The 57,671-nt window shown below is 49.3% G+C and carries 54 protein-coding genes, 1 other RNA gene and 2 pseudogenes (1 of these 57 running past the window's edge); 33 read left to right on the top strand and 24 right to left on the bottom strand.

Going from position 1 to position 57,671, the window contains the following annotated elements; genetic code table 11:
• Both ACTHTU_RS09745 and ACTHTU_RS09740 read right to left on the bottom strand, forming a co-directional pair.
• Positions 1-680: the 5' portion of an anaerobic C4-dicarboxylate transporter family protein gene (locus tag ACTHTU_RS09745; protein WP_440362439.1), read on the bottom strand. Its footprint begins 649 nt before the window's first position; the window shows 680 of its 1,329 coding nt (coding positions 1-680); its start codon is at positions 678-680; its stop codon lies off the left edge, out of view.
• Positions 681-902: 222 nt separating this feature from the next.
• Entirely contained in the window at positions 903-2,477 is a 1,575-nt protein-coding gene (locus ACTHTU_RS09740; RefSeq protein WP_440362424.1) for a glycosyltransferase family 2 protein, read from the bottom strand.
• Positions 2,478-2,560: 83 nt separating this feature from the next.
• Here ACTHTU_RS09740 and ACTHTU_RS09735 point away from each other — a divergent pair, with 83 nt between their 5' ends.
• The gene (locus tag ACTHTU_RS09735) at positions 2,561-3,526 is read left to right on the top strand and encodes a tRNA dihydrouridine synthase (protein WP_440362423.1); all 966 of its coding nucleotides are present in this window, start codon (positions 2,561-2,563) and stop codon (positions 3,524-3,526) included.
• 41 nt (positions 3,527-3,567) lie between these two features.
• On the opposite strand, the gene ACTHTU_RS09730 is transcribed toward ACTHTU_RS09735, so the two are convergent.
• The 4 genes from ACTHTU_RS09730 to ACTHTU_RS09715 form a co-directional block, all read right to left on the bottom strand.
• Positions 3,568-4,293, bottom strand: a complete 726-nt coding sequence (locus ACTHTU_RS09730; RefSeq protein ID WP_440362422.1) for a hypothetical protein — start codon at positions 4,291-4,293, stop codon at positions 3,568-3,570.
• A 157-nt stretch (positions 4,294-4,450) separates the two neighbouring features.
• The gene (dnrN, locus tag ACTHTU_RS09725) at positions 4,451-4,924 is read right to left on the bottom strand and encodes an iron-sulfur cluster repair protein DnrN (protein ID WP_254323765.1); all 474 of its coding nucleotides are present in this window, start codon (positions 4,922-4,924) and stop codon (positions 4,451-4,453) included.
• 182 nt (positions 4,925-5,106) lie between these two features.
• The gene (locus ACTHTU_RS09720; protein WP_440362421.1) at positions 5,107-6,039 is read right to left on the bottom strand and encodes an AEC family transporter; all 933 of its coding nucleotides are present in this window, start codon (positions 6,037-6,039) and stop codon (positions 5,107-5,109) included.
• Positions 6,040-6,133: 94 nt separating this feature from the next.
• Complete coding sequence (locus ACTHTU_RS09715; RefSeq protein WP_440362420.1) at positions 6,134-7,465, bottom strand: YadA-like family protein; 1,332 nt, start codon at positions 7,463-7,465, stop codon at positions 6,134-6,136.
• 308 nt (positions 7,466-7,773) lie between these two features.
• On the opposite strand from ACTHTU_RS09715, the gene ACTHTU_RS09710 reads away from it, so the two are divergent.
• Both ACTHTU_RS09710 and ACTHTU_RS09705 read left to right on the top strand, forming a co-directional pair.
• The gene (locus ACTHTU_RS09710; RefSeq protein ID WP_049333389.1) at positions 7,774-8,529 is read left to right on the top strand and encodes a GNAT family N-acetyltransferase; all 756 of its coding nucleotides are present in this window, start codon (positions 7,774-7,776) and stop codon (positions 8,527-8,529) included.
• A 56-nt stretch (positions 8,530-8,585) separates the two neighbouring features.
• On the top strand, positions 8,586-9,335 hold the full coding sequence (locus ACTHTU_RS09705; protein WP_440362419.1) for a lysophospholipid acyltransferase family protein: 750 nt from the start codon (positions 8,586-8,588) through the stop codon (positions 9,333-9,335).
• Positions 9,336-9,387: 52 nt separating this feature from the next.
• Here the strand turns inward: ACTHTU_RS09705 and gloA are convergent, their stop codons facing one another.
• Positions 9,388-9,801 (bottom strand): lactoylglutathione lyase, encoded by a 414-nt coding sequence (gloA, locus tag ACTHTU_RS09700; RefSeq protein WP_070589865.1) that lies wholly within the window; start codon positions 9,799-9,801, stop codon positions 9,388-9,390.
• Between the two features lie 204 nt (positions 9,802-10,005).
• Here gloA and ACTHTU_RS09695 point away from each other — a divergent pair, with 204 nt between their 5' ends.
• Entirely contained in the window at positions 10,006-11,106 is a 1,101-nt protein-coding gene (locus ACTHTU_RS09695) for a hypothetical protein (protein ID WP_003685151.1), read from the top strand.
• A gap of 86 nt (positions 11,107-11,192) precedes the next feature.
• Entirely contained in the window at positions 11,193-11,657 is a 465-nt protein-coding gene (locus ACTHTU_RS09690) for a low molecular weight protein-tyrosine-phosphatase (protein WP_063068763.1), read from the top strand.
• An 82-nt stretch (positions 11,658-11,739) separates the two neighbouring features.
• Here the strand turns inward: ACTHTU_RS09690 and metW are convergent, their stop codons facing one another.
• A complete protein-coding gene (gene metW / locus ACTHTU_RS09685; RefSeq protein ID WP_003682452.1) occupies positions 11,740-12,321 on the bottom strand; it encodes a methionine biosynthesis protein MetW in 582 nt (193 codons plus the stop codon).
• Positions 12,318-13,457, bottom strand: coding sequence for a homoserine O-succinyltransferase MetX (gene metX / locus ACTHTU_RS09680; protein ID WP_063068764.1), 1,140 nt, complete (start codon positions 13,455-13,457; stop codon positions 12,318-12,320). Before metX ends, metW begins: the two co-directional genes overlap by 4 nt.
• A gap of 116 nt (positions 13,458-13,573) precedes the next feature.
• Between metX and ACTHTU_RS09675 the strand changes: the two genes are divergently transcribed.
• Positions 13,574-13,774, top strand: coding sequence for a protein MIGRI (locus ACTHTU_RS09675; RefSeq protein ID WP_070587794.1), 201 nt, complete (start codon positions 13,574-13,576; stop codon positions 13,772-13,774).
• A gap of 68 nt (positions 13,775-13,842) precedes the next feature.
• Here ACTHTU_RS09675 and nadE read toward each other — a convergent pair whose 3' ends face one another.
• Entirely contained in the window at positions 13,843-14,631 is a 789-nt protein-coding gene (gene nadE, locus ACTHTU_RS09670; protein ID WP_440362418.1) for an NAD(+) synthase, read from the bottom strand.
• A gap of 102 nt (positions 14,632-14,733) precedes the next feature.
• On the opposite strand from nadE, the gene ACTHTU_RS09665 reads away from it, so the two are divergent.
• From ACTHTU_RS09665 to efp, 3 genes are read left to right on the top strand one after another with little or no spacing between them, the layout of a single operon-like run.
• Positions 14,734-15,012 (top strand): hypothetical protein, encoded by a 279-nt coding sequence (locus tag ACTHTU_RS09665; protein WP_440362417.1) that lies wholly within the window; start codon positions 14,734-14,736, stop codon positions 15,010-15,012.
• Positions 15,013-15,043: 31 nt separating this feature from the next.
• Positions 15,044-16,204 carry an elongation factor P maturation arginine rhamnosyltransferase EarP gene (earP, locus tag ACTHTU_RS09660; protein ID WP_440362416.1) on the top strand — a complete coding sequence of 387 codons (1,161 nt, stop codon included), beginning with the start codon at positions 15,044-15,046 and terminating at the stop codon, positions 16,202-16,204.
• Positions 16,205-16,246: 42 nt separating this feature from the next.
• Positions 16,247-16,807 carry an elongation factor P gene (gene efp, locus ACTHTU_RS09655; protein ID WP_070608205.1) on the top strand — a complete coding sequence of 187 codons (561 nt, stop codon included), beginning with the start codon at positions 16,247-16,249 and terminating at the stop codon, positions 16,805-16,807.
• Positions 16,808-16,866: 59 nt separating this feature from the next.
• Here efp and ACTHTU_RS09650 read toward each other — a convergent pair whose 3' ends face one another.
• Entirely contained in the window at positions 16,867-17,466 is a 600-nt protein-coding gene (locus tag ACTHTU_RS09650) for an MlaC/ttg2D family ABC transporter substrate-binding protein (protein ID WP_049322312.1), read from the bottom strand.
• Positions 17,467-17,631: 165 nt separating this feature from the next.
• Here ACTHTU_RS09650 and ACTHTU_RS09645 point away from each other — a divergent pair, with 165 nt between their 5' ends.
• The 15 genes from ACTHTU_RS09645 (at position 17,632) to ACTHTU_RS09575 (ending at position 27,816) form a co-directional block, all read left to right on the top strand.
• Positions 17,632-17,847, top strand: a complete 216-nt coding sequence (locus ACTHTU_RS09645; protein WP_440362415.1) for a tautomerase family protein — start codon at positions 17,632-17,634, stop codon at positions 17,845-17,847.
• Positions 17,848-17,931: 84 nt separating this feature from the next.
• Positions 17,932-19,146: a pyridoxal phosphate-dependent aminotransferase gene (locus ACTHTU_RS09640; RefSeq protein WP_440362414.1), complete on the top strand. Its 1,215-nt coding sequence runs from the start codon at positions 17,932-17,934 to the stop codon at positions 19,144-19,146.
• Positions 19,147-19,259: 113 nt separating this feature from the next.
• Positions 19,260-19,622, top strand: a transfer-messenger RNA (tmRNA) gene (ssrA, locus tag ACTHTU_RS09635).
• Positions 19,623-19,901: 279 nt separating this feature from the next.
• The gene (locus tag ACTHTU_RS09630) at positions 19,902-21,125 is read left to right on the top strand and encodes a tyrosine-type recombinase/integrase (protein ID WP_440362413.1); all 1,224 of its coding nucleotides are present in this window, start codon (positions 19,902-19,904) and stop codon (positions 21,123-21,125) included.
• A 31-nt stretch (positions 21,126-21,156) separates the two neighbouring features.
• Positions 21,157-21,525: a type II toxin-antitoxin system RelE/ParE family toxin gene (locus ACTHTU_RS09625; RefSeq protein WP_440362412.1), complete on the top strand. Its 369-nt coding sequence runs from the start codon at positions 21,157-21,159 to the stop codon at positions 21,523-21,525.
• Positions 21,522-21,833 carry a helix-turn-helix domain-containing protein gene (locus tag ACTHTU_RS09620; RefSeq protein ID WP_070646835.1) on the top strand — a complete coding sequence of 104 codons (312 nt, stop codon included), beginning with the start codon at positions 21,522-21,524 and terminating at the stop codon, positions 21,831-21,833. Before ACTHTU_RS09625 ends, ACTHTU_RS09620 begins: the two co-directional genes overlap by 4 nt.
• Before the next feature lie 55 nt (positions 21,834-21,888).
• Complete coding sequence (locus ACTHTU_RS09615; RefSeq protein WP_070646834.1) at positions 21,889-22,824, top strand: hypothetical protein; 936 nt, start codon at positions 21,889-21,891, stop codon at positions 22,822-22,824.
• Between the two features lie 134 nt (positions 22,825-22,958).
• On the top strand, positions 22,959-23,189 hold the full coding sequence (locus ACTHTU_RS09610; RefSeq protein ID WP_049344708.1) for a helix-turn-helix transcriptional regulator: 231 nt from the start codon (positions 22,959-22,961) through the stop codon (positions 23,187-23,189).
• A 128-nt stretch (positions 23,190-23,317) separates the two neighbouring features.
• Positions 23,318-23,575 carry a helix-turn-helix domain-containing protein gene (locus ACTHTU_RS09605; RefSeq protein WP_440362411.1) on the top strand — a complete coding sequence of 86 codons (258 nt, stop codon included), beginning with the start codon at positions 23,318-23,320 and terminating at the stop codon, positions 23,573-23,575.
• Positions 23,576-23,938: 363 nt separating this feature from the next.
• The gene (locus ACTHTU_RS09600) at positions 23,939-24,265 is read left to right on the top strand and encodes a hypothetical protein (RefSeq protein WP_440362410.1); all 327 of its coding nucleotides are present in this window, start codon (positions 23,939-23,941) and stop codon (positions 24,263-24,265) included.
• The gene (locus tag ACTHTU_RS09595) at positions 24,225-24,443 is read left to right on the top strand and encodes a hypothetical protein (RefSeq protein ID WP_440362409.1); all 219 of its coding nucleotides are present in this window, start codon (positions 24,225-24,227) and stop codon (positions 24,441-24,443) included. Before ACTHTU_RS09600 ends, ACTHTU_RS09595 begins: the two co-directional genes overlap by 41 nt.
• A gap of 145 nt (positions 24,444-24,588) precedes the next feature.
• Entirely contained in the window at positions 24,589-24,804 is a 216-nt protein-coding gene (locus ACTHTU_RS09590) for a hypothetical protein (RefSeq protein WP_049351938.1), read from the top strand.
• Positions 24,801-24,986, top strand: a complete 186-nt coding sequence (locus tag ACTHTU_RS09585; RefSeq protein ID WP_070440650.1) for a polyribonucleotide nucleotidyltransferase — start codon at positions 24,801-24,803, stop codon at positions 24,984-24,986. The genes ACTHTU_RS09590 and ACTHTU_RS09585 overlap by 4 nt, the downstream gene beginning before the upstream one ends.
• Entirely contained in the window at positions 24,983-26,083 is a 1,101-nt protein-coding gene (locus ACTHTU_RS09580) for a DUF7146 domain-containing protein (RefSeq protein WP_440362408.1), read from the top strand. The genes ACTHTU_RS09585 and ACTHTU_RS09580 overlap by 4 nt, the downstream gene beginning before the upstream one ends.
• Complete coding sequence (locus tag ACTHTU_RS09575; protein ID WP_440362407.1) at positions 26,080-27,816, top strand: DUF927 domain-containing protein; 1,737 nt, start codon at positions 26,080-26,082, stop codon at positions 27,814-27,816. The genes ACTHTU_RS09580 and ACTHTU_RS09575 overlap by 4 nt, the downstream gene beginning before the upstream one ends.
• Positions 27,817-28,988: 1,172 nt before the next feature.
• Here the strand turns inward: ACTHTU_RS09575 and ACTHTU_RS09570 are convergent.
• From ACTHTU_RS09570 to hda, 4 genes are all read right to left on the bottom strand, one after another.
• Positions 28,989-29,774: an endonuclease/exonuclease/phosphatase family protein gene (locus tag ACTHTU_RS09570; RefSeq protein ID WP_070584190.1), complete on the bottom strand. Its 786-nt coding sequence runs from the start codon at positions 29,772-29,774 to the stop codon at positions 28,989-28,991.
• Between the two features lie 157 nt (positions 29,775-29,931).
• On the bottom strand, positions 29,932-30,246 hold the full coding sequence (locus tag ACTHTU_RS09565) for a TonB family protein (RefSeq protein ID WP_004519868.1): 315 nt from the start codon (positions 30,244-30,246) through the stop codon (positions 29,932-29,934).
• Between the two features lie 59 nt (positions 30,247-30,305).
• Complete coding sequence (locus tag ACTHTU_RS09560; protein ID WP_440362406.1) at positions 30,306-30,974, bottom strand: HAD family hydrolase; 669 nt, start codon at positions 30,972-30,974, stop codon at positions 30,306-30,308.
• Positions 30,971-31,639, bottom strand: coding sequence for a DnaA regulatory inactivator Hda (gene hda / locus ACTHTU_RS09555; protein ID WP_070459969.1), 669 nt, complete (start codon positions 31,637-31,639; stop codon positions 30,971-30,973). Before hda ends, ACTHTU_RS09560 begins: the two co-directional genes overlap by 4 nt.
• A gap of 230 nt (positions 31,640-31,869) precedes the next feature.
• Here hda and ACTHTU_RS09550 point away from each other — a divergent pair, with 230 nt between their 5' ends.
• The 4 genes from ACTHTU_RS09550 to ACTHTU_RS09535 are packed head-to-tail and all read left to right on the top strand — an operon-like array spanning position 31,870 to position 36,139.
• The gene (locus ACTHTU_RS09550) at positions 31,870-32,508 is read left to right on the top strand and encodes a DedA family protein (protein WP_070592086.1); all 639 of its coding nucleotides are present in this window, start codon (positions 31,870-31,872) and stop codon (positions 32,506-32,508) included.
• A 46-nt stretch (positions 32,509-32,554) separates the two neighbouring features.
• Positions 32,555-33,991: an MBOAT family O-acyltransferase gene (locus ACTHTU_RS09545; RefSeq protein ID WP_440362405.1), complete on the top strand. Its 1,437-nt coding sequence runs from the start codon at positions 32,555-32,557 to the stop codon at positions 33,989-33,991.
• Positions 33,992-34,001: 10 nt separating this feature from the next.
• Complete coding sequence (gene patB / locus ACTHTU_RS09540; RefSeq protein WP_440362404.1) at positions 34,002-35,030, top strand: peptidoglycan O-acetyltransferase PatB; 1,029 nt, start codon at positions 34,002-34,004, stop codon at positions 35,028-35,030.
• The gene (locus ACTHTU_RS09535) at positions 35,027-36,139 is read left to right on the top strand and encodes an SGNH/GDSL hydrolase family protein (protein ID WP_440362403.1); all 1,113 of its coding nucleotides are present in this window, start codon (positions 35,027-35,029) and stop codon (positions 36,137-36,139) included. The genes patB and ACTHTU_RS09535 overlap by 4 nt, the downstream gene beginning before the upstream one ends.
• 108 nt (positions 36,140-36,247) lie before the next feature.
• Here the strand turns inward: ACTHTU_RS09535 and ACTHTU_RS09530 are convergent, their stop codons facing one another.
• Positions 36,248-36,838, bottom strand: coding sequence for a LemA family protein (locus ACTHTU_RS09530; protein WP_070646820.1), 591 nt, complete (start codon positions 36,836-36,838; stop codon positions 36,248-36,250).
• 140 nt (positions 36,839-36,978) lie between these two features.
• The gene (locus tag ACTHTU_RS09525; protein WP_440362402.1) at positions 36,979-38,067 is read right to left on the bottom strand and encodes a metallophosphoesterase; all 1,089 of its coding nucleotides are present in this window, start codon (positions 38,065-38,067) and stop codon (positions 36,979-36,981) included.
• Between the two features lie 103 nt (positions 38,068-38,170).
• Between ACTHTU_RS09525 and ACTHTU_RS09520 the strand changes: the two genes are divergently transcribed.
• The 4 genes from ACTHTU_RS09520 to recB all read left to right on the top strand — a co-directional run bounded on the left by ACTHTU_RS09520 (position 38,171) and on the right by recB (position 48,772).
• The gene (locus ACTHTU_RS09520) at positions 38,171-39,079 is read left to right on the top strand and encodes a Dyp-type peroxidase (protein ID WP_440362401.1); all 909 of its coding nucleotides are present in this window, start codon (positions 38,171-38,173) and stop codon (positions 39,077-39,079) included.
• 211 nt (positions 39,080-39,290) lie between these two features.
• Entirely contained in the window at positions 39,291-40,958 is a 1,668-nt protein-coding gene (locus tag ACTHTU_RS09515) for a ShlB/FhaC/HecB family hemolysin secretion/activation protein (RefSeq protein WP_440362400.1), read from the top strand.
• A 254-nt stretch (positions 40,959-41,212) separates the two neighbouring features.
• Positions 41,213-44,971, top strand: coding sequence for a hemagglutinin repeat-containing protein (locus ACTHTU_RS09510; RefSeq protein WP_440362399.1), 3,759 nt, complete (start codon positions 41,213-41,215; stop codon positions 44,969-44,971).
• Between the two features lie 144 nt (positions 44,972-45,115).
• Positions 45,116-48,772: an exodeoxyribonuclease V subunit beta gene (recB, locus tag ACTHTU_RS09505; protein ID WP_440362398.1), complete on the top strand. Its 3,657-nt coding sequence runs from the start codon at positions 45,116-45,118 to the stop codon at positions 48,770-48,772.
• A gap of 59 nt (positions 48,773-48,831) precedes the next feature.
• Here the strand turns inward: recB and ACTHTU_RS09500 are convergent, their stop codons facing one another.
• The 3 genes from ACTHTU_RS09500 to ACTHTU_RS09490 all read right to left on the bottom strand — a co-directional run bounded on the left by ACTHTU_RS09500 (position 48,832) and on the right by ACTHTU_RS09490 (position 51,864).
• On the bottom strand, positions 48,832-49,563 hold the full coding sequence (locus ACTHTU_RS09500) for a phosphoadenylyl-sulfate reductase (RefSeq protein ID WP_440362397.1): 732 nt from the start codon (positions 49,561-49,563) through the stop codon (positions 48,832-48,834).
• 115 nt (positions 49,564-49,678) lie between these two features.
• Complete coding sequence (gene dinB, locus ACTHTU_RS09495) at positions 49,679-50,737, bottom strand: DNA polymerase IV (RefSeq protein WP_440362396.1); 1,059 nt, start codon at positions 50,735-50,737, stop codon at positions 49,679-49,681.
• 77 nt (positions 50,738-50,814) lie between these two features.
• The gene (locus ACTHTU_RS09490) at positions 50,815-51,864 is read right to left on the bottom strand and encodes a sulfate ABC transporter substrate-binding protein (protein ID WP_440362438.1); all 1,050 of its coding nucleotides are present in this window, start codon (positions 51,862-51,864) and stop codon (positions 50,815-50,817) included.
• Positions 51,865-52,250: 386 nt separating this feature from the next.
• Here ACTHTU_RS09490 and ACTHTU_RS09485 point away from each other — a divergent pair, with 386 nt between their 5' ends.
• Positions 52,251-53,084 carry a DUF4198 domain-containing protein gene (locus ACTHTU_RS09485; RefSeq protein WP_070837601.1) on the top strand — a complete coding sequence of 278 codons (834 nt, stop codon included), beginning with the start codon at positions 52,251-52,253 and terminating at the stop codon, positions 53,082-53,084.
• Positions 53,085-53,127: 43 nt separating this feature from the next.
• Here the strand turns inward: ACTHTU_RS09485 and ACTHTU_RS09480 are convergent, their stop codons facing one another.
• From ACTHTU_RS09480 to ACTHTU_RS09465, 4 genes and pseudogenes are all read right to left on the bottom strand, one after another.
• Positions 53,128-53,979: a DUF5672 family protein gene (locus ACTHTU_RS09480; protein ID WP_440362395.1), complete on the bottom strand. Its 852-nt coding sequence runs from the start codon at positions 53,977-53,979 to the stop codon at positions 53,128-53,130.
• 37 nt (positions 53,980-54,016) lie between these two features.
• Complete coding sequence (mutS, locus tag ACTHTU_RS09475) at positions 54,017-56,611, bottom strand: DNA mismatch repair protein MutS (protein WP_440362394.1); 2,595 nt, start codon at positions 56,609-56,611, stop codon at positions 54,017-54,019.
• Between the two features lie 97 nt (positions 56,612-56,708).
• Positions 56,709-57,545: pseudogene (locus ACTHTU_RS09470) on the bottom strand (DUF4424 family protein); the annotation flags it as partial.
• Positions 57,546-57,566: 21 nt separating this feature from the next.
• A pseudogene (locus ACTHTU_RS09465) lies at positions 57,567-57,671 on the bottom strand (IS1595 family transposase); the annotation flags it as partial.

The raw sequence follows: 57,671 nt of genomic DNA, 5'->3' as shown, positions 1-57,671 counted from the left end.
GGCGAAATGGTGACATCGGTTTTTTGTTCCTCAACATCGATGTATTCTTTCACATAATTCGGGTCTTTCAGCAAGGCCTGATAATGCGGATCATCTTTCAATTCTTTGCCCAGTTTGTTTACGAACACGCAAGCCAAACCGATACCCAAAATCGTGGACGGAACGGTAACTTTCAACACATCCGCCATCGTGATGTGCTGCGGCTCAAGCATGGTAACGCAGGCAACAACCGCGGCGGCAATCGGGCTGGCGACAATCGCAAATTGGGAAGCGATAACCGCCATCGTCAGCGGACGGGAAGGACGGATGCCATTGCGACGACTGACTTCGGCAATCACAGGCAAGACCGAGTAAGCCACATGGCCCGTACCTGCCAAGACGGTGAAGGTGTAAGTTACCGCCGGCGCGATAAAGGTGATGTATTTCGGATTGCGGTGCAACACGCGCGTGGCAATCTTAATCATATAGTCCAAACCGCCGCTGGCCTGCATGGCCGCCGCGGCAGACACTACCGCCATAATCATCAGCATCACATCAATCGGCGGGCTGGTCGGCTGAAGATGGAAACCAAAAGACAATACGGCCAAGCCGATACCGCCGAGCACGCCCAAACCAATACCGCCAACCTGCGCACCAATCAGGATACACAGCAGCACGACGGCAAACTGGATAAAAAACATAGTTGACATAACAACTCCCAAAATCCGGCCTTCGCCGAAATAAAATTACAAACGGTTGGATTATAGAGTAAACCCTCTTCCCTAACCATACTTTACCTAATTATACATACTGATCTATATCAAATAAATAATATTCTCATTTACCCGCTAGGTTTTTAAAAACACAAAAAAGGCCGTCTGAAGATTTTCAGACGGCCTCTATGATTTAAAAAGATGATAAGGCTATTTTCCGGCTACTTCTTCATCTTTTACAAAATCCGATACGCCATGGACACAGCGGATTTTGCGTTCCGACAACGTTGCCTCCAATAAAGCATCGTTTTGCGGCAAAGAATCGCGTTCTGCCTCATTGTGCCAGAGGTGGTACGCAATACCGGCAAATTTCAGATTATGGCGTTTCATACCGTTATGATAGCAACGGGCGACAAATTCGCTGTCTTCCCTGCCCCAACCGACAAAGCTATTGTCAAACCCGTTGACAGCAAGCGCATCGCTGCGGAAAAAGCCCATATTGCAAGTTTTGATGCCTTTGTGTTTGCGGTTGCCTTTTCGGCCTGCCAATTTAGCCAAACAACGGCAGCGCAGGGCGGAAAGCCGTTTTTCTATCCCCGAGCTGAACATAGACAAAGCAGGCAAATCGCCTTCGTCCAAAATATCCTGCGTTTTATCCTCAGTCAAAATCACGCGGGAACCCTGTATCAGACGGCCCTTTCGGGCAATCTTCAAATGATCGGCGATAAAAGACGGATCCAAGACCATATCGCCGTCAATCAACACAATATAATCGCTTTTCGCCTGCGCCAGCGCACGGTTGCGCGATTCGGCAGCACGAAAGCCTCTATCCGGCTGCCATGAATGCTTAACGGGAATACTTGTCCTACGGCGGATAAAATCAACCACTTCGGCGGTTTCCTGCCTTGAGCCGTCATCCGCGACAATAATCTCATCCGGCAGACGGGTTTGCGATAAAGCCGATTTCAACACCAGCTCCAAGGCATCGGGGCGGTTGTAAGTCGTAATGATGAGAGAGATGGTTATCGTGCGGTTGCGCTCGTAGAGTTTGACATATTTGTAATACGAACCCTGTGCATTGGAAACTGAAATCGTCAGCCCGTCCGCACCATAAGCAAAACCGCGCTTGAGCAGGTAATTTTTCACAAACGATACGCCGCCATGCAGCAAAGCCTTAAACGGCGAACTGTCTTTCTTGAAGCGGTTTTCTTCCGCATACAGCGAGCTGTACTGCTGCATTTTCTGAATCAGCCCTTCGGCGTTTTCAAAGGAATAATGTTTCAGACGGCCATCGAGTTGTTTAACCTTGGCTTCCCGCGGCAACACCAAAGACTCATGCACCTGACGGTCGGAAAAACGGGTAAATCTGCGATGATAAAGGCGCGGAATAATATCCGGATACCAGCCGCAACCTTTAATCAGTCTGCCGTGGTAATGGTTCAGACGGGAAAGCGAAAAAATATGCTCCTTCTCATTTTCCAAAACAGCTGTACGAATGGATTCAATTAAAGCCTCATCCGCCACTTCATCGCTGTCTATGCTGAAAATCCAATCGTTTTGCGCCAGTCTGGCCGCCAGATTTTTCATCGGGCCAAACCCGATAAAGTCATGCTTGTAATAGCTGACATTGGGAAAGCCCTTGGCAATTTCAAAAGTACGGTCGGTCGAGCCGTTGTCCAACAACAGGACCTCGTCAAAGTCTTTCAGCGCATTCAAAACTTCTGAAAGATAACGTTCTGAATTTTTTACCAACATGGCGGCGGTTGCCGGAATTGTGTGCATCATAAAAGGGCCGTCTGAAAAAGGAAGCTGTATTTTAACCGATATACCGCTACAATATGTCCTCCTTTTTTCAGACGGCCTGACTCATGCAGCTTATTCTCGCCCCCATGCAGGGGCTGGTGGACGATGTGATGCGCGACCTGTTGACGAGTATCGGCGGATTTGACGAATGCGTCAGCGAATTTGTCCGCATTACGCACACGGTCCACTCACGCGCCACTTGGCTTAAATATGTTCCCGAAATCGCCCATGCCAACCGCACGCCGGCCGGCACGCCCTGCACTGTCCAACTTTTAGGCAGCGATGCGGAAAACATGGCCGTCAATGCTTTGGAAGCCGTGCGTTTCGGTGCGGACAAAATCGACCTCAACTTCGGCTGCCCCGCGCCAACGGTCAATAAACACAAAGGCGGTGCGGTCTTGCTCAAAGAGCCCGACTTGATTTACCACATCGTCCACACCCTGCGCCAACGCCTGCCGCAACACATTCCACTGACTGCCAAGATGCGGCTCGGTTATGAAGACAAAAGTCTGGCATTGGAATGCGCCTCCGCGATTGAAAACGGCGGCGCATGCGCGTTAACCGTCCATGCGCGCACCAAAGTCGAAGGCTACGAACCGCCGGCACATTGGGAATGGGTGCGCAAAATCCGCGATGCAGTCAGTATTCCCGTTACCGCCAACGGCGATGTGTTCAGCCTTCAAGACTATCTCGACATTAAAAACGTCAGCGGCTGCAACAGCGTGATGCTCGGGCGCGGCGCGGTGATCCGTCCCGACTTGGCACGGCAAATCAAGCAATATGAAAACGGCGAAACAGTCAAAGATACCGACTTTGCCGAAGTCTCCTCATGGATAGTCCAATTCTACGACTTATGCCTTGCCAAAGAAGCCAACAACAAATATCCGGTTGCCCGTTTGAAGCAATGGCTGGGGATGATGAAAAAAGAGTTTGAACAGGCGCAGGTATTGTTTGACCGCATCCGCGCCATCAAAGAGGCGGATGAAGTGAAACAGATTCTGCTGTCGTTTGAACAAGAGATGCATTCATGATTAAAAAAGGCCGTCTGAATTTCAGACGGCCTTTGATTTCATCACCTACATACATAATCAGCCAACAGCCTTCCTTTTTCCGCACTGGCTGCATTAGCCATATTCACCTGTCTGGTCTCAGGGCCATTCTTGGATTTCAGGGCTTCGCCATATTTTCTGGCAAACTCTTTATTGGCACTGGTCACTCTTGACTCAGTGGAATCCAATATAAACCCGTCTTGCTCATATTTACCTTGCGCAGTAATAATCAAGATATTTTCAGGCGAAGGATAATCCGGAAAATCAATATAGTTGGTAACCAGCTTGTAGGAAACGCCTTTGCCGTGTTTCATATCCTGACAGATGCCGTTAGGCGCGGTAAAGACTGCATGGCCGATCCGACTACGTCCGAAATCGTAAAAATCGATTCTCTTAGCAGTAGCCAACAGTTTTCTATCGTTGCCGTCATTGATATTTAATGACTTGCCGTTTACCAAAAACAGGGTTGGCAACAAGGGGTTGCCATGAGAGGCTTCCAAATTATATGCTTTGCCCAACAGCTTGCCCTGACGATACACAGTCAAGACAGGCTTTTTCAAACCATTTTCCGGATTGCCGGTTTTCTTAAAAGAAATCTTCTGAACCACATTGCCAAATTCATAATAAGGCCGCGACTGCACACCTGTTTTCGTATCCTGCAGGGCGCTCCAGTCTCCGCCCGTCGTTTGGGCGCACGCAGTCAGAGCAACAAACAGAATACCCGATAGTAAAACTTTAGAATGTTTCATTCATAAACTCCTTCTCAAGTAAACAAAAGAACGGATGTGTGCCTTTACTGCCTAATTTTGTTTCTTTATTAAAATTTTAGAACTATTGCACTAAATTAGCAAGGGATTAAAGAACAGGCCGTCTGAACATTCAGACGGCCTTGATTAAGCTCAAATTTTAAGAAGCCAAAACGCGGTGGAACAAAATCTCATTTTCTAAATGGATATGGTCTTTCAAATCATCCACCATCTCTTTAGCCAAAGTATACAAACGGGTCCAGCTGCCGCAAGCGCCTTCGGGAAGCTCAAAATTGTTGGTCAATTCTTCCAAACGCGCGATGGCTTGGTCGTGTTCTTCATGCTCGTGCATCATCACGCTGATGGGCATTGCCGCACCACGGCCCACGCCCTGATTAATCATTGGGAACAACATGCGCTCCTCTTTCATCATGTGCATCAACAGCTCGTTTTGCATATAGGCCAACAAATCGGCCACTTCGGCAGGGAAAGTATCGGCATGAACCTGCGCCACTTTTTGCGCCAGCGGTACCAACTCTTCAAACTGTGCGCGGTGAACGTTGTGATAACGTTGCAGGATATGGTCAATTGTAGAATTGAAAGGTGCGGTTTCCCAAAGGGTAAAGTCGGTCATGGCTGTGTTCCTTTAAAGATTGATATTGGATGAATGTTAGACATAAGGATACACGCTGCAAACGGCTTTGTATAGTTTTTTAATTGCTTAATTAATTGATAATAAAAGTTATTTTCAAAATTAAAATACCAAACAGGCCGTCTGAAACGTAAAGTCAAAGTTTCAGACGGCCTGCCCTTTTCTTAAATAATCCAACGATATAAGGCAATCATTACCGGCATGGTTACCACACAAAGCAAGGTCGTCAGCCCATAAATCGCGCTGGCTTTTTGGGCATTTTTGCCGTAAACAACCGCCATTTGGGTAACTGTCGAAGCGGCAGGCGAAGTCGTTGCCAAAAAGCTGATTAAAACAACCGTATCCGCATGCGCATCATGATGGGCAAAACCGCAGACTTTGACGGCAAAAAGCAATAATACCGGAATCAAAATCAGCCTTAAAAAAGCAACGAGATAAAGCCTCGGCATCCACATAATCGAGCGCAGCGGCAAAGAAGCCAAAAGCATGCCCGCCACCAACATAGCAACCGGGCCAATCATACTGCCTACCGTGGCCAAAGTATTATCGACAATGTGCGGCAGCTTGATTTGAAAGGCAAACATCAGCAGCCCGACCAGCATGGATAAGATGTTGATATTGGTAAAAATGGTTTTCCAAGCCACATTGCCTCGGCCGCAAATCAACAGGCGCAGATGCGTCCAAAACAAAAACGTCTGCACCATGATAAAACCGCTGGTGTAAATCACCCATTCCGCCCCAAATACCGACATCACCAAAGGGATAATCAGGTTGCCCGAATTGCTGTACACCGTTGCCGCGTGTTCAAGCGCATCGAGTTTGAACAAGTGTTTAAACACCCTGCCCAAAACAATCAACACCACATGGAAAAACACCGCCAGCATGACGGAAAGCTTCAGCCCTTCGATAATCTGCGGCGTATTGTCCATCTGAAAGGCATGAATCATGACGGACGGGCTGATCAGGTAAAGCGCGATGACGGAGAGCGTGTAGCTGTTTTCCGATTTCAACAGCCCGGCCTTCACCAAGGCCACGCCCATCAAAACAATCAACGTCAGCTCGGTAATTTTTCCGGCAAGCAGGAAAGAGGTTTCCATAATAAAAAAAGCGGTAAAAACGTTGATTTTACGCTTCTACCGCTTCGCATACCAAATTCAGACGGCCTCAACATTCAAGGCCATCTGAAATTTTCTACCACAGATAAGTTACGCTGGCTCCACCGCCTGCACCACCCTTAGATGCGCCAACAGCCGAACCTTTCACCAGCCATTTGCCGCTGGCGGATACTTTCGACACTCCGACAGCAAAACCGGCCTTTCCGCGCCAAACGCCGCTGCCAATGGATACCGCACCCTGTCCCGGCTGATAAGCTTGTCCCAGATTACCCACCGCAATCGCAGCGGCAGAGCCGGCATCCGCACGGTCTTCCAGTTTTTTCATTTCTACACGTGTTTCAGCGCGTATCTGATTGATTTGAGCGGCTACTGCCGACTCTTTTTGCTGACTGTCAGCCTGCCATCTTTCCGCAAGCCTTTTGACCTGAGCCACATTTACCGCATCCGTATCCTGAGTACCGGCAGCCACATGGGTAATTTGACGGCTGTCTTTTTCATTGCCAACCGAAACCGCGCCCAATGTTGATTTCCATGCCTTTTCTTCAGATTGACTTACCGACTGTGTCGCAAAATCATAGCCTGCCTGCCCTGCAGCTAAATCCGCAATGCTTTGCGCACCCAGAGCCACCGCTTTCTCGGCTTTACCTTTGGCTTGGAAACCGAGTGCCAAAGATTTCTCTTCCAAAGCCGATGCGCCACCGCCAACTGCCGTACCACCTTCTTTACGCACACTGGAGCTGGTGCCGACAGCCAGACCGTTCAAGGCTGTAGCGGAAGACTCGACACCCAAAGCTACACTGTTTACGGCATTCGATACCGCACGCGTACCGACCGCCACTGCTTGATAACCTTCTGCTTCAGCAGCCGATGCCAGCGCAAGTGATTGAGTCCCACGTGCTTTAGCTCGATCACCTAAGGCCGTTGCACTGAGCGCATCCGCCTCACTATCTCTGCCGATCGCTACTGCATCAATATTACTTGCCTGTGCGCCATTACCTACCGCAACGGCACGCAAAGCCGAAGCCTTGGACAGCAGGCCAACTGCAACGGATTGACCGCCAGAAGCAGCCGCTGCACCACCGACTGCTACATCATTTGTTCCCTTGGCATGAGCCCGAAAGCCAACCGCGACCGACCGCAATGCCTCCGCCTTGGATTCTCCACCCAAAGCAGTTGCGCTCAAACCAGAAGCGGTAGAATCATAACCCAAAGCAGCCGCCTTATAGCCACCTGCTTTAGCCTTGTCGCCAACTGCAGTGGCATTTTCGCCCGATACGGATTCTTTACCGACAGCCAAAGAACCCGTCTTGTGCATGGTTCCGGCAACAATACCTCCGTCCGCATACGCAGTACAGAAAAAAAACGCCAAAGCCAAACACAAAGGACTGAGCGATACATTCAGTTTCATCTTTATATTCTCCATTTTTTAAATATTAAAAATATCTCGTTCAATCGAATTAATACTTTTGAACTAGTTATATTGTATATATTTTTATTCTCATATTAAATAGTTCGGATAAATATTTTGATTTATGTCATAAATTTCAAACATCCTGGCAAATGTTCCTGACCATCCTTCTAAACAACCATCAGTTTCAGACGGCCTGAAGCCTTTTTCCAACAACCCGATATAATTTGCCCTGCCGCAAAGCAAATCAATATAAATCTGTCCGTATATCCGCTATAATCAGCCATTTTCTTCAAACAGGAAACATCATGTCCCCCAGCCGTTTCAATCAAACGGGCCCAAAAATCGGCCTGAGCGTACGCCTTGCAGAAACCCAAGCTGAAATCGAAGCCGCCCAAAGATTGCGCTATCAGGTTTTTGCCCAAGAACTGGGGGCGGAAATAGAAAGTGATGACGGCCGTGATGTCGATCCTTATGATGAGTATTGCCACCACCTGCTCGCCTTTGACGATGCAACCGGCGAGGTAATCGGCTGCTACCGCCTGATTACCGAAGAAACCGCAAAAAAAGTCGGCGGCTGGTACAGCGAGCATGAATTCGACCTTGAGCCTTTGAAAGACATCCTACCGCAAACTGTCGAACTCGGCCGCGCCTGTACCCACCCGGACTACCGCAACGGCGGCTTGGTCATGCTGTTGTGGACCGGTTTGGTCAAATTCATGAAAGACGAAAACCTGCGCTTTATGATTGGTTGCGGCAGTATCGAAATGCGCGACGGCGGCAACGATGCGGCCGGCCTGTATCATGCTTTGAAAGACAAATACCTCGCTCCGGCACAATGGTGTGTCAAACCGCTCAACCCGCTCAAATGGGACAGCATCACGCCGTCTGAAAATCCGCCTGTACCCGCCCTGATCAAAGGCTATCTCAAAGCAGGCGCGTGGTTCTGCGGCGAGCCTTGCGTCGATGAAGCATTCAACTGCGCGGATGTGCTGATCATGATGGACATCAACCACCTTTCCGACCGCTACCTGCAGCGTTTTGCCCCTAAAACCGATTCATAATAAAAGGCCGTCTGAAACTTCAGACGGCCTGCCTAATCTTTATAAAAACACACACAATGACCGCCAAAATCCGTTTTATCTTCCGTCTTTTCTGTATTGCCGGCTGCCTTTTGTACGGCATGGCCGAAATGTTTTTTCTGTTTCCCTTTTACAGCAGCAAACGCAAACTGCGCGCGATCCAATTATGGTCGCTGCGCGTGCTCGCTTCCTGCGGCATGAAACTGCAAACTTTCGGCACGCCGCCGCAAGAAGGCCGCGGCCAAATGCTTATCAGCAACCATATTTCATGGTTGGACATTATGGCGGTCAACGGCGCATTCCCCGGCCGTTTTGTGGCCAAAGACGATGTAGCCAAATGGCCGATGGTCGGTTATCTTGCCACGCAGGCGCAAACGGTTTACGTCTCGCGCAACCGCGGCATCAAAGGCAACTCCGCCAAAATTGCCGGAGTAACCGAAGCACTGAAAAACGGCGATACCGTTACCATTTTCCCCGAAGGCACCAGTACCGAAGGCCGTGAAATCCTGCCGTTCAAACCCAGCTTTTTTCAGACGGCCTATGATGCAGGCGTACCGATTATTCCGGCACTCTGCCGCTATCCGAATCCGGACGGCAGCAGCCCCAACCCGCACACTGCCTACTACGGCGACATCAGCCTCTGGCAATCCATCTGCATGGTCATCAGCCAGCCTTCCAGTACAGTCGAACTGCATTTCCTCGATCCGATTGAAGCAGGAGAAGACCGCTACACTACCGCGCTTCAAGTACACGCCCTGTTGAGCGAAAAGCAAAAACAGCTGGGCTGATCAAAAAAAGGCCATCTGAATGTTCAGACGGCCTTTTCCATTATCTTATGTCTTAAGATGAATATTGCACCGAATCGCTACCGCTTTTCTTTTGAATAAATTCAATTTTGTAGCCGTCCGGATCTTCAACAAACGCAATCACAGTCGTACCGTGTTTCATCGGACCGGCTTCGCGTACCACTTTGCCACCCATTTCTTTGACACGTTCGCACGCGGCGTAAGCATCATCGACTTCAATCGCGATGTGGCCGTAAGCCTCGCCCAAGTCGTAAGACTCGGTATCCCAGTTATGGGTCAGTTCCAAAACAGTATGGTCCGCCTCATCACCATAACCAACAAAAGCCAAAGTAAAACGGCCTTCAGGATAATCGCGGCGGCGCAGCAGTTGCATGTTCAATACGTTTTGATAGAAATCCAAAGAGCGTTCGAGATTGCCGACACGCAGCATAGTATGAAGCAAGCGCATGATTTTGTTCCTTTCTGAATTATGTTTGGTCATGGATTATAACACATCGGGCACCATCCTCTTCAGCCTCAAAATACCGACACTGAAACTGCATAAAAATGAAGCACACACCCTGCCATCATTTGAATTTCATGTATTAACAAGCACACCGACTGACTAAATTGCTATAATCGCCACACTTACAACACAACACTTCAAACCGTCATGAAAACCTTTGTTCTTCCAGATACCCGCCCTTATCCGCAGAGCCCTATCAAAAACTACCTTCTGCTCAATGCCTATCAGCTGGCGCACAACTCCTCCTCCGCATCGCGCAAGCTTTCAGCCGGCCAACTGCAAACCGAAATCCGCACCATGCTCAGCCAAAACCATTACATCAACCTTTCATTGGCAATGACCATGGCACCCGATGTCGGCACTTACACCAGCCTGATTCAAAGCGTGGGCGAAGTCCTGAAGGCAGAAAACGATAACGAAGCCCAATGGTTCGCCCTGCCTGTCGTTTTGGTTGCCGGTTGCAAAAAAGAACAAACCCTGCCGCTCACGCTGCCTACCGAAGCCCTCTTCGCCTGCCTGCAAAACTACCCCAACCTGCGCACCCTCACACAAAACACGCAATGGCTGCCCTACCTCGTCCAATCGACCGATTTGAGCAGCGTTACCCCGGGCGAGTGGTTCCAAGCCAAGCAAAACGATGAAGCGGCAGGCGCATTCCTGCAAAAATTCGAATACAAACCATTGACGCTGCCCGAAGGTCAATCCGTCCATGTTGTTTACGCGCTGGGCTACGGCAATAAAGACATTCAGACGGCCTTGGGCCTCAACCTGCAACAGGCAGGCCTGCCATTGATGCAGGTTTGGCAAGAGCATCTCGCTCTCGACGGCGTTACCCTTTTTACCAACCCGCTCTCACCCAATACGCCGCTTGACGCGCTGACCGACGGCAGCCACACCCGCCAACGCATGGCCATGGACGTTTTTGCCACCAACGCCATCCGCGCCATCCGTATGCAAAGCCCGCGCGTCGGCGTTGTTGCCGCAGCCAAGGCGGACGGTAAGCTCCAGTTCAGCTTCAACGCGACCGACAGCGCGTTTGAAATCGTTCCACAGACCTTCACTTGGGAGCTGGCTTCAACCGACAATATCGCCATCGTTCAGCAAAACTTCCTCGACCTGATGGCCGAATGCCGAATCGAGCACCTCTACCTGCTGCACAACCCATTGGGCGAAAACGAGAACATCCCTACTTATGCCCAAGCGTTGAAACTGGAAGGCCATAATCCTTTCTTCAGCAATGTAAACTAAATTGAAAATGCAACACGCCAAGGCCGTCTGAAAACGGTTTAGCGTGTTGCATTGATTTTCAAACCTTACCGCTCATTTTCACAAACATGAAAACCCACAAAATCCTTTTCGTCTGCCTCGGCAACATCTGCCGCTCCCCCATGGCCGAATACGTCCTGCGCCACCGCGCCCGCAAAGCAGGCATGGGCAATGCCGTCATGACAGCCAGCGCAGGCACATCAGGCTGGCACGACGGCGAAAACATGCACGAAGGCACGCGCCGCGCGCTCAAGCAACACGGCATCGACCCGTCAGGCTTTACCAGCAGTAAAATCAAACCCAGCGATGCCGATCATTTCGACTACATCATCGTGATGGACGACAACAACCTCAGAGAAACCGAAAAGCAGCTCGGTTTCCACCCGGGTAAAATCTTCAAACTGACCGACCTTATCCCCGATTCAGGTTACAACCACGTTCCCGATCCGTGGTACACAGGCGACTTTGACGAAACCTACCGTCTGGTCGATGCCGGCAGTTTGGCCTTGTTGGAAAAATTGAAACAGGCTTAAACCGGCTTGAACAATAAAAGGCCGTCTGAACAGGTATCCGCTCGTGATGACCCATTCAGACGGCCTTTATCTATGACCGCAATCAACCTACGCGATAAAACGCCAGACTGCCCAATAAATTCGGCAGATGTTTAATCTGTTTATTGCCGGTCATGACAGCACGTTCCAACACGCGGATTTTATTTTTGGCACACAGCAAATCAAAGTCTTTGAGAGTACACCAATGGATATTGGGCGTATCGTACCAATGATACGGCATCCGCTCGGAAACCGGCATATGGCCGCCGACCGCGATTTGGAAGCGGTTGCGCCAGTAGCCGAAGTTAGGGAAGCTGACGATGGCCTGTTTGGCCACGCGCATCAGGCAGCGCAGGATTTTTTCCGTGTTCTGCATCGCCTGAATAGTTTGGCTCAAGACAATCACATCAAAACTTTGATCGCCAAAAGCCACCAAGCCTTCTTCCAAATCGGCTTGAATGACGTTCACACCGCGGGATATGGCGGCAATCACGCTGTCGGTATCTATTTCAACGCCGTAGCCGGTGCAATTTTTATGTTCCACCAACGCAGCCAACAGCTCTCCGTCGCCGCAGCCTAAATCGAGTACGCGGCTGCCTTCGGGTATCCAATCGTAAATGAGTTGCAAATCGTCGCGCAGATTCATTTTTGGCAGTCCTTGTAAACGTTGTTCATATAAGCGGCAACCGCGCGGATATAGGCTTCGTCTTCCATCAAGAAAGCATCGTGGCCGTGATTGGATTTGACTTCAATGTATTGCACGGATTTTTGCGCGGCAATTAATGCCTTGACCAATTCATGCGAACGTTGCGGCGAGAAGCGCCAGTCGGTACTGAAGCTGGCAACGAAGAATTTGGCCTGCACATTCTCCACGGCGCGCGTGAGGTTGTGGCCGTAATCGGCAGCCGGGTCAAAATAGTCGAGTGCCTTGGTCATCAGCAGATAAGTGTTGGCATCAAAGCGGCCGACAAACTTGTCGCCTTGATAGCGAAGATAAGATTCCACTTCAAATTCAACGCCGTAACCATACTGGTAGCCGTCTGATTTTAAATCGCGACCGAATTTTTTACCCAAGCCGTCTTCGGCAAGATAGGTGATGTGCCCCATCATGCGCGCGATACGCAAACCGCGTGAAGGAACGGTATGATGACTGCGGTAATTACCTTCATGGAAATCGGGATCGGTCAAAATAGCCTGACGGGCAACATCGTTAAACGCGATGTTTTGAGTGGAAAGTTTAGGCGCAGAAGCGATAACGAGCGCGTGGGCAACGCGTTCAGGTAAAGAAATCGTCCATTGCAATGCCTGCATGCCGCCCAAACTGCCACCGACAATGGCCGCCCATTTTTGAATACCGAGATAATCGGCAAGCATGGATTGGGACTTCACCCAGTCTTTGACGGTTACCACCGGAAAATCCGCGCCATATTCGTGGCCGGTTTCAGGATTTTCGGACAAAGGGCCGGTACTGCCGTCGCAGCCGCCCAAGTTATTCAAACCGACCACAAAAAAGCGGTCGGTATCGATGGGTTTGCCGGGGCCAACCATATTGTCCCACCAGCCGGCGTATTTATCCTCCGCACTGTGCTTGCCGGCAACGTGATGATTGCCTGACAAGGCGTGGCAGATAAGGACGGCATTGCTTTTGTCGGCATTGAGTGTGCCGTAGGTTTCAATCATCAGGTCGAAACGGGGTAAGGTTTTGCCGTTTTCCAGAGCAAGCGGTGTGTCAAACGGGATTTTCTGGGGCGTTACAATGCCCACTGAGGCATTTGTTGTCATTTGTAATTTCCAAGTGAAGCGGCAAAAGGGGTATTATAACGTTTCGTTTTTGTTTTGTGCATGAGGCTTCAGACGGCCTGCCTTAATTAAAGGCAATATTTTTGAGAGGATGTAGAATGATAGGCAGGCTTTTACGATTTTTTTTCTTTTGCGCCATCGCGGCATTGATTGTGAACCGTCTGTTCAGCCGCAAACAAAAGCGCACCATTCGGGAAATCGCCAAAATCAGCGCGTGGGTATTACTGGGCGCGGCGACGGCTACGCTGTTTTGGTATTTGATGATGCTGTTTTTCAAGCATATTCCCAATTCTTATTGAAATAAAATATAAAAGGCCGTCTGAAAACCTTAATCCAGCGTTTTCAGACGGCCTTTTGATATTCAAACTTAAAACAATTCTTCCGGAATCTTGCAAACCGGAATCGGATTGACTTTGTGCTGCATGGCTTTGTGCAATCGTGTATAGATTGCCAAAACTTCGCGCTGTCTGCCCTCAAAATCTTCTGGCTTGTGACTGTTGTACACGCTCATCGCCCATTCGAGTTCGGGATAAGATGCGCCCATTTGCTCTTCATCGGTACGCTCGGTATCCCAAAGGCCGTCTGTCGGTACAGCTTTTTGAATGTCTTCCGAGACGTCCAGCTCGGCAGCCAACGCGTACACTTGAGTTTTGGTCAAATCGGCAATCGGGCTGATGTCCACGCCGCCGTCGCCGTATTTGGTGAAGAAACCGACGCCGAAATCTTCAATTTTATTGCCCGTCCCGGCCACCAGCAAACCATGCAGCTGGCCGTAATAATAAAGCGTCGTCATGCGCAGGCGGCTGCGTGCATTGGCCAGTGCCAGCTGTTTGTTGGGAAATTCGGTTTCGCTGACGTCAACGGTATCGGCGAAAGTATCGAACGTCTGGGTCAAATCGACGCTTTGCGCTTTTACATTGGGATAACGCTGTTTCAGACGGCCCATGTGTTCTTGCGCGCGGTTGACTTGGTCGGATTTCTGACGAATCGGCATTTCCAACAACAAAACCGACAACCCGGTTTGCGCTGCAAGGGTGGAAACCACGGCAGAATCAATGCCGCCGGATACGCCGACGACAAAACCTTTGGCACGCGCCTGCTCGGCGTAATCTTTGAGCCATTGAACAATATGGCGGATGATGGCTTGGGTTTGCATAGGGATAAATGTTCGCTTCAAATAAAACGAATGATAGCCTGATTTGCACTTGTCTGAAAGACGACAGGGTATAATGCCCTTTTTATTTCTTGCACGCACACCATGTCCAAACCTATCCTTCTGCGCTGGCTCGTCGTCTGCCTGATTCCGATCGCCACCCTTTTGTGGTTTGCCCTCAATCCGCCCGAAGACAAAACGCAACACCTCATCAACGGCATCATCCTTGCCTGCGAAGCCACGTTCCTATTCAAATTCGTCCTCTTTGACGTCATCAAACACCACCTCAAACAAGAGCCCGAATTGAAACGGCAAAGCATATGGATGTTTATCCCGATTGTTTTGCTGATTGTTTATTTATTCCACTATTTCGGCGCATTCTGATGTTTTCAGACGGCCTTGGGCATATTTTTCCATGAACACCACCCCACCTTATACCTGCTGGATTTTTTGCAACGTCATCGACAACTTCGGCGACATCGGCGTTTCATGGCGGCTGGCGCGTGTTTTGCAACGCGAACTCGACTGGCAAGTGCATTTATGGACAGACGACTTCCCGTCCCTTCAGGCACTCTGCCCTGACTTGGCCTCGATTCCCAATATCCATCAAGGCATCTGCGTTCACGCTTGGCAAACCGACCATGCCGAAGATACCGATACAGCCCCTCCCCCCGACATCGTCATCGAAACCTTCGCCTGCGAACTGCCCGACAACGTTCAATCCATCATCCGCCGACACCGACCGCTTTGGCTCAACTGGGAATACCTCAGTGCGGAAGACAGCAACGAGAGGCTGCATTTAATGCCCTCGCCCCAGGCTGGCGGCATACAGAAATACTTTTGGTTTATGGGTTTCAGCGAAAAAAGCGGCGGCCTGCTGCGCGAACGCGATTACGCCGAATCTGCCGGATTTGATACGGAAGCCTTACGCCGACAACTCAAACTTCCCGCAAAAAACGCGCCTGAATGGCTGCTTTTCGGCTATCAAAGCGATATTTGGGCAAAATGGCTGACCATGTGGCAACAGGCCGACCAACCTATTACCCTGCTGCTTGCAGGTACACAAATCATCGCCAGCCTGAAAAACAGCGGCCTAATGCCGCAAAACGCCCTGCTTGAAAACGGCGATGTTTATCAGAGCGAACACGTTACCCTGATCAAAATCCCTTTTGTCCCCCAACAGGATTTCGACAAACTGCTCAACCTTGCCGACGGCGCCGTCATACGCGGCGAAGACAGCTTTGTTCGCGCCCAACTTGCCGGAAAACCTTTTTTTTGGCACATCTATCCGCAAGAAGAAAATATCCATCTCGACAAACTACACGCGTTTTGGGACAAAGCGCATCAGGTTTATCCGGATGTTGTTGTCGCCACGGCACACCGCCGCCTTTCCGACGAGCTCAACAACGGAGAAGCACTCAGCGACAGCCAACGCCTGCAGGCATGGCAAACCCTGACGGCACACCAAAACGAATGGCGGCAAAGCGCGGCAAAATGGCGGGACGGACTTTTTGCCCAAAAAAGTGCCGTCGAAAAACTTGCCGCCTTTATTTCAAAGCACAAAAAAATACGCTAAAATAGCGCGTTTTATTACAACCGATTTGATTGGAAAACTACAATGAAAACAGCACAAGAACTGCGCGCCGGCAACGTATTCATGGTCGGCAACGACCCTATGGTTGTTCAAAAAACCGAATACATCAAAGGCGGTCGCTCTTCCGCCAAAGTCAGCATGAAACTGAAAAACCTGCTGACCGGTGCCGCTTCTGAAAGCATTTACAAAGCCGACGACAAATTCGACGTCGTAATCTTGGCCCGCAAAAACTGTACTTACAGCTACTTTGCCGACCCAATGTACGTCTTCATGGACGAAGAATTCAACCAATACGAAATCGAAGCCGACAACATCGGCGACGCGTTGAAATTCATCGTTGACGGCATGGAAGACGTATGCGAAGTTACTTTCTACGAAGGCAACCCAATCTCCGTAGAATTGCCTACCATCATCGTTCGCGAAGTTGAATACACCGAGCCTGCCGTTAAAGGCGATACCTCCGGTAAAGTGATGAAAACTGCACGTCTGGTTGGCGGCACCGAAATCCAAGTGATGTCTTACATCGAAAACGGCGACAAAGTCGAAATCGATACCCGTACCGGCGAATTCCGCAAACGTGCTTAATCAGCCAGTAACACAAAAAGGCCGTCTGAATATTCAGACGGCCTTTTTCTCAATCTACCTTATTGTTTCTTCAAGCCCTTGGCTTCGACAGTCGCAATCGTACCGTCAATGCCTTTGCTCTTAATCAGCTCGCCAAATTGATTGCGGTATACCGTTACCAAGCTGGTACCGTCCACGCGGATGTTGTAAATCTTATACACGCCGCCGCTTTGGTAAAGCTGGTAAGCCACTTCATACTTGGTACCTTTTTTGGTCTGAATTTCCGAGAAAACATCAAACTTATTGCCGTTTGCCGTCATCTTCGGCAACAGGCGCACATTCGCATCCGCGGCACCAATCAGTGCAGAGTGCGAGTACATCGCAATCACCATATCTTTGAATGCACGGATAAAATCGGTTTTCTGTTTGGCAGAAAATTCACGCCATGGCGCGCCAACCGCCAAAGCCGAAATACGTTCATAATCCAGATAACGGTTGGCATACTGCTCAACCTGTTTCACACGTTGAGCTTCTGTCAAAGAAGTATTGCGTGCAATTTTCAACACAGCATCAATATTCTGCTGCATCTGCTTTTGCGCAGGATGCGTTTCCGCCGCCACATAGGGCGCGGCAATCACCATCGGCGCGGCCACAATCAAAGTCTGAAGAAAACGGTTCATGACGATATCCATCCAAAATAAAACCGCATTGTAAAAACAATCTATTCCAAAAAACTTAATTCTTTGTAAAAGCAGTCATGAGCAATGAAAAATCCTGCAATCAAATTTCAGACGGCCTGATAAAAATAAGATAACATATAAACGCTATTTTAAAAGGAAAAAGCCATGCCCTATGTCAACATCAAAGTAACCGGCGGCAGCGAAGCCCCGAGTGCAGAGCAAAAAGCCGAATTAATCCGAGGCGTCACCGAATTACTCTCTCACGTTCTCAACAAAAACCCTGAGACGACCGTCGTCGTCATCGACGAAATCGATATGGACAACTGGGGCATAGGCGGCAAAAGCGTGACGGTTCGCCGTGCCGAAGCGCGCAATAAGTAAGCTTTGACCGTCTGAAACCCTTTTAATTTACCCGCAAAAAGAGTACATTTATCCCATTGTCTACAATTTTACGGAACACACATCATGGAGAAATTCCCCAAATCATCAAAACTGGACCACGTTTGCTACGACATCCGCGGCCCGGTTCATAAAAAAGCCCTGCAACTGGAAGAAGAAGGCAACAAAATCCTCAAGCTCAATATCGGCAATCCGGCTCCGTTCGGCTTTGAAGCGCCTGATGAAATCTTGGTTGACGTCATCCGCAACCTGCCGACTTCACAAGGCTATTGCGACTCCAAAGGTCTTTACTCCGCACGCAAAGCTATCGTCCACTACTACCAAACCAAAGGTCTGCTCGACGTTACCGTCAACGACGTTTACATCGGTAACGGCGTGTCCGAGCTGATTACCATGTCCATGCAGGCATTGCTCAACGACGGCGATGAAATCCTGATTCCTGCGCCTGACTATCCACTGTGGACCGCTGCTGCAACACTGGCCGGCGGCAATGTGCGTCATTATTTGTGCGACGAAGAAAATGACTGGTTCCCAAATCTTGCCGATATGGAAGCCAAAATTACGCCGAAAACAAAAGCCATCGTCGTCATCAACCCCAACAACCCGACAGGCGCGGTGTACAGCAAAGAAATCCTGCTCGAAATCGCCGAATTAGCGCGCAAACACGGCCTGATTATTTTTGCCGACGAAATTTACGACAAAATCCTCTACGACGACGCCGTACACCACCATATCGCTGCCCTCGCCCCCGACTTACTGACCATTACCTTTAACGGCCTCTCCAAAGCCTACCGCGTGGCCGGTTTCCGTCAAGGCTGGATGGTGCTCAACGGCCCGAAACATCATGCCAAGGGTTATATTGAAGGCCTCGACATGCTCTCCTCCATGCGTCTGTGTGCCAATACGCCGATGCAACACGCCATTCAGACGGCCTTGGGCGGCTATCAAAGCATCAACGAATTTATCCTGCCCGGCGGCCGCCTGTTGGAACAACGCAATAAGGCATGGGAGCTGATCAACCAAATCCCCGGTGTTTCCTGCGTCAAACCAATGGGCGCGATGTATATGTTCCCCAAAATCGATACCGAAATGTACGGTATTCATGACGACATGAAATTCGTCTACGATTTGCTCGTGCGTGAAAAAGTCTTGTTCGTCCAAGGTACAGGCTTCAACTGGATACGCCCCGACCACTTCCGTATCGTTACCCTGCCGCCCGTTCATCAAATCGAAGAAGCCATGGACAAACTCAAACGCTTCTTGCAAAACTACCATCAATAAACCTAAACCAAACAGGCCGTCTGAAAAAGCAAACTGCTGCTCAGACGGCCTTTTCAATCAATCGGCAACTTGGCAAAGCACGCTGACATGCGTATAATCGACTTTTCCTATCTGGGGGCGATCTTGGTTTCGACGGGGGTTGCAAAGCAGATGCGGGCATACCGGGGTCTCAGATTTCCCGTTAAACACTGAATTTAAATAGTCGCAAACGACGAAACTTACGCACTGGCCGCTTAAGGCCTGCCGTTGCAGCAGTTGGTCAATGGGCTGTGTAGCGCAAGCTACCGCAACGTCATTCTACATTGACTGGTTTTCTGTCGGGTTACTTGGCAGGAAACGAGATTTAAGGTAACTGGTTCTCTGAAGGCCTGTTGGTCGGCATGATGGGGACGAGATTCTAAATAGACACAACTAAGTATGTAGAACGCTCTGTAGAGGACTTTCGGACGGGGGTTCGATTCCCCCCGCCTCCACCATACCCTATTTTCAGCAGTATCCTGTAATACGCATAAAGCCTTGAGCCATAACGGTTTCAAGGCTTTTTTATTACCTTGAATATGCTGGCGTATGCTTGAGTTTTCACAATTTATAGGGTAACTTTTAGGGTAACTTTTCATGAGTTACCCAAAAAAACAAGCCCGAAAAGTGGGCAAATTAGCCCTATTTTTTTAAACAAGTTACCCCAAAAGTCCATAAAACCAATTATTAACAATAGCTTAATGAGTTTTTAAAAGTTACCCCAAACTGGATTAAAAATGCCTAAACAGACGCTACCGCTTACAGACAGCCAATGCAAAAAACTGGAAGCCCCCCAGCAGTTATCAGATGGCGGCGGCTTATATCTACAAGCAAGGGGAAATGGCAAATACTGGCGTTTTCGTTACTACCGGCCAAGCGACAACAAACGCGATGAAATGCGACTGGGTGTCTATCCTGAAATCAGCTTAAAAGCAGCAAGAGAAAAACGCGAAGAATTGCGCGGACTGATAGCAAAAGGGATAGACCCTAAGCTACACCAGCAAGACAAAGCACAGAGGCAGGCAGAGCAGCTAAAAAACACATTTGAGGCTATTGCGCGCAAATGGCATAGCGACCAAGTAGCAAAGCCGAATAAATGGAAGCCTGACCATGCACAAAGAGTTATCCGTAGCCTTGAGCTTCATATTTTCCCTGACCTTGCAACACGCAAAATAGACGAAATCATGCCGCTTGAGGTTTTAGGACTGTTGCAGAGGCTGGAATCGGCGGGGAAATATGACACGGCACAAAAAATTTATGACGTAGTAAATCAAGTTTTCAAATATGCCGTGAAACTTCGCTTGAGCCTATTCAATCCCGCCGCCGAATTGCGGGGAGAGCTGGCAAAGGTGGAACAGAAACATTACCGCTTCATTAAAGACCCGCAAAGGATAGGCGAGATGTTACGAGCTTTTGACGGTTACGCTGGCTTTCCGCAAACACGCGCCCTATTACAGCTTTCCCCTTATGTATTTGCCCGCCCTTCCGAATTGCGTTTATTGCGCTGGTGTGAAATTGATTGGGAGGAGCAGCAATACTATAAAGACGGCGTAAACATGAAGAACAAGATAGACCATATTGTTCCCTTGAGCCGCCAAGCCTTAGCAATACTGGACGGCTTGAAACCCGTAACGGGGCATTATGAATATGTATTTTGTAACACCAGCAAAAAACAGCCCTTGAGCGAGGGAGCAATACGAAAAGCATTAGACCGTCTAGGATTCTTGGAAGAAACCACACAGCACGGCTTTAGACATACAGCCAGCACGATACTGAATGAGATGGGCTATAACGCCGATTGGGTAGAGCGACAACTAGCCCACAAAGACCCCAACACGACAAGGGCAGCCTACAACCATGCGGAATATTTAGAACAGCGCGCCGATATGGTTCAAAAATGGGCTGATTATCTTGATGAATTGAAAGCACATTCAGGCGTATTGCAGGAAACGGCAGAATAAACTATCATCTTAAGCATTACGAAAGAAAACCATGCGGATATTTAGAAACCAGTGGATAACGAAATTTGCCAAGAAGCACAAAATCAGCGATTCCGAGCTGATAGAAGCGGTAGAGCGGGCAGGTAAAGGAGTGATAGACGCAGATTTAGGCGGCGGTATTATCAAGCAGCGCATAGCAAGGCAAGGACAAGGCAGAAGCGGCGGTTATCGTAGCCTGATATTTTTCAGACGTGGGGAACGGGCGTTTTTCATGACTGCCTTTGCCAAGAACGACCGCGAAAACATCACGAACAAAGAACTTGCAGAATTAAAGAAAGCCGCCGCCATCATCTTGGCAATGACGGAAACCGACATAGAACAAGCCAAATCAAACGGCACTTTCACGGAGATACAGCCATGAAATACAAAAGCGAGATTTTCGCAGCAATACATGAAACCATGCAGGGACTTCACGACATCGGCGTCATTGACAAAAAAACAATGCGCGATTTTGACAAATCATGCCTGACCGAAATCAAACCATTGAGCGGCGAAGACATCAAGGCAATCAGAGAGCGCGAAGCATTATCACAAGCCGCTTTTGCCATGTATCTAAACATCGGCAAAAACCAAGTTTCCGAATGGGAGCGGGGTATTAAAAAGCCGAGCGGCGCGGCTTTGAAGCTGCTTACTATCGTCAAGAACAAGGGAATTGAGGCGATTGCCTAAAAATACGTCTGAAAATATCCGCTTCAAGTTATCGGGGAAATTTAAGGCTAACATAATGAGAACATGGGAAGAATTAGAAAATTTGGCTTGGCAGGCTAGTAGCTTTTCAGCACCAGCTACAAGCAGACTGTTAGCAGCGTTAAAGCGATTGTTGCAGAACAGGACGCATGAGCAAATTGAATATGCTATTAGATTGATTGATGAAAACATCGAATATTATTTTCAAGAGGAAGAAGATACAGCCATTCGTGAACTAAAAGAAGCCCTTCACTTTGATGATAGTCTGCATAATTTGTTCGAGTGGGATTATTCAGATGGAGAGGTAAATTGTTATCCAACACATCGAGCTATCGAATATATTCAAGAGACATCATACTTAGAAACAGAGGAAAACACTGAAGATTATGAAGCGCTACTAGGGTATGTTGAGAGATATGGGATAGATGATGAAGATGATGAGCTTCCAAATGTAAAAGAGTTTGAATTAGTCGCAGTTTTAGCTTTAAAGCATTTTGAAAATGCTATGAGTGGGTTTTGCCCACAAACTGTTGAAGATGAAGCAAGTGATATAGATTTTCCAATCCCTCTTCAAGAATGGAAAGAGTTTCATAGAAAAAATGCAGTGAGCGATTTATTGAGGGCATGGAACATTTTAAGGATTGCTGAATATGATTTTATGAGCAGTCAGAGAGATGAGGAACTGAAGAAACTTATAAAAGAAGTAAAAGAAAATGCAATTTCGGAAAACGCTAAAAGAGCAGGAAAAGCCAAGCAAAGCCCTTATGAAAAAGCAGGAACGATAGCAGCCGTAAATCAGTTATTGGAGGAAAGAAAGGGAAAGTTAAATCAAAGAGGAGGAAAAGCTGAATTAATCAGCCTGATTATCCGTAAAATTAATAACGGTGAAATCCCCGCCCCTGATGTTCCAACAGAAAGAACGGTTGTAGAGTGGATAAAAAAATTTGAGCAAAACATGAAATCAACTAGCTGACTTCATGAAATCAACACGCTATTTCATGAAATCAACACGCTACTGCCTAAACAGCCGCCCATTGAGGCGGCTATATTTGTGCCTATCGAAACGCCAGCAACCCGCAGGCGTGATTAACCAAACGGAGGCAATAAATGCACATTATCAATATCGACAGCTTACCTGATACCGCGCAATTAACTATTGCAGAACTTGAGACAAGCCAAGCGAAAGGACGGCGCGGAATCACTCGCTTGAGCAGTAGCCAAATCAGACGACTGGAGGCAGCAGGACAATTCCCGCAATCACGCCAAATCACAGGCACGCGCAGCCGCTTTTATGTAGCAGGAGAAGTGAAGAAATGGCTTACAGAACAGGCAAGCTAATGAAAGGAGAACAGGAGTTTTCGGACCAATACGCGCCCGCGCGCGCGATGATAACTCAAGACCTGATTTTTGAAAAATAAAACCGCCTGAACGGCCATTCAGACGGCGAAATTAAAAGGTAAAAGATTATGAAAAATAATTCTATCAGTATTAAGTCCAAAACGCCAAGCCAAAGAGAGCGCATTTTAGCCCGATTGAGAAAAGGGAGCGTTACTTCATGGGAGTTGGCACAGATGGGCATACTTGGCTATAACTCACGCATTATGGAGCTTCGCAGAGCGGGGCATGAAATCATAACCGTGATGGAAGATGTAAAAAACCAATTTGGGGAGACCGTGAAACGCGGGCGGTTTTCTTTGCTGGTGTCGGAAAGGAGCAAGTCATAACGCCAAGCGCGCCTGTAAAACGTGCTAGGCGAGGCATAAATCCTTTTAATTAAAAGCAGAATCAGGCGCTTATAAAAATACCGTCTGAAAAGTATTTACAAACACCAAGCAAAACGGCAAGATTAGCTAACCTGTTCAATAGCAGGTCAGCCGTAGGAAGCTGAAACAAACAGGCAGATACAAAGCCGCCTAGCGGTTTTTTTTGTATCTATCCCCTAGCTTTACCTTTTTATGGTGGGCGGGGCAAGGAGGGCGCACGCCCACTGGTACTGTTTGCCAGTTTCCTACCCTTGCCCTTTGCCCGCCGCCCCACCGTGTAGGAACGGAAAGGCGGCATTAGCCAAACAGAAAGGTAAACATCTCATGAAATCTTCAAATTCTACCCAAATCCAAACCATTCAAAATCAAGCCCAAACGGTAACCATCCCTTTAGAGCTGGCAAACCGCATTATGGCCGCGCTGTACTACGGCGGCGAATTTATCGCCAATACGGGCGCAATCATCGACACCATTTGCGACAACATGGCCGCCCATCCCGTCCACAACACCCCCATAAGTGCGATCAGAAGCACGGCACGCCTTGCCACAGTCATTCAAACCCTAGTCCCCCATGCGGAAAACTTGGAATCTTTCGATTTGTCATCCGAGCTTGAGGGATATATTCAAAACCGACCCCATCCCGCGCCCTGACGATTCAGACGGCGGCGGCTACATCTGCAACCAATGCACCCCCAAAGGCGGCAGCGGTTTTGACCTGCTGGTGTTTGGTTACAGCTTTACGGAATCTGTAAATCAGGTTTCCGCCCTGCTGGAGCTTTCAGACGACCTGAAAGAATGGGCTACTTACAGAGTAACCAAAGCAGATTAAGCCCACCTATTCCCTGAAATTTACCCGCCTTTATGCCGCCTATTTCAGACGGCATAGGGCAAACTTCGCCCTAGTGTTTTCATAACTAATTGATTTTATTAGATTCATGTTTTGAAACACTGGAGGCAGAGCAAAGGATAAAACCATGAAACAGACCAATAAATCCGACCGTTTCCGCCGGTATTTAAACCGCGCCTTGCTGGTGTTTTGGGTGTTGCTTTTGGCTTTGGTAGTCCGAGCCTGTAACCAGCCCGCCCACGCCGACACGGAGCAACTAGAGCAGGAAACGCCCGCGATATGGGAAACCGACCCGACCGCTGGAATTGTTTTAGAGCCAGTATCAGAGGAGGCAGAGCAATGAAAACCATCATGGATAAGCTGGCAAACCAACTAAACAGCAAAGAAAAGGCAATCGCAGCGGTGGACGTTGTAAGCACCATCTTGCTGATTGTGAATGACGGAGCAAGCCAAAAAGAGGCGATTCATACTGTATCAGTCATAGCCCGCGAAGCTATGGACAGATTCGAGGAAGTAGGAAAATGAAACCAACATACAAAGAAATCAGAGCAGCCGCGCAATACCACTGGCGGGAAATACACGCGGCATTAGGCATAGACCAGCGATACCTGAAAAACAAACACCAGCCCTGCCCCGCGTGTGGAGGGAAAGACCGTTTCAGATATGACGACAAGGACGGAAACGGCACATTCATTTGCAGCCATTACAACAACGGCGCGGGCGATGGTTTCGGCTTGGTAATGCACTTTTTCAGGTGTGATATTCAGACGGCCTTAAAGCAGGTTGCAGGCGTTTTAGGCATGGACAATGCAGACCCTTTGCCGATACCGCCAACACGCCTACAAGCGCAACCACGCCCCGAAAAAGACCAAATCGAGAAGCTGGCCGCATTATGGAGAAGCACAGAACCTATCCGCCCCGATTCCCCTGTTATCCAGTATCTGAAATCACGCGGTTTGGAGATGGCGCATTTACCCGAAAACGTCCGTTTTCTACCTGAAAAAGACTATTGGACAACAGGCGAAGACAAGCCGCTTTTGCTTGGTAGTTTCCCCTGTATGGTTTGCGCTATCCGCGATATGGACGAGGAGCTTCAAGGCTTGCACCTTACCTATCTTCAGACGGCCTATGACAAGCCATGCGGAGAGGACGGACTACACGCCCCGCGCTATCAGAAACTCGTAATCAAAGACCCTGTAACAGGCGAAACATTACCGGCCAAGAAAATGCGAAACCGTAAGCAAGGCAGCATTTCAGGGCAAGCCGTCCACCTGTTCCCGATTCCTGAAAATGGCCGTCTTGTCATTGCAGAGGGCATAGAAACCGCCCTTGCCGCCCGTGAATTATGCAAGGCTTACGATTGGGGCTTATGCGCGGCCTTGAGCGCAAACAGCTTGGCAAATTTTCACTTTTTGAACGGTATAAAAGAAATTGCAATTATTGCCGATAACGACACGCCCCGCCCTGTTGGTTACAGAGCCGCTTATGACTTGGCAATGCGAGCCATTAAGCAGGGAATCAAGGCGAGCATATGGCAAAGCAAAACGCCAGGCTATGACGCACTGGACGAACTGAACGAGAAAAAGCAATCAGACAATCATTTCGGAGGACAGACAGCATGAAAAATACCGAAACAGCGAAGCAGGAAAGCCCTAACGACTACAACCTTGAGAATATCGAGCCATTCCGCCCGCGCCCTCACTTTGAAATCGATAATCGGGGCGTATGGTGGGTAAACGTTAGAACCGACAAAGACGGAGATGTTATCGAAGCAGAGCCGCTATTTCTTTCCGACCCTATCGACATTATAGGCACGGGGCAAGACAACGACGGCGCGTATTATCGGATTATCAAGTTTAAAGACAAGATCACACGCCAACAAAAGACCGCCGCCCTACCACAAGCAGAAATCGGCACAGTTCAAGGCTGGCAGCGTTTGCAGAATTTCGGCCTAGTCATCATGAGCGGGCGGGCAAAAAGGGAAAAACTGGCTGACTATTTGCAGAAAGAGGGAAGCTCGACAGCCTTTACCATTACCGACCGCGCAGGCTGGCACAAAGACAGCTACATTATGCCCAGCGGGGAAACCATCACCGCGACCGACAAAGACCCCGCCATTATCTACAACGGCGACACCAGCCAAGCAAAGGCATATCAGCCAAACGGAGAGCTTACCGACTGGCAACAAAACATAGCCCGATATGCAATAGGAAATAGCCGTTTGTGCCTTGCTTTGGGAGCTTCATTTGCCGCTCCGTTGCTTTCCCTGTTAAACGAAGAATCGGGGGGCTTCCACTTGATGGGCGATTCTTCAGACGGCAAAACCACAGCCGCAAAAGTAGCCTTGAGCGTATGGGGCAAACCATCAGGAAGCCTGTTGTCTTGGAGCGGTACGAAAATAGGCTTTTCCAACACAGCCGCCGCCCGCAATGATGGCTTGTTGGTGTTGGACGAAATAGGACAGGCAAGCCCGCACGTTATCGGCGATACTGTTTATAGCGTTATGAACGGTATCAACAAAGTGCAAGGCGCAAAACAAGGCGGAAACCGCGCTTTAAGCCGCTGGAAAGTGATGATGTTTTCCACTGGCGAAAAGACCCCCGATTCCATCTTGAAGCACCATAAGGGCGATTGGAACGCAGGACAAGCCGCCCGCCTGCCTAGTATCAGAGCCGCCGCGCAATACGGCATTTATGACACATTGCACGGATTTGAAGATGGCGCATTGTTGAGCGAACATATCGCCCAATCAGCCGAAAAATATCACGGAACGGCAGGAAGACTATTTATCCAACAGCTTTTAGACGACCTAGAACAAGCCAAACAGCAGGCAACGGAGCGCATGGCCGCATTTATGGCAACCATTCCCGAACTATCAGGACAGGCGCGAAGAGTAGCAAAACGCTTTGCTATCGCCGCCGCCGCTTTGGAACTTGCCGCCCCTGTTACCAGCTTGCCCATAGGTGTAGGCATGGCAGGCGTGAAAAAATGCTTTGATGAATGGCTGGAAGCCAACGGAGCAGGAAAACACGAAGACCGCCGAATCATTGAGCAGGCAGAGGATTTTATCGCCCAGCACGCATTAGGCACACGGTTTATGGAATGGAGCGATAAAAGCACCAATAAAGACCATGCAGGATATAGGAAACAGGAGGGGGAAAAATTGGAATTATGGGTAATCCGCCGTGTCTTTGCTAATGAAATCGCCCAAAGTTTCGATGAAGCGAAAGTTTGCCGTGTATTGGCAGATAATGGATTGTTGAAATATAACCACAAAAACAGAGGCTATCAACACCAGCGGAAAGGTAACGGCTGGTTTCATGTTTTAGCTACCAATATAGAACTGGACGACTAATCATTTACATGGGGTTAATTCCAAAATCCTAACCAAGCCCGCCATGACCAACACAGGCGGGCTTTTTTACGTCTAAACATTCAGGCAGACCAACCAAGAAAGCATAAAATTAACAGGAAGCCCCTAAATCTCAAAAATTAGAGCCATTCACACCATACCATATACCTAACCCTACACAAAAGCAAAACGCGCTTACAGCGCAATTACGCCCTATTTCCGCCATGACCAACAAAGACAGACGAGGGATAAATAATTTCGACACCAATACGCGCGCGCGTAATAATGTAGCCCTTGAATTTTGCGAGCCCATAAAAAAGGAAAGAAGACTAAGACACGCGAAAAGATAAAACCATATGCGCGAGGCAAAATCACTTGTTACCTTTGTTACCACAAAATTTAACATTTATAACTATATGAATATAAATATAAAAACACAGAAAAAACGGTAACAAATGAACATAAATTTACTTGTTACCGATTTGTTACCACTTGTTACCCTTTTATATTCATATGGTTACATTTAAAAAATAGGGGCGGTAACAAATGGTAACAAGGTTAAGATTTGTATTTTGTTACCACGAAAGCCACGAATAGCAAGCCTTTCAGCCATTGGTAACAAGGTAACAAACGATTTTTGCGTTTTTTTGTATATATACGCTTTCTTTTGCGGGCAAATGACCGGCAGAACTGATACAGACAAAAGCCGCCCGAAAGGCAATATCGGACGGCTGGAAAATAAAGCAAGCACCAGCCCACAAGACGGCGCGTGATTGCTGGTGTTACAATCAGACCATATTTCACAGCTTGGCAGAAATGCCACAAAATATTTTTGCCCCTGCTACCCAAACGGCTTAAACTGACAATCTGACAAGGGGTAAATAGTGCCAAAAAAATGCCCCTACCTTAAAGTTTTGGGGTAACTTTTGGGGTAACTTTTACCGCAAACAAGAATATGATTATATTTAAATCAATAAGTTAATCTCAAAGTACGGTTGACCCCGCCTCCACCAGATTTAAAGCGCAAACTTTTGATACAAAAAGGTTTGCGCTTTTTTATAAACTTAAACAGGCCGTCTGAAACTTTTCAGACGGCCTGTTTTTATATCAAATATCTGAGCGAAAAAACTTTTTCTTTCGATACATTCCCAATAGTGCTTTAAAAAATTTCAGCCTCACATTTTTCTATCTGATTTCATATTCATTTTACGATGAGGTCTAACCGTTACACTCAAGGGCAGATGATCTGACAAATGCTGCCAGTCTTTACTGTTGTGGATTTCAGAATCGATGACATCAAGGTTGCGCGTGTAAATGCGGTCAAGACTGAGGATGGGCAGGCGCGAAGGGAAGGTTTTGGGGCGTTTGCCTGTATTATCGACAAATACTTCGTTCAAATCTAATGCCCTGCCCAGCTCACGCGCTGATTTCTGCCGCCAGTCATTGAAATCGCCGGCGATAATCAACGGGCTTTCCGGACGAATATATCGGCCAACGTAGTCGCTGATGGCTCGGTATTGTTTGAGACGATCCGGCTCGCGCAGGTTGAGGTGGACGCACAAACACACCAGCGGGTCTTCCCAACCTTCGGGTACGACTTCGCAATGCAACAGACCGCGCTGTTCGAGTTTGTTGACGCTGATGTTGAGGTTGTTTTCCGTTTTCAGCGGCAGGCGGCTGAGAATGGCGTTGCCGTGGTGTCGTTTAGGATAGACAGCATTTTTGCCGTAGCTGCGATGGTAATCGAGGCTGTCGCCGATGATGTCGTAATGCGGCGCATCGGGGAAGTCGGTACGGCGGCTTCTATTGAGATGTTGTCCTTGGACTTCTTGTAAAAACAAAACGTCCGAACCCAATGCACCCAACGCGTCAGCCATACGGTTGACCTGTACTTTGCGGTTGAGCGCAGACATGCCTTTGTGCATATTGTAAGAAGTAATGGTAACTGGACGGGGAGACATGATGTGTGATGAAGCGGTTTATTTGTTTTAGTATAGCACCGGAGCGTGTGGTTTTACGGCAATTTTGGTTATACTTGTTTAACGAATAAAACGGCGTTTTGACAGGGAATTTCCCAATCAAAACGCCTTTTGTTTTTCAGACGGCCTTGCGTCCGAATCAGTTGTTGATTACTTCAACATTGGTTTCAAAAGTAACGGTATGTTGGTATTTGGATGCTGTTTTGCGTTTCGGATAAGGATATTTGGAAACGCTTTTCACTGCGCGTTCGTCCATTTCAGGATTGCCGCTGGATTGAATGATATTTACGCGGTCAACATCGCCGGCAGGTGTTGTGAAGACATCCATCAAAACGGTTTTAACGCTGCCGTTTTGCGCTTTCATGGCTTCCAGAGTTTCGGTATCGGCTGCTTGAGCAGTACCGAATACAGCGGCAAACAACAGGGCTGAGGCGAGGAGTTTAGTCGTTTTCATGTTTTAGTCCTTATTAGGGTTGTGGTTAGGTTAAATATTTCAGACGGCCTGATTCGTCGTTATTTGAAATTCAAAATCGGCCAACCTTTTGCTTTGGCTTCTTTTTCCAGCTCGGCATCCGGATTGACGGCGACAGGTTCGTCCACGATACGAAGCAACGGAAAATCGTTTTTGGAGTCGCTGTAAAAATAAACCTTACCGTAGCTTTCAAAGGTCTCGCCGCGCTCGGCAAGCCATTGGTTCAATCGGGTAATTTTGCCTTCTTTCAGACTGGGCGTACCGACATAGTTGCCGGTATATCGGCCGTCTTCACCGGTTTCAAGCTGTGTGCCGATGACGTTGTAAATACCGAAAAGATGGCAGATAGGGGTAATGATAAATTCGTTGGTCGAAGAAATAACCAACATTTCATCGCCCGCCATTTGATGGCTTTGCACCAACATACGCTGCATCGGGGAAATATACGGAACAATATATTCAGCCATAAACTCGCGATGAAACTCAGCCAATTCTTCCTTGCTGAATCGGGCTAAAGGCGCGAGATGGAATTTGAGGAAGGCATCGATATCAAGACAACCGTTTTGATAGTCTTGGTAGAACTTTTCATTTTGCGCCTCGGTTTCGGCCGCATCCACTATGCCTTTTTTAATCAGGTATTGCGGCCAGGAGTGATCCGAATCGGTATTGATTAAGGTATTGTCGAGGTCGAAAATGGCAAGGTTTTTCATTGGGTTTCCTGTTGTTTTAGAAGCTGGCGCAAAAGCGGCAAAGTAATACGCTTGCCCATCATAACGGCGTAGTTGTCGAGGGTATCGAGCATTTGCATCAGGCTGTCCATATCGCGCCGCCAATGGTTCAGCAGGTATTCGAAGATTTCCGGATCGATGGTTACCTGACGAGCAGCCGCCATGCTGACGAGCGCATCGATTTTTTCCCGGTCGGTCAGCGGTTTGACTTCGTAAACCAAGCAATACGCCATGCGTGTGCGCAGGTCTTCGCGGATAACGAGTTGTTGCGGCGTATATTCAGAACTCAAAAGCAAAAAGCCTTTGCCGCTGTTGCGGAAGCGGTTGAAGATGGCAAACAGTAAAGCCTGTTCTTCATTATTAAGCTTTTCGATTTGGTCAATGGCAAGATATTCCGCATCCAACGCGGCTTCCGTCAGCGGCGTGGCGGCGGCATCAATATAGATGGCATTTCGTCCGGCATCGAGCGCCTGTGCGACCCATGCCTGCAAGAGATGGCTTTTGCCTGCGCCCTCTTCGCCCCAAACATAGATAAATTGCCCATGTTTGTGCTGCAACACATACACCAGCTCGGCATTTTCTGTTCCCAGAAATTTGTCGAAGCCGGGATAATCATGGCTGGCAAAATCGAAGATGAGCTGGTTCACAAAGGCGCACCGGTTAGATTGAAATCGGTTTTATTTTACGTTGTTTTGCCGTCCACCATCAAGGATAAAGGCCGTCTGAAGCCTATACCTGCAACATATCTGCACTTCTAAACATATCTTGACGCGCTTACGGCATTGGTTTTATTCCGCTTTGGTTTTACAATGTCGAACTTCTCGCCGAAACATTTGTCTGTTCTTTTTCAGACGGCCTTTTTATTTGGGGAACCCTAGTGATTTCTACCCTTATTGATTTCATCCTCCATATCGACCAACACCTTGTCCACCTTTCCGCTCAATACGGCCCGTGGATTTACGCGATTTTGTTTGTTGTGATTTTCTGCGAAACCGGTTTGGTCGTAACGCCATTTTTACCCGGTGACTCGCTGCTGTTTGCTGCAGGCGGTATTGCGGCCATCGGCGGCATGAACATCCACGTTATGGTATTGCTGCTCTTAGCGGCCGCCATTTTAGGCGATGCGGCCAACTTTATGATCGGCAAGTATTTTGGACAAAAACTGTTTGCCAATCCTGATTCCAAAATTTTCCGCCGTTCGTATTTGGAAAAAACCCATGCGTTCTATGAAAAACACGGCGGCAAAACCATCATCATTGCGCGCTTTGTGCCGATTGTGCGGACGTTTGCGCCATTTGTCGCCGGCATGGGCGATATGCACTACGGGACATTTATCCGTTACAACATTATCGGCGCGGTGTTGTGGGTATTGTCGTTTTCCTATGCAGGCTACTTCTTCGCCAACATCCCCGTCGTCAAAAACAATTTGGGCTTAGTCATGGCGGCAATCATCGTGATTTCGATTTTACCCGCGGTAGTCGAAGTCATCCGCGCCAAACTTAACGCTAAAAAATAACAATCAATCGAAAAGTTTGAAAGTTTAAACACATCAAGGAATTGTCATGCCGTTGTTGTCTATTGAGTTTGCGGTATTCTTTATCGTATTTTTGCTGCTGTACTGGGCATTTGCACGTTTGCCGAAAGTTCAAAACATTTTACTTTTGGTTGCCGGACTAGGCTGGCTTTACCGTATCGACCCCATCTTTGCCGCGCTGATTTTGGTTTACTCGTCTGTGGTTTACCTGGTCAGCGTGCTGATGTTTTCTGAAAATGAGCATATCCGCAAATTTTGGCTGGGTTGCGGTATTTTGGCGGCATTGACTGTTTTGTGTTTCTTCAAATACTTCGACTTTTTTCGCCCGATTATTCAGCAATATACGGGGCAAAGCGCCGTCATCGACATCCTTTTGCCTTTGGGCTTGTCTTATTACACTTTCCAATCGCTGGCTTACTTGGTGTATTGCTACCGCGAGCCTAAAGGGGAGCGTTTTGAATGGCACGAGCTCCTACTGCATCTGAGCTTCTTCCCCACCATCACATCCGGCCCGATTATCCGTGCAGCCGCTTTTAAAAGCATAGATGGCGAACAAGCAGGCGCATTGGTGCAAATCCGCACCAAACAGGCACGCCAGCTGATTTATCCGGCTTTGGCGGTTGGCCTGATTATGTTGGGCATTGCCAAAAAGTGGTGGCTTGCCGGCGTATTAGCGGAAGGTTGGGTATCGCCTGTTTTTGAAAATCCGGCTCAGTTCGACGGCTGGGGCGTGTTGTCTGCGATTTATGGCTACACCTTCCAACTCTTTTTCGACTTTTCCGGCTACTCGGATTTGGTCATCGGCTTGGCCATGCTGCTCGGCTTCAAACTGCCGAAAAACTTTGCCGCGCCGCTTCGCGCCATCAACATCCGCGACTTCTGGGACAGATGGCATATCAGCCTGTCCACTTGGATTCGCGACTATATCTATATCCCTTTGGGCGGCAGCAAAAAAGGCTTCGGACGCACCCAGCTCAATCTGATGATTGCCATGTTGCTTTCCGGCATTTGGCATGGCTATGGCTGGAGCTTTTTGATTTGGGGCGCGCTGCACGGTGCGGCTTTAGTATTTCTTAATTGTGGCGATAAAATCGTTGGCCGCAATGCTTTAGGCCGTCTGAAAATCGGTAAACCGCTCGCCTGGCTGTTTACTTTCCATTTCGTTTGTTTCGCTTTTGTCGTATTCAACAGCGCAACGCTTGCCGATACGGAAATGCTGTTCAGTGCATTATTTGCCAATGACAAAGGTTGGAATGCACCTCTGCCTACCGACCTTATGTTGCTGGGTGCATTTTCACTGATGCTTTTACTGTACCCGTATTTGCTTCGCCTATTTGAAGCATCGGTAAAAGGCTTGGACAAACTGCCTGCATGGCTGTGGTTTATCCCCATCACGCTTATCCTCGCCCTGATTATCGTCTTCGCCCCGTCCGGCATTCCCGGCTTTATTTACGCCAACTTCTAAGGAGCAGAACATGAAACGCTTTATCTCCCTGTTTGTTTCGATTCTGCTCAGTGCATTTGCGCTGACGTGGTTTGCCCAAAACTCCATCAATGCCTATTGGCAGCAGACCTATCATGAGAACAGTCCGCTTGAGCCTTTATCCGAATACGCTTGGTGGAAGATTGGTGCGGATTGGCAACAAAAAGCCTACGAATTTTCAGACGGCCTGAAAGCTTCACTGGAAACAGAAGACGCTTTGGCTTCGGAAGACTCTGGCATTGAAACAACAAGGTCGTCTGAAAATACCGAAGATATTGGGGTATCGGACAACCAAAAAGACTCTGCTGCTTCTGATGTAGCCAACAATACGGATACCGCAGCCAGCGAGCCAAGCAATCAGGCTGATCAGTCGGCAACGCAGGTTGTATTGAAAAAAGGCAACAAAGTTTTCTTTGCCGGCGACTCGCTGATGCAGGGCGTTGCACCTTTTGTACAAAAGCACCTCAAGCAAGAATATGGCGTACAATCGGTCAACCTCAGCAAACAAAGCACCGGTTTATCCTACCCCAATTTCTTCGACTGGCCGAAAACCATCGAACAAACTTTGCAAAAAGAACCCGACATCCGCGTTTTGGTTGTATTCTTAGGCCCTAACGACCCTTGGGATTTCCCGATGGGTAAAAAATACCTGAAGTTCGCCTCCCCCGAATGGGAGGCAGAATACCTCAACCGCGTCCGCCGTATTCTTGATGCAGCCTCCACACATGATGTCCAAGTCATTTGGCTGGGCATTCCTTACATGAAAAAAGCCAAGCTCAACGAACAGATGCGCTACCTCGACAAAATCCTGTCAGGTACGGTGTCGCCTCAAGCCATTTGGCTGCCGACCGACAAACTGTTGAGCAATGGCGCAGAAGAATATGCCGACTCTGTCAAAGTAGATGGAAAAATCATCCGTTACCGCAGTAAGGACGGCATTCACTTTTCCGCAGAAGGCCAAAAGCTATTGGCCGGAAAAATTATGGAAAAAATTAATTTTACACACGATACACAACCATGAAATTTAATAAAACCTTACTCCTTACGCTTCTCGCACTCCCTATTACCGCCTGCGCCTCCAATGACGGCCTGTTAAGTAACTACGACTCCAACCGCCCTGCCTGGCTGAACAAACTCCAACAGCTCAACAATGCTTCAGACGGCAAGTTTCGTATTATCCAAGTCGGCGACTCCCACACCGCCGGCGACTATTTCACCGACCGCCTGCGTCGCCGTTTGCAACAACAATGGGGCAACGGCGGCATCGGTTGGGTTTATCCCAACACCGTCAAGGGCCAGCGTATGGCTACCGTCCGTTACAGCGGCAGCGGTTGGAACACCATCAGCAGCCGCAAATCACACAGCGATTTTTCTTTCGGCGGGATTGAAGCACGCGCCGATGGTGGCAGCGTTACCTTAAGCGCAGCCGACGGCAGCATGGATATGCAACAAATCTCCATTTTCGGCAAACCGGTTTGGTCAGAGCAAACCCTGACCGTCAACGGCCGCGAAATCCCTGCCACACAAAACGGTTGGCAACTGTTGCGTACCAATGCCTCCCTGCCGATGACCCTCAGCAGCAGCATGCCTTGGCAAATCGGTTTCATTAATATCGAACGCCCCGGACGCGGCGTAACCGTTTCCGCCATGGGCATCAACGGCGCGCAGTTATCCCAATGGTCAAAATGGCGGCCGGGCATGTGGGAAGATTTAGCACAAACCAAAGCCGATTTAATCATCCTTGCCTACGGTACCAATGAAGCCTTTTCCGGCAACCTCGATATTTCCTCTACCGAGCGAACATGGCGCAATTACATCCGTCAAATCAAAAACACCTTGCCCAACGCAGGTATCCTGATCCTCGGCGCTCCGGAATCTTTGAAAACCGCCTACGGCAGCTGCGGCAACCGTCCTGTCTTGCTCAGCGAAGTACAACAAATGCAGCAACGCGTTGCCCGTGACGAAAAAATCATGTTCTGGTCTTGGCAAGATGCAATGGGGGGCGCATGCAGCATGAAAAGCTGGATGGCTCAAGGCTTGGCAGCCAAAGACGGCGTTCACTTCTCTGCACAAGGTTACGAAACTGCAGCCGATAAGCTTGCCGACAGCCTGATCCGCTTTGCTCAATAAATTAGCCAAAGCCTAAGTACTTTTCATTAACAGTACACAAAAGGCCGTCTGAAATTAATATTTCAGACGGCCTTTTATTTATCGCTTATTCAGCAAACTGCTTAATTTTTAAGCCAACATATTGCTGCTCATGCGTTGCGTTTGATTTTCCGTAAAACGAACCAATCCTGCCTGCTTGTCAAAGCCTAATGGCTTGGCGACAAGACGGTTGGGCAGCTTGTTTAAATGATGGTTGTAACTTCCGGCCCTGCGATTGTAAGTGCGGCGTGCCAATGCGACTTCCGCTTCTGCTGCATTCAGCATTTCCATCAAACCGGCCAATTTCTTATCAGGATACTGTTTCAAAAGACCGTTGACGGCAGTTTGCAATTTTTTCAGCGCATAATTCAATGCTGTTTCGGCTTCACACAGATGTTTGATTTTGGATTCGGAAAATGTTTTGACAGTTTGCGCCAATGCGGTTTCGACTTCGGCACACATCTGCTGAACGTTTTGATCCGATGCAATGCCCTGCTCTTGCAGGTGTTTGCTGTATGCATCCAATACATGACGGACAGCCTGATGGCGGCAGTCGAGCGCAATGCGCAAAGAGACAAAGGATTCGTGACAGTCTTTTTTGTGGTCTTTCAACTGTTGTTTGAAATACAATAAGACGGCGGTGATTGATACGAAGATAAGTGCAAGACTAATAATACCCATAGTAAGTTCCCTAGTTATGATGCCACTTATATCGGTGGCTGATTTTTTACATTGATTATAATCCAATTTTAATATTTTTTCCCAATTTTCATAAAAAAGGCCGTCTAAAATTCAGACGGCCTGAAGTTTATATTTCTATTTCAATGCTTTGACTTGATGTCGATAACCCACACTTCTGATTGCGAACCCAAACGAAGGGGAATGCCCCAGAAGCCGTAGCCCGAAGTGGTGAAAAAATGGCCGTTGCCGATCGCCTCATAACCGTAAGCAAGACGATAAAGCGTACGGACGATAAGGTTGGCAGGTGCAACTTGGCCGTTGTGGACATGGCCGGAAACTTGCACATCAATCGGCAGCCGTGCATGGGCTTCGATTGAAGTAGGACGGTGATCCATCAATAAAACCGGTAATTCGGTATTTTGACCTTCCAAAAGCTGCTCCGTGCTGGGACGCTTGCGATCCAAATCATCGCTCCGCCCTACCAGCAACATACCATTCACTTCCAAAACCTGATTGGCCAAAACCGTCAAACCTGCCGCTTCCAATTCATGTTTGATGCGCTTCTGATCGCGGAACCAGTCATGATTGCCCAAAGTGGCATAAACACCCATCGGCGCAGTCAGCTTCTGCAAATGCGGTTTCATGTTTTCTTTCAGATAGGCATCGACGGTATCGTCCATCAAATCGCCTGGCAGCAACACCATATCGACTTGTTCCTGCTTCATGATGTCCGTCAGCTTGTCCAATTGACGCGCGCCGAACAAAATCCCCAAGTGCAAATCACTGGCCACGCCGATACGCAACGGCTTATCCATTTTCTTATTGATGAATACGGTCTGATGTCGGACCACGGGCGTATAGGCGTTATACATCCCCAAACCGAGCAAACCGGCCACAAACAAAGGCGCAAACAGCCGCAGGCTTCGTGACAGTGGTTGGCGCGCCACAAAACGGCGCAGCAAAAGATACAGGATAAATGTCGCCAGCGCGGCATACATCACAAACAGCAAGATCACCATCCAAAACGCCACCACGCGGAACATCATATGTCCCAACTCCAGCAGCAAGCCGACCAACAAGCCGTTTGTAATGAAATAGGAAATACCCATCAGCCAATGTCTGCCGACTTTGCCAATCCAAGGCGCAAACAGCCATTGCAGCGAACGCCCGAGCCCGAATGTAAACACTTGCAACAGAATGACACTCACAAAAAACATCTTGCCAAACATGCCTTTCCGCCCTAAAAAATCAAAAGGCAGATTTTAGGCCGTCTGAAACTTTCAGTGTATAATCCCCCGCGTAAAAACCCATAATATTTTGAAAGGAATCATCATGAGCCAACCTCAATCAGCTATTATTCCTGATCACGCACAAGCCGGTATTTTTATCGAAGCAGACATTTCAGACGGCCGCAACGAAGACATCAAATCTGCCTGCCGCCTTTCTTTGGAGGCTCTGGCCAAATTAAAAACTCGTTTTCCGAATGATATTTTGGGTTTGACCATTGCCTTCGGCAGCCGCGCATGGCAATCGTTCGGCCATACTGATGAAGGCAGCGAAATCAAACCTTTCCCTGAATTGGGCAACGGCCTCGCCCCTTCCACCCAACACGACCTCTATATCCACATTCAAGCCACCGAGCAAAAAGCCGCCTATGCCTTGGCCCAATCTGTTTTCGGTGCATTCGGCGACAGCATCCGCGTAGCCACTGAAGAACACGGCCTGCGCCTGTATGAAGACCGCGGCTTGGACGGTTTTATCGATGGTACGGAAAATCCGCAGGGCGATGACAATGTGCGCAATGTTGCCATCATTCCCGAAGGCAAGCCGGATGCCGGCGGCAGCTATGTTTTGCTTCAAAAATATCTGCACGATTTGAAAAAATGGGATGCCGTTCCTACTGCCGAACAAGAAGCCAGCGTTGGCCGCAGCAAAGAAACCAATGACGAATTCAGCAAAGACGTGCGCCTGCCCGACTCTCATCTCGGTCGCGTCAATGTCAAAGAAAACGGCATTGGCCTGAAAATCGTTCGCCGCAGCCTGCCCTTCGGCAAACTCAGTGGCGAACATGGTCTGATGTTCACTTCCTATTGCAACACGCTGCACAATATTGAAGTTCAACTGCTCAATATGTTCGGCGAATCTGACGGCAAAACCGACTTGCTGTTGAAACATTTGTCTAAAGCCGTATCAGGTGCTTACTACTACGCACCTTCTGTCGAGCGTTTGCAAAATCTTTAACGGCTCAAAGGCCGTCTGAAAAAAACCTGCCTTTTCAAAGGCAGGTTTTTGTTATTTAAATTCCCTTAATACTTTTATGGTATTATCATAGAAATTTTCCCATTATTGCTTAATAAACCCTGATTGCAGACAAGAATAAAAACCGATACGCCCCAAGCAGCTATTTTCGATAAAATAAACCCGATTATTATCTCTATAAAATTACGACACCATGTATAAATCCCGCCTTCTTCCCCTGCCCGTATTGATTCTCTCCGCGCTGAACGCCTATGCAGCCAATACGCCGAATCCGCTTGATCAAATCGATAAAAACGTACCCAACCAATTCGACAAAGACTTCCGCGACAATCTCGACCAGATTCATTCGGTCGAAATCCAAAAACGCGAGCAGTCGGCATGGGATTTACAAAAAAAACAAGATAATGACGCGGTTAAACAAGAGAGGCCGTCTGAAAACAATACCGAATGCTTGGATTACACCGGTATCGAGCTTTCCGGTATTACCCTCATCGATTCCAAAAAGATTGAAGCCAAGTTACCCAAATGTATCAATCAAAACAGCATCAACCAACTGAACCGGGATATCGTTGCCGAATATATCGCTCAAGGCTATCCGCATACGCAAATCAAATTTGAAACCACGCCTGAACGCGTCCTGAAATTGGCAGTCATCGAAGGCAAAATCCGTGAAATTACCGGCGGCTCCCGTACGGTCAATGTCAATACCCTCTTCCCCGATCATCAAGGCAAACCGCTGAACATCCAATACCTCGACCAAGGTATTGAACAGGCAAACCATGTTGTCGGCAACAACATCAGCATCGATGTTTATCCGCATGATGACGGTACTGCCTCCATCCAACTCAACAACGATGCCCAAAAACATTGGGGCGGCAGCGTCACCATCGACAATAAAGGCAGCAAACCCAATACCACGACACTGCGCGGCAGCCTGAGTGTCGGCAGCCCGTTGGGATTGAGCGACTCCCTTTATCTAAACGGCTATACCAATCTAAACAATCACGACAGCCATTACAGTCGCGGCGGCAGTATGTTCTACCAAGTACCTTATGGCGCATGGACATTCAGCACTTACGCCGCCGCGTCGCAATCGCAAAGCATCTTAACGCCCAGCGTGACACGCTATGCCTACCGCTCCAAATCCAAAGCGGCAGGAATCAAAGCAGACCGCGTATTCTCACGCAGTCAAAAACACATTACCTCCGCCTATGCCGGCATCGATTATGTGAAACAGACTGCACAATTTGCCGACAGCAAACTGGAATTGCAAAGCCCGGAAATCTATTCGGCACAAGTTGGCCTGTCGCATACAGCCATCCTGCCAAACGGCATTTGGCTCAACAATATCGGCGTAGAACAAGGGTTTGCAAAAAATACCGAACACACGCCGTTCGACAAGCGCTATACCTCTGTATCCTTGCAAAGCAATTTGATTCAAAACCGCCCATTGGGTAAATGGATCGTGCGCAACCATCACCAAATCGATGCCCAATATAGCCCTCATGATTTGTTTGCCACCAAAGAAATGGACGTCGTCGGTCATCAAAATGTACGCGGTTTCCGTTCAACTTCTTTGAGCGCAAACAGCGCAGTCCTGTTGAGCAATACCGTTTATTTCCGCCGCAATACGCCCCACGGCATCTATATCGAGCCTTATCTGGGCGCAGACATCGGCGTTGCCAAAAACAATAACGAAGGTTCGCAACGCGCCATGGGTGTGGTTGCAGGTTTGAATTTAGGTAAGGCGGACAAATGGCAACTTTCTGCCGACTATGGCAAAGGTTTTGCGCGCATGCCCAACCAATCAAACAGTGAAATACAGGATCATGTGACCGTTTCTTTGCGCATTCCATTTTAAAGTTATGTAAATATATATCCTTTTATCCAATATATAAACCGCCCATCTTAACATTATTAATTTTTCATTAATATCAATAAGATGGGCGGTTTATATTTGCATTTGAAATAGTGCACACAAGGCCGTACTGGTGGTATTATTGTAAAAAATTTTATAACAATGTTAATACATTCAAAATTTCCTCAACAGAAATCTCATACCCGATATGGGATTTCTGATTCAATCTCCATCACGATAAATAAGGATTAAAATCCATGAAAATCGACACTTTATATCAGCCTAAGCTCTCAGCTTCTGGCAAAGTAACTGTCGCCGTGTGCTTTGCATTCCTGGGAAATGCAGCGGTAGCGGCCAATATCGAAGCCATCGGCCAAACTTCGGTACAGCAGCAACACAATGTTGACATCGTCAACATTGCCGCACCGACAGCCCAAGGTCTCTCTCACAACCAATATAACAAGTACAACGTTTCCCAACACGGCGCCGTTTTGAATAACGCCCTGTCTGCCGGTAAATCCCAACTGGCCGGAAACCTGTCTGCCAACAAAAACTTCCAAGGTCAGGCCGCATCTGTGATCTTGAATGAAGTGGTCAGCAAAAACCCTTCCCTGATCTTGGGTCAGCAAGAGATCTTCGGTATTGCCGCAGACTATGTTTTGGCAAACCCTAACGGCATTACCCACAACGGCGGCAGCATCCTGAATGCCAACCGCGCATCCTTGGTTGTCGGTACGCCAACCGTTTCAGACGGCACGTTGAAATCTTTCAATATCAGCGACAATGGCAAACAACTACAAGTCAACGGCAATTTGAGCGGCAACCGCGTAGTTGATCTGCTCGCGCCGCAAGTGGTTGTCGGTAAATCAGCCAACGTTAATGCCGCCGACGCCATCAATGTTTCTTCAGGTAAAAGCAACTTCGACTACAAAACCGCACAAATCGAAGCATTGGACGCAGCTTCAAATGCGCCGGTGCTTGACGGTCATATCTTCGGCAGTATGCGCGCCGGTACCATCCGCATCCACGCGACCGACAAACGCGCCAAACAAAACATTCAAAATGCCGCCATTACCGGCACCCGCTACCTGAATATCGACAGCAAAGGCAACCTGAGCATCCAGTCTGCCAATCTGACCGGCGCACAAATGGAACTGTTTGCCCGCGATACCGACATCAAAGGCACGGTTACCAGCCATTCAGCCAACAAATCTTCTAGTGGCAAAGAGGCGAAAAATGTTCAGCACTTCCGTTCGGACCGCAACAAAACGGAAACCTTTACCGCCAGCAATATCAATGCATCCGAGTCATTGACTTTGAACAATAGCGGCAGCCTCAACCTGAGCGCAGCCAACATCAATGCCGGCGCACTGACTGCATCTGCCACGGGCAACATCAATTCTAACGCGGTAAAAACAACCAACCGTATAGAATCCGACCATACTCAAAGCAAAGGCCTTTGGTACAACAACAACCTGAGCTCTTCTGCTGACGAAAGCCTGCATCAAACCAAAATCAATGCCGGCTCTGTCAATATTGCCACCACAGGCAAAGTCCAACTGGACGCGACCGAACTGACCTCGGCTGCTGATGCACGCATTGCCGCCCAACAAGGCATCGTATTGAGCAGCAACAGCGAAACCGACAGCAGCTCGACTTATGTCAGCTTCAAAAACGAAACTGCCGCTCTGAAAACCGGTATCGCTACAAAATCTTCAAAAAACTCTACCGCCCATCAAACCAAAATCTCCGCAGCCGGTGATATCGGTTTGATTTCCGAAGGCGATTTGAGCACTTACGGCGCAAGCATCGCGGCAAACGGCAATGTCGTTACCGATGTCAACAAGATCAACTTGGGTACTCAAACCACCATCAACACCAACAGCCTCGATGACCAGAAAAAATACTGGGGCGGCCTGTTCGGCGGTGAAAGCCAAGTTCAAAACAACCGTACCGAAAACCTGCATGGCAGCAGCATTACTGCCAACTCAAACGTAGTCTTGGGTGCAAAAAACGGCGTCAACGTTTACGGCAGTACCGTTGAAGGCCAAGCCGGTACATTCGTCAGCTCCAAAGCAGGCAATGTCGATATTAAAAACGCCACCAGCACCGATACTTCCTCACAAAGCGCGCGTAAAGGTACGATTTTCAATATCACTACCTCTAAAACCAGCAGCAACAGCAGCATTGAAAAAGTAACCGGTTCTACCCTGGTTTCCAATGCCGACCTGACCGTTGTTTCCAACAAAGACATCAATGTGATCGGTTCTGCATTGTTTGCGGCACAAAAACTGCAACTCTCTTCCGCAGGCGATTTGACCATTGATGCTGCCAAAGCGGTAGAAAACAAACAGGTCAACGAGTATTCCATCAAAGGCTACTCTGGTATCGAAACCAATAAAGAAAACGGCAGCGTGACTGCCAAAGCCGGTATCAAATTCACCGATACCCACACCGACACCCACTCTGTCGGCCTGAACGGCAGCATTTTGACCGGTAAAAACACCCAGTTGTCTTCCAACTCAAACGTTACCGTCAGCGGCAGCCAAATCAACGGCGAAGAATCCGTCAACATTTCCGCAGCCAATGACGTAAATATTGTTGCATCCAAAGGCAGCAACACTGTGACCGAATCCGGCCGCGTAACCGATTTGGGCGTATCTGCTACTGCATACGAAAAAAATAACGTTGCAGGCATCGGCGTATCTGTCGGCATTACCAGCACCAAAACAGATGCAACCACCGTAACGAATACATCCCATGTATCCAACATCAACACCGGCGGTAATACCACCATCACTGCCAACGGCAATATTAATCAAGAAGGTACCGTGATTAATGCGACAGGCAATGTGGTTGAGTCTGCCAAAAACGTTACCCATGCAGCGGCACACAGCGGTGCAAAATCCGATGTGAAACAAAACGGCGGCGGTTTGGTCGTTTCTGCCGGCATCAGCACCAACAAAGGCATCGGCGGTGAAATCACTGCACAAGGTCAAGGCAACTCTTCGACCCACAATGAATCCACTGCAACCGTAACCACCATCAACTCAGGCAATGCCATCGTTTTGGCGAATAACAAAGTGTCTGATGAAGGTACAAAATACGATGTTACCGGTGCGATCAACATTGATGCAGGTTCATACCACAACACTGCCGCCCACAACACCAGCAACAGCAGCAGCAAACAAGGCGGCGCTTCTTTGACTATCGGCGCATACACCAAAGACGGTTCAACCGTTGATGTGAATGCCAACCTGAACGTCAACTACGCTGATGAAAACAAAAAAGAATCTACCGCCGTCAAAGGCGATATGAATGCTACCAATGTTGTCATCAACGCCAAAGACTCTGCTGAAATCGCATCCAACATTACTGCCAACAACAACGTCAACATTACCGCAGGCAACGGCGTAACCTTCACCGAGTCAGCCAATACTGCCTCCAACCAAGGTACAGCCGTTAATGTCGGTATCGGCGCTGGTGCGACAATCAATGTTGAAACCGGTGTTGCCGTTCCGCACGTCAATGGCTCTGTCGGCGTCAACAAAACCGATAACGCTTCTTCTACCGCCACAGGCGCGAATGTGGCGGCCGGCAACGAGATTAAAATCAATGCCAACAACGGTGACGTCAACCTGCATGGTACCAACCTGGTATCCAACAACTCCGTTGAAGTAGAAGGCAACAAAGTCAATACTTCCGGCGCAATCAGCAGCGTTAACGAAAAAAATCTGACCGTTAATGTCAACGGCAGCTACGCTTCAGGTAAACCAAACGGCGGCATCAACGCCAAAGGTAAAAACGAAGCCACCGTAACCAATACGGCAAACACCATCCAAAGCGACAATGTTGTTATTACTACCGGCTCTCCAACCGGTTTGAGCGTCAACAATACGACCATCAACGGTAATAATGTTGCGTACTACTATGACGACAGTAAAGCTCCTGCGGCGAACCGTTATACCTACCGTCCTCGCCAACCAAGCTACGCCAGACGCCGTTTGCGCTACTAAGATGCGCTATTGAAGTCATTTAATAGCCATTAAGACATGCCGTCTGAAAACAGAAAGTTTTCAGACGGCATTTTTATCATCAATGCAAAACAACACACTATCTCTGTTATGATAATGCCTCGCTAATATTATTCCGTTCCAACCATGTCTTCCGCCCTTCCTTTTGACGCGCTCACACTTTCCATCGACGGCACCAACCTTATCGAAGCTTCTGCCGGTACGGGTAAAACCTACGGCATTGCCGCGCTCTTTACCCGACTGATTGTTTTAGAAAAAAAAGACATCGAGAAAATTCTGGTCGTTACCTTTACCAAGGCGGCGACGGCAGAACTGAAAACCCGTTTGCGCGCGCGTTTGGACGAAGTGTTGCAGGTTTTGAACGAAATCCAAACTTTGGGCGGCGAGCCGGAACATATTTCAGACGGCCTGAACAAATATTACGAAAAAGAGAAAAAATCTCCCGATGACTTTCTCAATCGATTGATTCCTTTGGCTTTAGGCGAGCAAGACGGACAGGAAAGCTGCCATCGCCTGATTCTCCGCCTCAAAGCCGCCCTGAGCCAGTTTGACAACGCATCGATTTACACCATCCACGGCTTCTGTCAGCGCGTCTTGCGCGATTACGCGTTTTTGTGCGGCGCGCCTTTGGATGTCGAGCTGTCGGACGACTCGCGCGAGAGGCTGCTGATTCCTGCGCAAGACTTTTGGCGGCAGAGAGTGGCAACCGATGCCACATTGGCACAATTGGTTTTTGACCGGAAATGCACGCCCGAAGAAATGCTTGCCGAAATCAAAAGCTATACCGGCCGCCCCTATCTGAAATTCAGACGGCCTGAAGGCGATTTGAAAGAAGCCCAAGCCAACCTTCAAGAAACATGGGAAAAAATTTGCAACCAGTTGGAAGACTTGGAAAAAGCATTTTGGGCAATTTTTCCCAAACTTAACGGCCAAACCTACAAAAGAAAAACCTTTGAAAATGTTTTTACCGATTTAAAAACAAACGCCGAATCCAACCGTCTGCCCCGCCTAAGCAAACAAACACTAGGAAAACTAAACCATTTCAGTGTCGATACACTCAACAGCAAACTGAAAAAAGAATATAAAGCCGATGCCGATGCGCCGGAAATTATTCAGCTGCAAGCCTTGGCCAATCTCGGTCGTGATTTGCAGGCAATGGAAAGCGCGGAAGAAGCAGTCTTCATCTGCCTGCAACTCGACCTACTTTCCTACATCAACCAATCCATTGCCGAACAAAAAAAATCACGCCGCGAGCGTGTGTTTGACGATTTGCTACTGGATGTCCATCAGGCATTGACCACCAATGAACACGGCAACGCATTGGCAAAAGCGGCGGCGGCAAACTGGGAAATCGCGCTGATTGACGAATTCCAAGATACCGACCCGCTGCAATACGAAATTTTCCGCCAAATTTTTATCGAACAAGGCTGCCCGCTGTTTCTCGTTGGCGACCCCAAACAGGCGATTTACAGCTTTCGCGGTGCGGACATTTACGCCTATCTGCAAGCCGCGCAAGATGCGGACAGGCATTACACCCTCGCCGTCAACTACCGCAGCCATGCCAAGCTGATTAACGGCATCAGCGCCTTGTTCAAACAAAAAAAACACCCCTTCGTATTGGAAAACATCGATTACAGCGATGTCTTCGCCAGCCGCGCCGAAAGCCGGCTGTCGCCACACCACCCCGCCATCCAAGTGCGCTGGCTCAATACGGACGATCAAACCGGCAAAGAAATTTTGCGCGGCCGTGCCGCCGAATATTGTGCCGATGAAATTGCCTTTGCGCTCAATGAAGCCGCCGAAGGCCGTCTGAATTTCAAAGGCCGCGCGTTGGAATCCGGCGATATTGCCGTCTTGGTGCGCACCAACAACGAAGCGGCGATGATTGCCGGTAAACTGAAACAGCGCCGTATCCAAAGCGTGTTGCTGTCGCGCCAGTCCGTTTTCGATTCCGCCGAGGCCAACTCGCTGTCCGCACTGATCGGCTTTTGGCTCAACCCAAGGCAAACCGACTGGCTGCGCTTTGTCTTGACCGGCGTTTTATTCGGCTATACCGCCAAAGAGATTTACGAGCTCAACCACAATGAACACCAGCTGCTCAAATGGCTGGAGTCATCTGCCGAGGCCATGGAAAAATGGCGGAAAGGCGGCATTTTTGCCGCCGTGCAGCAGTTTGCCGCCCGACATGACATCGAAACACGCCTGCTCAAAGGCGGCAACGAACGCAGCCTGACCAACTACTATCAAATTCTGGAGCTTTTAGCCGAAGAAGACAGCCAAAGCCGCAACCCTGCCGCCCTGCATAAATGGTTAAACGAACAAATCAGTCGTGCGCGCAGCGGCCATTTCCCGTCAGACGCGCAAACCATCCGTCTTGAAAGCGACGAAAAACTGGTCAAAATCGTTACCATGCACGCGTCGAAAGGTTTGCAATATCCTTTGGTGTACTGCCCCTTCGCGTGGGATACCAAAGACAATTCCAAAGAAAACTGGAAAATCCTGCATACTGACAACCACGAAACCGAGCTGCTGGCCAAATCGCAAACCTCGGAAGCAGAACTAAGCCATCTTGCCGACGAAAAGACGGCAGAAGATTTACGCCTGCTTTATGTCGCCCTTACCCGTGCCGAAGAACAGCTCAACATCTACGCCGCCGCCAACAAAAACTGTACGCCCAACAATCCTTTTGCCTATCTGCTCGAAGGTTTACCGGATGCCGGCCGCGAAAGCGTCAGCCAAAGCTATAAAAGCGCGACAGACGTTGTGGAAATGCTTAAAACCAACTGGCAACGCTTTATCAAAAACGCGCCTGAAAATACGGAGTTTGCCTTCACGGAAGAAGCCCCGCTAGAAACCGTCTACCAATACAGCCGCCAACAAGACCAAGCTTTGAGCGCTCATAGCATCAAACGCCGCGATTTTGACTTTATCCGCCACACCAGCTTTACCGGTTTGAGCCGGCACACCAAGTCAACCGACGAACAACACGAGCCTTTGCAACCTGCCATCGACCCGGCAGAAAGCGCAGACCGTGCCATGCCGTCTGAAAACCTGCCTTCCCCGCTTTCAGACGGCCTCGATATCCACCATTTCCCCCGAGGCACCAATGCCGGCGTATGTTTGCATGAAATGTTGGAAAAACTCGACTTCGCCGCCTCTGCCGAGAGCCAATCCGAAATGATTGCCGAAGTTTTGCAACGCCACAGCTTTGAAGACAAATGGCTGCCGACGGTAAGTGCCATGCTCGACACCTGCCGCCTGACACCTTTAATCAACGAGAGCCTGTCGCAGATTCCGCCGACCCGACGCCTGCCCGAAATGGGGTTCACCCTGTACATGGACGATTTCAAACTGGACGACTTGCGCCGTTGGTTTGCCTCAAGCGAAGCAAACCTGCCGCCCGAATGCGTCCAAGCCGCGCAACTGCTTGATTTCCATGATTTGCAAGGCTATTTAAACGGCTTTATCGATATGGTTTGCCAAGATTCAGACGGCAATGTCGTTTTAATCGACTACAAATCCAACCATTTGGGCAACGATGCAAACGCGTACACGCAACAGGCGATGAACGAAGCCGTGGCGCATCATCACTACTACCTGCAAGCCCTGATCTACGCCGTTGCCATCGCGCGCTACTATGCCCTGCGTGGCAAGCCGTTGCCCAAAATCGCCATCCGCTACCTCTTCCTGCGCGGTATGGACGGCTCGGAACGAGGCATTTGGAAATGGGACATCAATACCGCCCTACTTTCCACTTTTGTTGAACGAAAAACAAATTCTTGATAAATCATTTTGTTAAATCGTCAAAAAGGCCGTCTGAAACATTTTCAGACGGCCTTTGATTATTTGTGCAAACCGCATTCCTTACTGTCTTTGCTTTCCCACCACCATCGTCCGGCGCGGATATTTTCGCCCAACTTGACCGGACGCGTGCAGGGTTCGCACCCAATACTGGGATAGCCCTGATGATACAGTGCATTGAGCGGAACTTGGTGCTCGTGTGCATATGCCCAAACATCCTGCTCTTCCCAATCAAAAATAGGATTGAATTTGGCGATGTTGCGACCCGTATCCAGCTCTTCAAAATTCAATTCGCTGCGTGTTTCGGACTGGCTGCGGCGTTGTCCGGTCAGCCATGCGGGGGCGTTATGTAAAGCGCGGTTGAGCGGTTCGATTTTGCGGATATGGCAGCAACGGCGGCGCAACTCGACGCTGTCGTACATGGCGGTTGTGCCGAATTCCGCTTCAAATTCATCGGCGGTTTGCTGGTTGGGATAAAACACTTCCAATTCGGTTTGATAGCGCGCATTGGTTTCGGCAATCAGCGCGGCGGTTTCGGGATTGAGTTTGCCCGTATTGAGCGTGATGATACGGATGGGCAGTTTCAGACGGCACACGGCATCGGTAATGACCATATCTTCAACCGCAAGGCTGGATGCGAACACGGCTTGCGGATAGCGAGCGGCAATGTCTTGCAAACGGCGCTCCAAAGCAGTAGCCAATTCAGGCAGGCGGCGGCGTTCGTCATCGCTGATTTCGGGGATTTTCCAGAGTTGTGGACGGAATAAAGACATGGCTGGTTGTTCCTAATAATTTTCAGACGGCCTGTTGAAACGGCTGTCGATATGGTTATGGAACGATATTGTCCTGCGCCCTATCTTCAAACGGAAAGAATGCTTTTCTATTTCTTTATAACCAAAGCGTCTGCTGCTGGTTTTTCGGCAGCAAATGGCTCACGCCGATACCGATCAGGCGGAAGGCGTCTTCGCGTTGCGACGGTATGCGTTGCAGCAAAGTATGCGCCGCCTGAAGCAGCGAGGCACTGTCGGGAAGGACGGAAGAATACGTCAGCGAACGCGTAATAATGCGGAAATCGTGAGTTTTGAGTTTGAGGGTAACGCCTTTGGCTTCGACGTTTTTGCGTTCGATTTGCCGCCAGAGGTCTTCGGCGAGGTGCGGCAAATGGCTTGAAGCCTGCGCCAAAGATAAATCTTCAGGTAAGGTAATTTCGGTTGAGATTTGCAGGCGTTCGCGTTCGGCTTTGACCGGCCGCTCGTCGATACCGCGTGCCAAATCGTAAAGGCGGTAGCCGTAGCGGCCGAAATGGTTTAAAAGTTCGCCGCGCTCAAAACGGCGCAAATCGCCGGCGGTCTGCATACCGAGGGCATTCATCTTTTTCAGCGTGACTTTGCCGACACCGGGAATCTTACCCAACGGCAAGCTCTCCAAAAACACCATGATTTTTTGCGGCGGCAGCACAAACTGCCCGTTCGGCTTGCGCCAGTCGGACGCGATTTTTGCCAAAAACTTATTGGGCGCGATGCCTGCAGAGGCTGTCAAACCGGTTTCTTCAAAAATTTCGGCACGAATGCGTTTGGCTACCTCGCTGGCATACGGGATATTTTCAAAATTTCGGGTAACATCCAAATAGGCCTCATCCAAAGACAATGGCTCGATCAAATCAGTATAACGCCGAAACACGGCATGAATCTGCGCCGACACTTGGCGGTACCAATCGAAATGCGGCGGCACAAACACCGCCTGCGGACACAGCCTTTTCGCCGTCGCCACCGACATGGCCGAGTGCAAACCGAATTTGCGCGCTTCATAAGACGCGGCACAAATGACCGACCGCGTACCGTCCCACGCCACAACGACGGGCAGTCCTTTCAATTGCGGCTGCTCGCGCAGTTCTACCGAAGCATAGAATGCGTCCATATCGATATGGATGATTTTGCGTTGGGACATGGGAAAAGATGGATAAGAAAAAGGCTTATTGTAACAAAAGGCCGTCTGAAGTTTCAGACGGCCTCTATGTTTAAGCCTTATTTTTTACTGGAAAGCTGGTCAAACAATCCGCCATCGGCAAAGAATTTTTTCATGATTTCTTCCCACGGACCAAATTTCTCATTCGGATTGAAAGTTTCAATATCGGGGAAGTCGGCTTTGTGTTTGGCCAACACTTCGGCATTGCGCGGACGCAGGTAAAGATTGGCGGCCAACTCTTGGGCCGGTTCGCTCCAGAGGTTTTGCAGATAGGCTTCGGCAGCGGCGCGTGTGCCTTTTTTATCGACCACGCTGTCCACGACGGCAACCGGCGCTTCGGAAAGAATGGTGTAGCTCGGATAGACGATTTCAAACTGGTCTTGGGTCAGCTTTTTGCTGACGTAGTTGGCCTCATTTTCAAAGGTAACCAAAACATCGCCGATATGGCGTTGGCTGAAAGTCGTCGTTGCTGCGCGGCCGCCGTTTTCAAATACCGGCGTGTTTTTCAGCAATGCGGCCACAAAATCTTTGGTTTTGCCCTCATCTCCGTTATTGACTTTCAAACCATAACCGTACGCACCCAAAAAGGCGTAGCGGCCGTTGCCGGTGGTTTTCGGGTTCGCCAAAACGATTTGCACGCCGTCTTTGGCCAAATCGCCCCAGTCCTGAATGTATTTCGGATTACCTTTGCGCACCAAGAAAACGACGTTGCTGGTATAAGGCACGGCATTGTCCGGCAGGCGCGTGTTCCAATCGGCTTTGACCAAACCTTTTTTCACCAAAAGCTCAATATCGGAAGTCTGGTTCATGGTTACCACATCGGCAGCCAAACCATTGGCGACAGCCAAAGCCTGCTTGCTGGAGCCGCCGTGCGACTGTTGGACCTCAACCGACTGTCCGCCGTTTTTTGCAGCAAACTCTTTGACAAATAAAGGATTGTATTCTTTATAAAAATCGCGGGCGACATCATAGGAGACATTCAGCAATTTGACTTCGCTCCCCTTACCTCCGGTAGCTTGAGAAGCATTGTCGGCGGATTGTTCGGCTGTTGGCGAGCACGCGCTCAAAGCCAGCGCGGCGGTCAAAGCGGCAAAAGAAAGCGTATGGATATTCATGATCAGCTCCTGTTAAAAATATGGGAGCACTTTATCGGGATTGGATGCAAACTGGAAATAATGTTTGCTTTCGCGTTTATCAGTTTTGGTTATATACAATCCGGGCGGAAGTCGGAAAAAAATGCCCACTCAGACAAAAATCACAATAAATTATATATACATCAATCAGATAAAGATTAAAGTAGCTATTTATACAAGATAAACATACGTTGCAAACAGCATTACCAATACGTCAGGCCGTCTGAAAATCCAATATAAATAATTATTTATAATTAAAAAATATAGTTCTTATTATTTACAAAAAATGTAAATAAGAGTAATGTTTCTACTCGCCAAAATACAAGGCCTTTCATTCAACAACAAAATGGAGTGTAGAAACTATGAAACAATGGATGCTTTTAGGATTGCTGGGATTAGGCGCAGCGGCACAGGCGCACGATGTTTGGGTGGCCGCACCGGCACATCAGCCTGCCGGCAAAATCCTGCATGCGGATTTGGGTTACAGCCACGACTTCCCCAATGTCGAAAAAATCGCCGACGACCGCGTGCATATTTTCAAACCGCTGCAATTGACCGACAGCTCAAAGAAAACCGTTGATTTGGTAAATAAAGGCGAAAACTATCAATACGTTTCCAAAGCCGCCCTGCCCGCAGGCTCCTACTGGGTCAGCGCGACCTACCAACCGACTTTCTGGTCGAAAAACCAAGACGGCTGGAAACAGCAAACCTTGAAACAGCTGGCCGGTGCCACCTATTGCGAACAATCGCAAATGTTCGGCAAGAGTTTCGTCCAAGTGGGCAACGGCGCAGTCGATGAAGCGGTATTGACCCGCCCTATTGGCCAAGAGCTGGAACTGGTTCCGCTGAAAAATCCGAACGCAGTCAAAGCCGGCGGTATTTTGCCGGTCAAAGTCCTGTACAAAGGCGAGCCTTTGGTTAAAGCCACCGTTACCGCCAGCTCGGACACTTTGGCCGAAATGGACTTGGAATCAACCCATGACCACCGCGAGCCTCAAGGCTTCTCCGGCAAAACCGATAAAAACGGCGTGGTCAATGTGATTACGCTGATTGACGGTTTGTGGAAAATCAAAGTGGTGAACGAGACCGATTACGGCGATAAAAGCGTATGTCAGAAAGACAATACTTACGCGACGCTGATTGTGCCTGTCGGTACCAAACGCGCGGCCGCACGCCATGCCCACCATCATCATTAACAGCCATTAAAAAAGGCCGTCTGAACTTTCAGACGGCCTTTATTTATTCTAATTCATAACCCAAATTTCTAAAAAAACGGGATAATGTTTCCAACTCATCACCATTTAATTGGGCAAAACGGACACGGTTGCAGCCGGTCAAGACTACATTGCCCATCCAGTGCGCCCCAAAGACGTGCTCTAAAGGGACATTCCTCATTCGATTGATAAACGGTACTTCTGAAGAAAATTGTGTCGCAATATTCGGAGGCGCGAATTTCAAACCCAAGTCCTGCAATCTATAACGGTGTTGCGCCGTCAAAAACATATCCTCGTGGTGCAGCCGCACCAGCCATTCCATACCGGCCATTTTTCCGTCTTTCGGCGGCAAAGGCGGCCGGATTTCTACATTTAAGCCCAGTTGCCTCGGCATGGTTAAAAGCCGCTTGCTGCGCAGGCTGAAACCGCCGTTCTGCGGCTCGTCCAAATTCGGGGAAGTCTGAATCAGATGCTGTTTGGCCAAATATTGGTCGGTCCCCTTCAGGAAAAACTGCCCGTCGGCTTCGGTTTCCAACAAAATCGGCAAAGGTGCGCCGATGTAGTCATATTCCCGATAGGCATCCTGCCAGTTTTGACCGTTCAACACCCAGCCGTCATTTTGAACAATCAAACAATAATCGGTTTCGATGTAATACATCAGTTGGTACAAAACAAACAGATTGTATTCCAAATAACCGAATGGCCGGCAAGGCTGATGTCGGATATTCTCCGGCAAATCTTGCGGACAGCTCGGGCTAATCAGCAATCCACGGCTACCGGGCAATTCGGCACAGCTGCGGGCAACGGCGTACATCGTGCCCTCGGTATAAGAATCTGCGCCGGTAATACCCACCACGGTAATGTCAGCAAAACTCATTATATGTTTCCCCTGTTTCAGACGGCCTTTGCCTTGTTTACGACACCTTGTTGCAGATTTCTTTCAAACGGTACAAGGCATCCAAAGCTTCGCGCGGCGTAAGGTTGTCGGGCTGGATTTGCGCCAACGCTTCGGCCAACTCATCGGTCTGGGCATGGCAAACCGGTTCAATGTCCGGCTCTTCCTCATCCGCCCTATTTTCAGACGGCATGGCGCTGAAAATATCCAACTGCGGACGGTTGGCGGCGGCTTGGGCTTCGAGTTCGTCCAGATGTTTTTGGGCGGCTTTGAGGGCGCGGTTAGGCAGGCCGGCGAGTTTGGCGACGGCGATGCCGTAGCTTTTGCTGGCGGGGCCGGGCTCGATGTGGTGGAGGAAGACAATGTCTTGTCCTTGTTCGAGTGCGGAGAGGTGCATATTGACCGCCGTTGCGTGGGTTTCGGGCAGGCGGGTCAGCTCGAAATAGTGGGTGGCGAAGAGGCTGAAGGATTTGTTTTTTTGCAGCAGGTGTTCGGCAATGGCGTGCGCGAGGGCGAGGCCGTCAAAAGTCGAAGTGCCGCGTCCGACTTCGTCCATGAGGACGAGGGATTGCTCAGTGGCGTGGTGGAGGATGTAGGCGGTTTCGCTCATTTCGACCATGAAGGTGGAGCGGTTGGAGGCGAGGTCGTCGGAGGCGCCGATGCGGGTGAAGATTTGGTCAATGGGTCCGATTTGGGCGGCATCGGCGGGGACGAAGCTGCCGGTGTGCGCCATGAGGACGATGTGGGCGACTTGACGCATGTAGGTGGATTTGCCGCCCATGTTGGGGCCGGTCAGGAGCATGAGGCGGTGTTTGTGGTCGAGGCGGGTGTGGTTGGCGGTGAAGTGGCGCACTTGTTGCTCGACGACAGGATGGCGGCCGTTTTCGATATGGATAATGGGGTAGTCGGCGAACTCAGGACAAACGAAGCCGCGTTCGGCGGCGGTGGCGGCAAAGGTGGAAAGTACGTCCAGCGCAGCGGCGGCTTTGGCGGCTTTTTGAAGCTGCGGCAAGGCCGTCTGAACTTCTTTCAGCAGGGCTTCAAACAGGCGTTTTTCCAATGCCAATGCTTGCTCTTGCGCGGTCAGGACTTTGTCTTCGAAGGTTTTGAGTTCGGGGGTGATAAAGCGTTCGGCGTTTTTCAGGGTCTGGCGGCGTTGGTAGTCGGCGGGGGCTTGTCCGGCCTGGACTTTGGAAAGCTCGATGTAGAAGCCGTGGACGCGGTTGAACTCGACTTTGAGGGTGGAGAGGCCGGTGCGTTCGCGTTCGCGCGCTTCGAGGTCGAGCAGGAATTCGTCGCCGTGGTTTTGGATGTGGCGCAACTCGTCGAGTTCTGCGCAATAGCCTTGGTTGATGACGCCGCCGTCTTTGAGCCAGACGGCGGGTTCGGGCATCACGGCGGCTTTGAGGGTTTCGGCGACGGGCAGGGTTTCGGGGAAAACGGCTTTGAGGGTTTCTAAGAGACTGCTGCCCTCGGCGGACAGTTCGATTTCATTCAGGGCAAACAGGCTGTCGCGCAAGGCGGCAAGGTCGCGCGGGCGGGCGTTGCCGACGGCGATGCGGGCGGCGATGCGTTCGATGTCCGCGATGTTTTTCAGACGGCCTTGCAGGGTTTCGTATTGCGAACCCAGCGCGGCAACGGCTTCTTGGCGGGCGCGGATGTGGGCGCGGCTGCGTAAGGGGTGGTGCAGCCAGAGTGCCAAGAGGCGGCTGCCCATGTGGGTGGCGCAGCCGTCGAGTATGGAAAACAGGGTCGGCGATTTTTTGCCGGAGAGGGTTTGCGTGATTTCGAGATTGCGGCGCGTGGCGGCGTCCATGCCGATATATTGGCTGTCGGTTTCGAGCGAAATGCCGTCTAAGTGTTGCGGCATCAGGTTTTGCGTCAGGCGGATGTAGTTCAGCAGCGCGCCCGCCGCGCCGACGGCGGCTTCGTGTTCCTTGCCGTCCAAACCGAAGCCGTGCAGGTCTTGGCAGCCGAAGTATTCGGTCAACAATTTCGCGCCTGCATCGGCGGCAAACTGCCACGAGTTCAGGCGCGTGATGTTGGCAGAAGTTGCATGAAAACCGTCAGGCAGGCTTTTGCCTTCGGGCAACAGGATTTCCGCCGCCTGCAAACGCGCCAGCTCGTCGGCGAGTTTGTCCGCCGTCGTCAGCTTGGTTTTGAATTCGCCGCTTTGCAAAGATGCCCACGCGATGGCGACGTGTTTTTTATCCGCGTTCACCGCCGCGATGCGGTTGGTTTCCTTGTCTTCCAAAAACGCCGCGTCGGTCAGTGTGCCGGGCGTCACAATGCGCACGACTTTGCGCTCCACCGGCCCTTTGCCCGTGCCGACTTCGCCCACCTGCTCGCACACCGCCACGCTTTTGCCCATCTTCACCAGTCGCGCCAGATATTGCTCCGCCGCGTGAAACGGCACGCCCGCCATCTTAATCGGTACGCCGTCCATCTGCCCGCGCGTGGTCAGGGTGATGTCCAACAGCTTCGCCGCTTCCACCGCGTCATCCAAAAACAGCTCGTAAAAATCGCCCATGCGGTAAAACACCAGCTTGTCGGCGTGTTGCGATTTGATGTCGAGATACTGCTGCATCATCGGGGAAACAGTGGGTTTAGACATGGAAAAACCTTAGAAACGCAAAAGCGTTATTGTAACAAAAGGCCGTCTGAAAACCTAAATAAGCTTTCAGACGACCTTTTATATATGCCGAATAAGATTATTTATAAACGAAAATAATGTCCAAGTCTTTCTTCGGCAGGAAATTTTCTTTGACTGCTTGGAAGCGGTTCGGCCCGACTTTGCGCAGGGATTTGTCCCAACAAAGCGAAATCACGGTATTGGGCTCGCGGTCTATGGTCAACGTGAATTTACCGATGGGTTTTGCCCAGTTGGCACCTGTGGTCAAGACATAGCCCAAATAGTGATAGACCTTTTCTTCTTTCACATTTTTAAAGTTGTTGAGGAAGTTTTCATCCATGCAGTACTCATCTATAAATGCTTTGCTGTCTTTGGCTTTGAGCGAAGGCAGGAAGCTGCCGCCGACCAGCGGGGTGTATTGGTGTTTGATTTCGGTGACGCTGCCGGCTTTGAAGGTTTGCTTCCAGCTGTAAACAATCTGAGACGACCAAGACGTCCAGCCCACTATGTTCGATTCGCTGGCTGGAAGCAAGGATTTGATTTTAGGCGAGCTGCAAGTACGAATTTTCTTATTGAGCTTTTCGGCATCTTTGTTTTGTGTCCACGGGTGCATCAGTTCCTGATCGCTCAAACCGCATTTTTTCAAATCGGCGGTCACGTCCACCAGCGAGCCGTTACGCCGTTCAAAATAGGCGCGGACGTGGGCTTGCGGGCGGACAGGTTTGCCGTCGACGTAAATTCGGAAGCTGTTCACTAAGCCTTTGGTGTCGGCAAAGTCGGAATCGGTGAAAGCAGGAACAATCGGCAAAGGGAAAAGGACGGTTTCGGTAAGGTCTTGCGAGGAGGTGTTTTTAAACCGGTAATGCACGCGAATCTGGTGTTCGCTGATGTATAAATCTTCGCTCTGCATATCGATAGGGGCTGACGTAGATTAGCCCTAAATTCCACACCAATCCCGCAGGATTTTAAGCTGTTGAGACGGTGTGCCGAAGTTAAATCGAAATTCGCATTCTTTCAAGAACAGCGGGAACGATTTGCGATC

This window comes from Neisseria sp. P0020.S005 (assembly GCF_051957055.1).
Classification (GTDB): domain Bacteria; phylum Pseudomonadota; class Gammaproteobacteria; order Burkholderiales; family Neisseriaceae; genus Neisseria; species Neisseria subflava_A.
Note: the sequence above shows the minus strand (reverse complement) of the source record. Positions and strands in the feature narration are given on the sequence as shown.

Bases quoted from the DNA above. Each gene is read 5' to 3' on its own strand.
- ACTHTU_RS09740 (WP_440362424.1), bottom strand. From the start codon at position 2,477: ATGATGCACACAATTCCGGCAACCGCCGCCATGTTGGTAAAAAATTCA.
- ACTHTU_RS09735 (WP_440362423.1), top strand. From the start codon at position 2,561: ATGCAGCTTATTCTCGCCCCCATGCAGGGGCTGGTGGACGATGTGATG.
- ACTHTU_RS09730 (WP_440362422.1), bottom strand. From the start codon at position 4,293: ATGAAACATTCTAAAGTTTTACTATCGGGTATTCTGTTTGTTGCTCTG.
- dnrN (WP_254323765.1), bottom strand. From the start codon at position 4,924: ATGACCGACTTTACCCTTTGGGAAACCGCACCTTTCAATTCTACAATT.
- ACTHTU_RS09720 (WP_440362421.1), bottom strand. From the start codon at position 6,039: ATGGAAACCTCTTTCCTGCTTGCCGGAAAAATTACCGAGCTGACGTTG.
- ACTHTU_RS09715 (WP_440362420.1), bottom strand. From the start codon at position 7,465: ATGAAACTGAATGTATCGCTCAGTCCTTTGTGTTTGGCTTTGGCGTTT.
- ACTHTU_RS09710 (WP_049333389.1), top strand. From the start codon at position 7,774: ATGTCCCCCAGCCGTTTCAATCAAACGGGCCCAAAAATCGGCCTGAGC.
- ACTHTU_RS09705 (WP_440362419.1), top strand. From the start codon at position 8,586: ATGACCGCCAAAATCCGTTTTATCTTCCGTCTTTTCTGTATTGCCGGC.
- gloA (WP_070589865.1), bottom strand. From the start codon at position 9,801: ATGCGCTTGCTTCATACTATGCTGCGTGTCGGCAATCTCGAACGCTCT.
- ACTHTU_RS09695 (WP_003685151.1), top strand. From the start codon at position 10,006: ATGAAAACCTTTGTTCTTCCAGATACCCGCCCTTATCCGCAGAGCCCT.
- ACTHTU_RS09690 (WP_063068763.1), top strand. From the start codon at position 11,193: ATGAAAACCCACAAAATCCTTTTCGTCTGCCTCGGCAACATCTGCCGC.
- metW (WP_003682452.1), bottom strand. From the start codon at position 12,321: ATGAATCTGCGCGACGATTTGCAACTCATTTACGATTGGATACCCGAA.
- metX (WP_063068764.1), bottom strand. From the start codon at position 13,457: ATGACAACAAATGCCTCAGTGGGCATTGTAACGCCCCAGAAAATCCCG.
- ACTHTU_RS09675 (WP_070587794.1), top strand. From the start codon at position 13,574: ATGATAGGCAGGCTTTTACGATTTTTTTTCTTTTGCGCCATCGCGGCA.
- nadE (WP_440362418.1), bottom strand. From the start codon at position 14,631: ATGCAAACCCAAGCCATCATCCGCCATATTGTTCAATGGCTCAAAGAT.
- ACTHTU_RS09665 (WP_440362417.1), top strand. From the start codon at position 14,734: ATGTCCAAACCTATCCTTCTGCGCTGGCTCGTCGTCTGCCTGATTCCG.
- earP (WP_440362416.1), top strand. From the start codon at position 15,044: ATGAACACCACCCCACCTTATACCTGCTGGATTTTTTGCAACGTCATC.
- efp (WP_070608205.1), top strand. From the start codon at position 16,247: ATGAAAACAGCACAAGAACTGCGCGCCGGCAACGTATTCATGGTCGGC.
- ACTHTU_RS09650 (WP_049322312.1), bottom strand. From the start codon at position 17,466: ATGAACCGTTTTCTTCAGACTTTGATTGTGGCCGCGCCGATGGTGATT.
- ACTHTU_RS09645 (WP_440362415.1), top strand. From the start codon at position 17,632: ATGCCCTATGTCAACATCAAAGTAACCGGCGGCAGCGAAGCCCCGAGT.
- ACTHTU_RS09640 (WP_440362414.1), top strand. From the start codon at position 17,932: ATGGAGAAATTCCCCAAATCATCAAAACTGGACCACGTTTGCTACGAC.
- ACTHTU_RS09630 (WP_440362413.1), top strand. From the start codon at position 19,902: ATGCCTAAACAGACGCTACCGCTTACAGACAGCCAATGCAAAAAACTG.
- ACTHTU_RS09625 (WP_440362412.1), top strand. From the start codon at position 21,157: ATGCGGATATTTAGAAACCAGTGGATAACGAAATTTGCCAAGAAGCAC.
- ACTHTU_RS09620 (WP_070646835.1), top strand. From the start codon at position 21,522: ATGAAATACAAAAGCGAGATTTTCGCAGCAATACATGAAACCATGCAG.
- ACTHTU_RS09615 (WP_070646834.1), top strand. From the start codon at position 21,889: ATGAGAACATGGGAAGAATTAGAAAATTTGGCTTGGCAGGCTAGTAGC.
- ACTHTU_RS09610 (WP_049344708.1), top strand. From the start codon at position 22,959: ATGCACATTATCAATATCGACAGCTTACCTGATACCGCGCAATTAACT.
- ACTHTU_RS09605 (WP_440362411.1), top strand. From the start codon at position 23,318: ATGAAAAATAATTCTATCAGTATTAAGTCCAAAACGCCAAGCCAAAGA.
- ACTHTU_RS09600 (WP_440362410.1), top strand. From the start codon at position 23,939: ATGAAATCTTCAAATTCTACCCAAATCCAAACCATTCAAAATCAAGCC.
- ACTHTU_RS09590 (WP_049351938.1), top strand. From the start codon at position 24,589: ATGAAACAGACCAATAAATCCGACCGTTTCCGCCGGTATTTAAACCGC.
- ACTHTU_RS09585 (WP_070440650.1), top strand. From the start codon at position 24,801: ATGAAAACCATCATGGATAAGCTGGCAAACCAACTAAACAGCAAAGAA.
- ACTHTU_RS09580 (WP_440362408.1), top strand. From the start codon at position 24,983: ATGAAACCAACATACAAAGAAATCAGAGCAGCCGCGCAATACCACTGG.
- ACTHTU_RS09575 (WP_440362407.1), top strand. From the start codon at position 26,080: ATGAAAAATACCGAAACAGCGAAGCAGGAAAGCCCTAACGACTACAAC.
- ACTHTU_RS09570 (WP_070584190.1), bottom strand. From the start codon at position 29,774: ATGTCTCCCCGTCCAGTTACCATTACTTCTTACAATATGCACAAAGGC.
- ACTHTU_RS09565 (WP_004519868.1), bottom strand. From the start codon at position 30,246: ATGAAAACGACTAAACTCCTCGCCTCAGCCCTGTTGTTTGCCGCTGTA.
- ACTHTU_RS09560 (WP_440362406.1), bottom strand. From the start codon at position 30,974: ATGAAAAACCTTGCCATTTTCGACCTCGACAATACCTTAATCAATACC.
- ACTHTU_RS09545 (WP_440362405.1), top strand. From the start codon at position 32,555: ATGCCGTTGTTGTCTATTGAGTTTGCGGTATTCTTTATCGTATTTTTG.
- patB (WP_440362404.1), top strand. From the start codon at position 34,002: ATGAAACGCTTTATCTCCCTGTTTGTTTCGATTCTGCTCAGTGCATTT.
- ACTHTU_RS09535 (WP_440362403.1), top strand. From the start codon at position 35,027: ATGAAATTTAATAAAACCTTACTCCTTACGCTTCTCGCACTCCCTATT.
- ACTHTU_RS09530 (WP_070646820.1), bottom strand. From the start codon at position 36,838: ATGGGTATTATTAGTCTTGCACTTATCTTCGTATCAATCACCGCCGTC.
- ACTHTU_RS09525 (WP_440362402.1), bottom strand. From the start codon at position 38,067: ATGTTTGGCAAGATGTTTTTTGTGAGTGTCATTCTGTTGCAAGTGTTT.
- ACTHTU_RS09520 (WP_440362401.1), top strand. From the start codon at position 38,171: ATGAGCCAACCTCAATCAGCTATTATTCCTGATCACGCACAAGCCGGT.
- ACTHTU_RS09515 (WP_440362400.1), top strand. From the start codon at position 39,291: ATGTATAAATCCCGCCTTCTTCCCCTGCCCGTATTGATTCTCTCCGCG.
- ACTHTU_RS09510 (WP_440362399.1), top strand. From the start codon at position 41,213: ATGAAAATCGACACTTTATATCAGCCTAAGCTCTCAGCTTCTGGCAAA.
- recB (WP_440362398.1), top strand. From the start codon at position 45,116: ATGTCTTCCGCCCTTCCTTTTGACGCGCTCACACTTTCCATCGACGGC.
- ACTHTU_RS09500 (WP_440362397.1), bottom strand. From the start codon at position 49,563: ATGTCTTTATTCCGTCCACAACTCTGGAAAATCCCCGAAATCAGCGAT.
- dinB (WP_440362396.1), bottom strand. From the start codon at position 50,737: ATGTCCCAACGCAAAATCATCCATATCGATATGGACGCATTCTATGCT.
- ACTHTU_RS09485 (WP_070837601.1), top strand. From the start codon at position 52,251: ATGAAACAATGGATGCTTTTAGGATTGCTGGGATTAGGCGCAGCGGCA.
- ACTHTU_RS09480 (WP_440362395.1), bottom strand. From the start codon at position 53,979: ATGAGTTTTGCTGACATTACCGTGGTGGGTATTACCGGCGCAGATTCT.
- mutS (WP_440362394.1), bottom strand. From the start codon at position 56,611: ATGTCTAAACCCACTGTTTCCCCGATGATGCAGCAGTATCTCGACATC.